Origin of the sequence: Pseudomonas sp. WS 5027, from assembly GCF_012985695.1 — a bacterium.
GTDB classification, from domain to species: Bacteria; Pseudomonadota; Gammaproteobacteria; order Pseudomonadales; family Pseudomonadaceae; genus Aquipseudomonas; species Aquipseudomonas hygromyciniae.
On record NZ_JAAQWU010000013.1, the window covers coordinates 1 to 54,253 of the forward strand.

Annotated in this window: 68 protein-coding genes (1 of these 68 cut by a window edge); 15 read left to right on the forward strand and 53 right to left on the reverse strand. The window is 54.8% G+C overall.

Going from position 1 to position 54,253, the window contains the following annotated elements; all coding sequences use genetic code 11:
* From HBO09_RS16580 to HBO09_RS16605, 6 genes are all read right to left on the reverse strand, one after another.
* Positions 1 to 899 (reverse strand): Ig-like domain-containing protein (locus tag HBO09_RS16580; protein ID WP_170060919.1); only part of this gene is annotated, 899 nt, incomplete at its 3' end.
* A 262-nt stretch (positions 900 to 1,161) separates the two neighbouring features.
* Positions 1,162 to 1,434, reverse strand: coding sequence for an HU family DNA-binding protein (locus HBO09_RS16585; protein WP_169995718.1), 273 nt, complete (start codon positions 1,432 to 1,434; stop codon positions 1,162 to 1,164).
* A 35-nt stretch (positions 1,435 to 1,469) separates the two neighbouring features.
* Entirely contained in the window at positions 1,470 to 1,772 is a 303-nt protein-coding gene (locus HBO09_RS16590; protein WP_169995717.1) for a hypothetical protein, read from the reverse strand.
* A 64-nt stretch (positions 1,773 to 1,836) separates the two neighbouring features.
* Positions 1,837 to 2,403 (reverse strand): hypothetical protein, encoded by a 567-nt coding sequence (locus HBO09_RS16595; protein ID WP_169995716.1) that lies wholly within the window; start codon positions 2,401 to 2,403, stop codon positions 1,837 to 1,839.
* Entirely contained in the window at positions 2,396 to 2,689 is a 294-nt protein-coding gene (locus HBO09_RS16600; RefSeq protein WP_169995715.1) for a hypothetical protein, read from the reverse strand. The genes HBO09_RS16595 and HBO09_RS16600 overlap by 8 nt, the downstream gene beginning before the upstream one ends.
* Positions 2,690 to 2,710: 21 nt before the next feature.
* Positions 2,711 to 4,522, reverse strand: coding sequence for a DNA cytosine methyltransferase (locus HBO09_RS16605; protein ID WP_169995714.1), 1,812 nt, complete (start codon positions 4,520 to 4,522; stop codon positions 2,711 to 2,713).
* Between the two features lie 190 nt (positions 4,523 to 4,712).
* Between HBO09_RS16605 and HBO09_RS16610 the strand changes: the two genes are divergently transcribed.
* Together HBO09_RS16610 and HBO09_RS16615 are read left to right on the forward strand one after the other, a co-directional pair.
* Positions 4,713 to 5,312 carry a hypothetical protein gene (locus HBO09_RS16610; protein WP_169995713.1) on the forward strand — a complete coding sequence of 200 codons (600 nt, stop codon included), beginning with the start codon at positions 4,713 to 4,715 and terminating at the stop codon, positions 5,310 to 5,312.
* Between the two features lie 173 nt (positions 5,313 to 5,485).
* The gene (locus HBO09_RS16615) at positions 5,486 to 6,580 is read left to right on the forward strand and encodes a sel1 repeat family protein (protein ID WP_169995711.1); all 1,095 of its coding nucleotides are present in this window, start codon (positions 5,486 to 5,488) and stop codon (positions 6,578 to 6,580) included.
* Positions 6,581 to 6,738: 158 nt separating this feature from the next.
* On the opposite strand, the gene HBO09_RS16620 is transcribed toward HBO09_RS16615, so the two are convergent.
* The 30 genes from HBO09_RS16620 to HBO09_RS16765 form a co-directional block, all read right to left on the reverse strand.
* A complete protein-coding gene (locus tag HBO09_RS16620) occupies positions 6,739 to 7,182 on the reverse strand; it encodes a hypothetical protein (RefSeq protein ID WP_169995709.1) in 444 nt (147 codons plus the stop codon).
* A gap of 121 nt (positions 7,183 to 7,303) precedes the next feature.
* Positions 7,304 to 7,555 (reverse strand): hypothetical protein, encoded by a 252-nt coding sequence (locus HBO09_RS16625; protein WP_169995707.1) that lies wholly within the window; start codon positions 7,553 to 7,555, stop codon positions 7,304 to 7,306.
* A gap of 12 nt (positions 7,556 to 7,567) precedes the next feature.
* Positions 7,568 to 7,792, reverse strand: coding sequence for a hypothetical protein (locus tag HBO09_RS16630; RefSeq protein WP_169995705.1), 225 nt, complete (start codon positions 7,790 to 7,792; stop codon positions 7,568 to 7,570).
* 92 nt (positions 7,793 to 7,884) lie between these two features.
* Positions 7,885 to 8,205, reverse strand: coding sequence for a hypothetical protein (locus HBO09_RS16635; RefSeq protein WP_169995703.1), 321 nt, complete (start codon positions 8,203 to 8,205; stop codon positions 7,885 to 7,887).
* A gap of 105 nt (positions 8,206 to 8,310) precedes the next feature.
* Positions 8,311 to 8,595 carry a hypothetical protein gene (locus HBO09_RS16640; RefSeq protein ID WP_169872906.1) on the reverse strand — a complete coding sequence of 95 codons (285 nt, stop codon included), beginning with the start codon at positions 8,593 to 8,595 and terminating at the stop codon, positions 8,311 to 8,313.
* A gap of 320 nt (positions 8,596 to 8,915) precedes the next feature.
* Positions 8,916 to 9,143 (reverse strand): hypothetical protein, encoded by a 228-nt coding sequence (locus tag HBO09_RS16645; protein ID WP_169995701.1) that lies wholly within the window; start codon positions 9,141 to 9,143, stop codon positions 8,916 to 8,918.
* 99 nt (positions 9,144 to 9,242) lie between these two features.
* Positions 9,243 to 9,626 (reverse strand): hypothetical protein, encoded by a 384-nt coding sequence (locus HBO09_RS16650; RefSeq protein ID WP_169995699.1) that lies wholly within the window; start codon positions 9,624 to 9,626, stop codon positions 9,243 to 9,245.
* 107 nt (positions 9,627 to 9,733) lie between these two features.
* Positions 9,734 to 10,024: a helix-turn-helix transcriptional regulator gene (locus tag HBO09_RS16655; RefSeq protein ID WP_169995697.1), complete on the reverse strand. Its 291-nt coding sequence runs from the start codon at positions 10,022 to 10,024 to the stop codon at positions 9,734 to 9,736.
* A 15-nt stretch (positions 10,025 to 10,039) separates the two neighbouring features.
* On the reverse strand, positions 10,040 to 10,336 hold the full coding sequence (locus HBO09_RS16660; protein WP_169995695.1) for a hypothetical protein: 297 nt from the start codon (positions 10,334 to 10,336) through the stop codon (positions 10,040 to 10,042).
* An 18-nt stretch (positions 10,337 to 10,354) separates the two neighbouring features.
* Positions 10,355 to 10,540, reverse strand: a complete 186-nt coding sequence (locus HBO09_RS16665) for a hypothetical protein (RefSeq protein ID WP_169995693.1) — start codon at positions 10,538 to 10,540, stop codon at positions 10,355 to 10,357.
* A gap of 40 nt (positions 10,541 to 10,580) precedes the next feature.
* Positions 10,581 to 10,820, reverse strand: coding sequence for a hypothetical protein (locus HBO09_RS16670; RefSeq protein WP_169878289.1), 240 nt, complete (start codon positions 10,818 to 10,820; stop codon positions 10,581 to 10,583).
* A 62-nt stretch (positions 10,821 to 10,882) separates the two neighbouring features.
* Positions 10,883 to 11,191: a hypothetical protein gene (locus HBO09_RS16675; protein ID WP_170060920.1), complete on the reverse strand. Its 309-nt coding sequence runs from the start codon at positions 11,189 to 11,191 to the stop codon at positions 10,883 to 10,885.
* An 18-nt stretch (positions 11,192 to 11,209) separates the two neighbouring features.
* Complete coding sequence (locus HBO09_RS16680; protein ID WP_262381254.1) at positions 11,210 to 11,728, reverse strand: hypothetical protein; 519 nt, start codon at positions 11,726 to 11,728, stop codon at positions 11,210 to 11,212.
* A gap of 13 nt (positions 11,729 to 11,741) precedes the next feature.
* A complete protein-coding gene (locus tag HBO09_RS16685; RefSeq protein ID WP_169995689.1) occupies positions 11,742 to 12,179 on the reverse strand; it encodes a hypothetical protein in 438 nt (145 codons plus the stop codon).
* A 553-nt stretch (positions 12,180 to 12,732) separates the two neighbouring features.
* On the reverse strand, positions 12,733 to 13,089 hold the full coding sequence (locus tag HBO09_RS16690; RefSeq protein ID WP_169995687.1) for a hypothetical protein: 357 nt from the start codon (positions 13,087 to 13,089) through the stop codon (positions 12,733 to 12,735).
* 307 nt (positions 13,090 to 13,396) lie between these two features.
* Positions 13,397 to 13,969 carry a hypothetical protein gene (locus HBO09_RS16695; protein WP_169995685.1) on the reverse strand — a complete coding sequence of 191 codons (573 nt, stop codon included), beginning with the start codon at positions 13,967 to 13,969 and terminating at the stop codon, positions 13,397 to 13,399.
* 142 nt (positions 13,970 to 14,111) lie between these two features.
* Positions 14,112 to 14,450 (reverse strand): hypothetical protein, encoded by a 339-nt coding sequence (locus HBO09_RS16700; protein ID WP_169996024.1) that lies wholly within the window; start codon positions 14,448 to 14,450, stop codon positions 14,112 to 14,114.
* Between the two features lie 70 nt (positions 14,451 to 14,520).
* A complete protein-coding gene (locus HBO09_RS16705; protein WP_169995683.1) occupies positions 14,521 to 14,742 on the reverse strand; it encodes a TrfB-related DNA-binding protein in 222 nt (73 codons plus the stop codon).
* Positions 14,742 to 15,074, reverse strand: a complete 333-nt coding sequence (locus tag HBO09_RS16710) for a hypothetical protein (RefSeq protein WP_262381256.1) — start codon at positions 15,072 to 15,074, stop codon at positions 14,742 to 14,744. Before HBO09_RS16710 ends, HBO09_RS16705 begins: the two co-directional genes overlap by 1 nt.
* A 17-nt stretch (positions 15,075 to 15,091) precedes the next feature.
* The gene (locus HBO09_RS16715) at positions 15,092 to 15,520 is read right to left on the reverse strand and encodes a phage protein NinX family protein (protein WP_169995681.1); all 429 of its coding nucleotides are present in this window, start codon (positions 15,518 to 15,520) and stop codon (positions 15,092 to 15,094) included.
* Between the two features lie 148 nt (positions 15,521 to 15,668).
* A complete protein-coding gene (locus tag HBO09_RS16720; RefSeq protein ID WP_169995679.1) occupies positions 15,669 to 15,956 on the reverse strand; it encodes a hypothetical protein in 288 nt (95 codons plus the stop codon).
* Between the two features lie 53 nt (positions 15,957 to 16,009).
* Entirely contained in the window at positions 16,010 to 16,402 is a 393-nt protein-coding gene (locus HBO09_RS16725; protein ID WP_169995677.1) for a hypothetical protein, read from the reverse strand.
* 122 nt (positions 16,403 to 16,524) lie between these two features.
* On the reverse strand, positions 16,525 to 17,100 hold the full coding sequence (locus tag HBO09_RS16730; protein WP_170060921.1) for a DNA-binding protein: 576 nt from the start codon (positions 17,098 to 17,100) through the stop codon (positions 16,525 to 16,527).
* A 123-nt stretch (positions 17,101 to 17,223) separates the two neighbouring features.
* On the reverse strand, positions 17,224 to 17,709 hold the full coding sequence (locus HBO09_RS16735; RefSeq protein ID WP_222933922.1) for a thermonuclease family protein: 486 nt from the start codon (positions 17,707 to 17,709) through the stop codon (positions 17,224 to 17,226).
* A 219-nt stretch (positions 17,710 to 17,928) separates the two neighbouring features.
* Entirely contained in the window at positions 17,929 to 18,477 is a 549-nt protein-coding gene (locus HBO09_RS16740) for a lasso peptide biosynthesis protein (RefSeq protein ID WP_170060922.1), read from the reverse strand.
* Positions 18,478 to 18,592: 115 nt separating this feature from the next.
* Positions 18,593 to 19,120: a hypothetical protein gene (locus tag HBO09_RS16745; RefSeq protein WP_169995671.1), complete on the reverse strand. Its 528-nt coding sequence runs from the start codon at positions 19,118 to 19,120 to the stop codon at positions 18,593 to 18,595.
* A gap of 40 nt (positions 19,121 to 19,160) precedes the next feature.
* The gene (locus HBO09_RS16750; protein ID WP_169995669.1) at positions 19,161 to 19,409 is read right to left on the reverse strand and encodes a hypothetical protein; all 249 of its coding nucleotides are present in this window, start codon (positions 19,407 to 19,409) and stop codon (positions 19,161 to 19,163) included.
* Between the two features lie 56 nt (positions 19,410 to 19,465).
* Entirely contained in the window at positions 19,466 to 19,717 is a 252-nt protein-coding gene (locus tag HBO09_RS16755; protein ID WP_169995667.1) for a hypothetical protein, read from the reverse strand.
* 106 nt (positions 19,718 to 19,823) lie between these two features.
* Positions 19,824 to 20,405, reverse strand: a complete 582-nt coding sequence (locus tag HBO09_RS16760) for a hypothetical protein (protein WP_169995665.1) — start codon at positions 20,403 to 20,405, stop codon at positions 19,824 to 19,826.
* A 324-nt stretch (positions 20,406 to 20,729) separates the two neighbouring features.
* On the reverse strand, positions 20,730 to 21,710 hold the full coding sequence (locus HBO09_RS16765; protein WP_169995663.1) for a hypothetical protein: 981 nt from the start codon (positions 21,708 to 21,710) through the stop codon (positions 20,730 to 20,732).
* Positions 21,711 to 22,441: 731 nt separating this feature from the next.
* Between HBO09_RS16765 and HBO09_RS16770 the strand changes: the two genes are divergently transcribed.
* Both HBO09_RS16770 and HBO09_RS16775 read left to right on the forward strand, forming a co-directional pair.
* Positions 22,442 to 22,657 carry a hypothetical protein gene (locus HBO09_RS16770; RefSeq protein ID WP_169995661.1) on the forward strand — a complete coding sequence of 72 codons (216 nt, stop codon included), beginning with the start codon at positions 22,442 to 22,444 and terminating at the stop codon, positions 22,655 to 22,657.
* A gap of 128 nt (positions 22,658 to 22,785) precedes the next feature.
* The gene (locus HBO09_RS16775; RefSeq protein WP_169995659.1) at positions 22,786 to 23,265 is read left to right on the forward strand and encodes a hypothetical protein; all 480 of its coding nucleotides are present in this window, start codon (positions 22,786 to 22,788) and stop codon (positions 23,263 to 23,265) included.
* Positions 23,266 to 23,556: 291 nt separating this feature from the next.
* Here the strand turns inward: HBO09_RS16775 and HBO09_RS16780 are convergent, their stop codons facing one another.
* A complete protein-coding gene (locus HBO09_RS16780) occupies positions 23,557 to 23,925 on the reverse strand; it encodes a hypothetical protein (RefSeq protein ID WP_169995658.1) in 369 nt (122 codons plus the stop codon).
* A 141-nt stretch (positions 23,926 to 24,066) separates the two neighbouring features.
* On the reverse strand, positions 24,067 to 24,462 hold the full coding sequence (locus tag HBO09_RS16785) for a hypothetical protein (protein ID WP_169995656.1): 396 nt from the start codon (positions 24,460 to 24,462) through the stop codon (positions 24,067 to 24,069).
* Between the two features lie 359 nt (positions 24,463 to 24,821).
* Here HBO09_RS16785 and HBO09_RS16790 point away from each other — a divergent pair, with 359 nt between their 5' ends.
* From HBO09_RS16790 to HBO09_RS16805, 4 genes are read left to right on the forward strand one after another with little or no spacing between them, the layout of a single operon-like run.
* Positions 24,822 to 25,121 carry a hypothetical protein gene (locus HBO09_RS16790; RefSeq protein ID WP_169995654.1) on the forward strand — a complete coding sequence of 100 codons (300 nt, stop codon included), beginning with the start codon at positions 24,822 to 24,824 and terminating at the stop codon, positions 25,119 to 25,121.
* The gene (locus tag HBO09_RS16795) at positions 25,115 to 26,683 is read left to right on the forward strand and encodes a hypothetical protein (protein ID WP_169995653.1); all 1,569 of its coding nucleotides are present in this window, start codon (positions 25,115 to 25,117) and stop codon (positions 26,681 to 26,683) included. The genes HBO09_RS16790 and HBO09_RS16795 overlap by 7 nt, the downstream gene beginning before the upstream one ends.
* A 4-nt stretch (positions 26,684 to 26,687) precedes the next feature.
* Complete coding sequence (locus tag HBO09_RS16800) at positions 26,688 to 27,395, forward strand: hypothetical protein (RefSeq protein WP_170060923.1); 708 nt, start codon at positions 26,688 to 26,690, stop codon at positions 27,393 to 27,395.
* Positions 27,392 to 27,946 carry a hypothetical protein gene (locus HBO09_RS16805; RefSeq protein ID WP_169995649.1) on the forward strand — a complete coding sequence of 185 codons (555 nt, stop codon included), beginning with the start codon at positions 27,392 to 27,394 and terminating at the stop codon, positions 27,944 to 27,946. The genes HBO09_RS16800 and HBO09_RS16805 overlap by 4 nt, the downstream gene beginning before the upstream one ends.
* A 72-nt stretch (positions 27,947 to 28,018) precedes the next feature.
* Here the strand turns inward: HBO09_RS16805 and HBO09_RS16810 are convergent, their stop codons facing one another.
* The 5 genes from HBO09_RS16810 to HBO09_RS16830 all read right to left on the reverse strand — a co-directional run bounded on the left by HBO09_RS16810 (position 28,019) and on the right by HBO09_RS16830 (position 30,398).
* On the reverse strand, positions 28,019 to 28,315 hold the full coding sequence (locus HBO09_RS16810; RefSeq protein WP_169995647.1) for a hypothetical protein: 297 nt from the start codon (positions 28,313 to 28,315) through the stop codon (positions 28,019 to 28,021).
* 134 nt (positions 28,316 to 28,449) lie between these two features.
* On the reverse strand, positions 28,450 to 28,875 hold the full coding sequence (locus HBO09_RS16815) for a PapB/FocB family fimbrial expression transcriptional regulator (RefSeq protein ID WP_169995645.1): 426 nt from the start codon (positions 28,873 to 28,875) through the stop codon (positions 28,450 to 28,452).
* 11 nt (positions 28,876 to 28,886) lie between these two features.
* On the reverse strand, positions 28,887 to 29,132 hold the full coding sequence (locus HBO09_RS16820; protein ID WP_169995643.1) for a hypothetical protein: 246 nt from the start codon (positions 29,130 to 29,132) through the stop codon (positions 28,887 to 28,889).
* A gap of 233 nt (positions 29,133 to 29,365) precedes the next feature.
* Positions 29,366 to 30,148 (reverse strand): hypothetical protein, encoded by a 783-nt coding sequence (locus tag HBO09_RS16825; RefSeq protein WP_262381257.1) that lies wholly within the window; start codon positions 30,146 to 30,148, stop codon positions 29,366 to 29,368.
* A 58-nt stretch (positions 30,149 to 30,206) separates the two neighbouring features.
* Positions 30,207 to 30,398, reverse strand: coding sequence for a hypothetical protein (locus tag HBO09_RS16830; RefSeq protein ID WP_169995641.1), 192 nt, complete (start codon positions 30,396 to 30,398; stop codon positions 30,207 to 30,209).
* Between the two features lie 155 nt (positions 30,399 to 30,553).
* Between HBO09_RS16830 and HBO09_RS16835 the strand changes: the two genes are divergently transcribed.
* The 3 genes from HBO09_RS16835 to HBO09_RS16845 all read left to right on the forward strand — a co-directional run bounded on the left by HBO09_RS16835 (position 30,554) and on the right by HBO09_RS16845 (position 32,428).
* Positions 30,554 to 30,778: a hypothetical protein gene (locus tag HBO09_RS16835; RefSeq protein ID WP_169995639.1), complete on the forward strand. Its 225-nt coding sequence runs from the start codon at positions 30,554 to 30,556 to the stop codon at positions 30,776 to 30,778.
* A gap of 359 nt (positions 30,779 to 31,137) precedes the next feature.
* Positions 31,138 to 31,503 carry a hypothetical protein gene (locus HBO09_RS16840; RefSeq protein ID WP_169995637.1) on the forward strand — a complete coding sequence of 122 codons (366 nt, stop codon included), beginning with the start codon at positions 31,138 to 31,140 and terminating at the stop codon, positions 31,501 to 31,503.
* Positions 31,504 to 31,594: 91 nt separating this feature from the next.
* A complete protein-coding gene (locus tag HBO09_RS16845) occupies positions 31,595 to 32,428 on the forward strand; it encodes a hypothetical protein (RefSeq protein WP_169995635.1) in 834 nt (277 codons plus the stop codon).
* Between the two features lie 140 nt (positions 32,429 to 32,568).
* On the opposite strand, the gene HBO09_RS16850 is transcribed toward HBO09_RS16845, so the two are convergent.
* The 7 genes from HBO09_RS16850 to HBO09_RS16880 all read right to left on the reverse strand — a co-directional run bounded on the left by HBO09_RS16850 (position 32,569) and on the right by HBO09_RS16880 (position 36,748).
* Complete coding sequence (locus HBO09_RS16850) at positions 32,569 to 32,838, reverse strand: hypothetical protein (protein ID WP_170060924.1); 270 nt, start codon at positions 32,836 to 32,838, stop codon at positions 32,569 to 32,571.
* Positions 32,839 to 33,244: 406 nt separating this feature from the next.
* Positions 33,245 to 33,571 carry a hypothetical protein gene (locus HBO09_RS16855; RefSeq protein ID WP_169995631.1) on the reverse strand — a complete coding sequence of 109 codons (327 nt, stop codon included), beginning with the start codon at positions 33,569 to 33,571 and terminating at the stop codon, positions 33,245 to 33,247.
* A gap of 326 nt (positions 33,572 to 33,897) precedes the next feature.
* A complete protein-coding gene (locus HBO09_RS16860) occupies positions 33,898 to 34,698 on the reverse strand; it encodes a phosphoadenosine phosphosulfate reductase family protein (protein WP_262381258.1) in 801 nt (266 codons plus the stop codon).
* Between the two features lie 9 nt (positions 34,699 to 34,707).
* A complete protein-coding gene (locus HBO09_RS16865; protein WP_169995629.1) occupies positions 34,708 to 34,887 on the reverse strand; it encodes a hypothetical protein in 180 nt (59 codons plus the stop codon).
* A gap of 11 nt (positions 34,888 to 34,898) precedes the next feature.
* Entirely contained in the window at positions 34,899 to 35,057 is a 159-nt protein-coding gene (locus HBO09_RS16870) for a hypothetical protein (RefSeq protein WP_169995626.1), read from the reverse strand.
* Between the two features lie 50 nt (positions 35,058 to 35,107).
* Positions 35,108 to 35,305 (reverse strand): hypothetical protein, encoded by a 198-nt coding sequence (locus tag HBO09_RS16875; RefSeq protein WP_222933921.1) that lies wholly within the window; start codon positions 35,303 to 35,305, stop codon positions 35,108 to 35,110.
* A gap of 882 nt (positions 35,306 to 36,187) precedes the next feature.
* On the reverse strand, positions 36,188 to 36,748 hold the full coding sequence (locus HBO09_RS16880) for a hypothetical protein (protein ID WP_169995621.1): 561 nt from the start codon (positions 36,746 to 36,748) through the stop codon (positions 36,188 to 36,190).
* Between the two features lie 412 nt (positions 36,749 to 37,160).
* On the opposite strand from HBO09_RS16880, the gene HBO09_RS16885 reads away from it, so the two are divergent.
* Genes HBO09_RS16885 through HBO09_RS16900 form a run of 4 tightly spaced genes read left to right on the forward strand, consistent with a single transcriptional unit; the run spans position 37,161 to position 50,289 of the window.
* Entirely contained in the window at positions 37,161 to 37,850 is a 690-nt protein-coding gene (locus HBO09_RS16885; RefSeq protein ID WP_169995619.1) for a hypothetical protein, read from the forward strand.
* 11 nt (positions 37,851 to 37,861) lie between these two features.
* Positions 37,862 to 38,197: a hypothetical protein gene (locus tag HBO09_RS16890; protein ID WP_169995616.1), complete on the forward strand. Its 336-nt coding sequence runs from the start codon at positions 37,862 to 37,864 to the stop codon at positions 38,195 to 38,197.
* A gap of 11 nt (positions 38,198 to 38,208) precedes the next feature.
* On the forward strand, positions 38,209 to 39,039 hold the full coding sequence (locus tag HBO09_RS16895; RefSeq protein WP_169995614.1) for a hypothetical protein: 831 nt from the start codon (positions 38,209 to 38,211) through the stop codon (positions 39,037 to 39,039).
* 18 nt (positions 39,040 to 39,057) lie between these two features.
* Positions 39,058 to 50,289, forward strand: coding sequence for an LPD23 domain-containing protein (locus HBO09_RS16900; RefSeq protein WP_170060925.1), 11,232 nt, complete (start codon positions 39,058 to 39,060; stop codon positions 50,287 to 50,289).
* A gap of 89 nt (positions 50,290 to 50,378) precedes the next feature.
* On the opposite strand, the gene HBO09_RS16905 is transcribed toward HBO09_RS16900, so the two are convergent.
* From HBO09_RS16905 to HBO09_RS16915, 3 genes are all read right to left on the reverse strand, one after another.
* Positions 50,379 to 51,521, reverse strand: coding sequence for a chromosome partitioning protein ParB (locus HBO09_RS16905; protein ID WP_169996016.1), 1,143 nt, complete (start codon positions 51,519 to 51,521; stop codon positions 50,379 to 50,381).
* Positions 51,522 to 51,704: 183 nt separating this feature from the next.
* Entirely contained in the window at positions 51,705 to 52,586 is an 882-nt protein-coding gene (locus tag HBO09_RS16910; RefSeq protein ID WP_169996015.1) for a site-specific integrase, read from the reverse strand.
* A gap of 1,533 nt (positions 52,587 to 54,119) precedes the next feature.
* Positions 54,120 to 54,253, reverse strand: the 3' end of a protein-coding gene (locus HBO09_RS16915; RefSeq protein ID WP_170060926.1) for a restriction endonuclease. The gene runs 562 nt beyond the window's last position; only the last 134 of its 696 coding nucleotides appear in the window; its start codon lies beyond the right edge, outside the window; it ends in the stop codon at positions 54,120 to 54,122.

The window sequence follows — 54,253 nt, forward strand, 5'->3', positions numbered from 1 at the left end:
CAACTCATAAGTGACGCTTCCGAATCGTAATTTTCGTAATAAGTACTTCTGGTCAAATTGATGCTTGTTATTGTCGGGCCCGGATTTGTGAAATCTATGCCCGTAGTGGCATTGTCAGAAACGGTCGTTTTTGCGAAGACAGACGATTCGCCTGGAGTACCACTTGCGATGCTCGCATACGCCACACCGCTCTCGTCAGTGTACGAAGTCCCTGTGTTCAGGGTACCTAGCGTTGCAGCCCACAGCACGGCCTGGCCTGCAGGCAGAATATTGTTGTAAGCATCTCTAACTGTCGCGTAAAGGCCAATCGCAGTCCAGTTAGAAGGTGCCGATGCAGCGCCTGCGGCAAGGGAGATGACCCGAGATGTTGAAGGATCAGCAGTTAGGGTTACGTTCGTACTCGCAGAGCCATTTACTGCGGCTGCTGTGACCGTACCTACGCCTGCCGCCGTACCACGCAAGGTAACCGAGGTTTGCCCGGAAGAGTTAGTAACCGTCGAGGTGCGCGATAGTGAGCCTCTCGTGGTTCCCCAGCTTGTCGGTATTCCAGGCCCCACTAGGTATCCATCACCATCCTTGAGTGTGGCCAGCAAAGTGCTTGTTGCGCTGTTGTTTGCAACTATCGTGGGGGGCGAGGCGGTCAGACTCACGACCCGAGCTGTTTTTTTGACCCATTCAATGTTGGAGCAGCCATTCTGTGTCGGCTCCCACACTTCGTGGCGACCCTTGTTACAGCCAGAACCACCTGCATTGATGACAATGGCCATGCCCGGAACATCGATGACCTGCTGAATGTCAGCACTGTTTTCCTTCAGGGGGGCTGCGAAAACTGCCCCGCTGAAGCTGAGAAGGAACGCGCCGAACGTGGCGGCTCTTACAAGCTTTCGACGGATTTTCATGTATTGCTCCATGGGTTATTTTATCTGTAGGGATTGGTGCTTTAAGGACTTGCGCCCAACCATCCTGTTGTGAGGCTTGCGCTTAGTGCCATGCCATAGGCGCAGGATAGCAATGTACAATCATATTGCACCTTGTTTTCCCTTCCCAGCTGAAAGCTGGCCATTGTTCTCAAAAATGCTTGCGTTTTGTTGCTTCGGTGGACACAAAAAAGCCCGCGCAAAGCGGACTTTTCTTTATTTGTTCAACGTCGGCGCTGGTTGGTCAGTTCACAGCACGTTTCAGCACAGTACCGGCCTTGAACGTTGGGACGGTTTTAGCTTCGATTTTGATCGGCTCGCCCGTACCTGGGTTGCGGCCCACGCGAGCTGTTTTTTCGGTTACCTGGAATGTGCCGAATCCGACCAGAATCACGCTATTCTTCGCCTTCAGTTCTGCGGTGACGACCTCTTGGAAGGCATCGAGCACGGCGTCAGCGACGACCTTGGAAACGCCAGCTTTTTCGGAGAGAGCTTGTACCAATTCAGACTTGTTCATTTGTGACTCCATAAGTTGTGACGATAGGGTTTGAACTACGGCTGGCAAGATCTTTTGTACAGAGCCTTGCCTGCGTAAGCGATAGTGAGCCCAGCAAATAGACCTGCGGCGATACCGCTTCCGCGACTGCTCTGAAGGGTGCCAAAGAAGTAAAAGGTCACGCAGGCGGCTGTGATTGATACCTGCATGATCGATGCCCAGGCGAACAAGTCGGAGCGCTTGAAAATGCTAGCGATGTACCAGGCTATGATCGAGGCTGGAATCAGCATCAACGGCGCGAGGACGATGGTTAAATCTTCTGGCTTAAACAAGCTGCGAAACCTTTGTTTGCTGATCAATAAGTAATCTTCTGTTAGTCGCCACCATAAGCGGGGCGGCTGCAAATTGCGACCAGGTGCAGAGTTATCGGAGTTTCGGCCCTGTGTTAACGCGAGTAGCTTGCTCGTGTTCGTGGCGCTGCTCAGTTCGCGCATTGACGTTTGCGAAACCTCTGGAGAACCGGTCATTCAGGGTTTTGTTCGCCTGAGCATCTCCGCTGTCTACTGCGTGCTCGGTTGCGATGTTTCGCTTCAGCATTTGGTTTTCGCGTTTGAGATGTTCGGTTTCTTCACTGAGGCTTTTGAACTTCTGGGCGACCTTTGTCAGGCCAGCTGCGGCGAGGCCCGCACCCGCCGAGCCTGTGATGAACTGATACGCCGAGTTGGCTGCTTCGAATGGAAGCTCACCCTTGAGCCCTGCGAGTAGCGAGGAAGAGCCGGGGTTGTTGATTCCGAAGTACATCGCCTCGACAGCTTCTGGCGTGCCGTGTACAGCGGCTGCGACGGTCAGGACGGCACAGGTGACGCCATAAGCAAGCAGCGGGCTTGCAGCGAACGCTGCGGCGTTACCTGGCGATGGGATTAGATCCTTGCCGAACTGAGTGAGGTTGTCGCCTACTTTCTGGAGAAACGACCGCTCTTGATTATTCATCTTCGCTGCTTCCTTTCACGAGGTTCGTAAATTCGGTTTCGTAGAGATGGCAATGCTGCTCAGTGCGTTCGAGCAGGTGCTGGATTTGCTCCTCGCTGTGGGCAGTGCCTCCTTCCTCCAGTTCGGTTAGGAAGATTGCGTAGGCCAGACCGGCTTTAAGCGTGGCGTCTTTGAACGCAGGCGAGGCGCTCGATGCCTTGACGTGTTCATTGATCGCTTCAAGGCGTTGGCTCAGTGCCGCTGCATTGGCAGTGTTCGAGTTCAAAGCGGTGTCAGTCGTTTGCATTGTTGACTCCTTCGGTCGTGGTTACATGCGCATGCCGAAACTTGGGCGGAGCTGTTCCGGCTCAGGCTCAGGGTGTGGCTCTGGCTGACCGAACATGGAAAGTTGATTGGAGTTGTCTTCGCGCACCTGGGCGTACTCACGCGCAGCTTCTTGCTGCGCAATCACAAGTTCAGGCGTCACGCGTGGGGCAGGGGTATCGAGGTGTACTACATTGGGTAAAGCGGACTTCGACGGGTAGCGGATCTGGAGGGATTCGCCCAGCTTGACCGCGTCCAACGCACTGGACTTGTGCAGAATGCCGACGCCGCCACCGATGTCCTGAATAATCATTCCCACGTCGCTGACGGTAACCGGGCCTTCGTAAATGACACCGGCTTGCGGTGCGCGAATTTCGCTGACGACCAGCGCGGCGGCGTCTTCGATGTTGTCGGTTACCAGTTGCACCAGTTCACGGGCGCCAAACTTGCCGTTATGGTGGTAGTCGAGTACTGATTCGCCAAGTAATTTGGCAGCAGCCACAAACGGATCGCGTTGAACGCCCTGGCCCAGCATTTCGAAGGCAATGGTCTTTGATAGCCCCTCTACAACATTAGGTGGCCACTGCATTGCCTTGGCTGCTTCCGATACTGTGAGCATGCGCAATAAGTCGGGGTCAGTTGGGTGCTGGATTTTTGGGTCAGTTGAGCGATTTTTTGCGAATCCCTTAGTTATAGTCGCTAACTTTGTGGAATCCTCTTTGAACACCTGCATTTTGAAACATTTGCCGTTTTCAGCATCGCGAATCGCTTTGTTCTTCAAACCTCGCATCTCGCTCCACATGGGGTCGTCGGGAGAGATGTCGTCCATAATCTCCGAGAGAGTAAGGTCACGTTTCTCGGGCATTTGGAGCATGTCCCAATCGAAGTGCATCCCGTTAGTCACTGCTATCATGCACCAGCGTTTGCGCGGCTCCAAAGCGTTGAAATCTTCGCCCTTTAACACGGTTTCATGAGTCGTGTAACCGAGGTCACGTAACTGGTTGCGAAGAATCGATGCGCTTGCTGTACTGCTGTAAGGCACCACATTCTCGAACATGATGATGGCGGGGTTGGCTTTGGCCAGGATCATCAAGGCGGCAACAACCAAGTGGCCAACGTTCGGGTGGTCTTCAGCTTTCTCCGTCCCGCGTTTGGCGCGACCACTGACCGACGCACCTGAGCATGGAAGCCCTAATTCCATGGCATCCTGAAGTGGCAGGTTGCGCATGGCAGCTGCATCAAATGCCAACTCCTGCATTGGTGCCGCCAAAGGGATGGTTCCAGCGCCCCACTCTGGAGCTTCAGAAGCATGCTCAAGCAGTTCCGGGCGGATCTCGTTGACTATGCCTTTTTGGGTGCGAATACCGGCCTGATGGAAGCCCTCATGAAACGCCTTTGAGAGCAGCCCTCCGCCGTGAGAAAGGCTACCGACTTGCAACGGAATGTCGTGTTGCAGTTTGTGGCTAAGGCGGTTCAAGCGTTCCTTTTTCCGGATTTCGCTTGCCAAGGGCATAAGGAAGATTTCTCCCTTGCGCTGCACCAAACGGATTGAGTCCATGCCCGCGAACAGCGCCAGCAATTCCTTGCTGTTGATGTCGATGATTGGGATCTCTTCGCCAGCACGATTCGTGCGCTTGCTCTTGCTGACGACGCGGGAGCCATCAGGATTGGCCTGAAGTGTGACGACGCCTCCTTTGAGCCTCACGTCGAAACGATCACCTGGTTTAAATCCAGCCGTTGAAACCTCAAGGTTTTCCAACCAGATGCGAGGTTTACCGCGATTCGCGCCCACTTTTTTAACAAAATAGCCCTGCATGGTTGGAAACCTTCTATACGTCAATTCACGTAGAGTATTATTAAACCATGCATTGATCCACTGATAATATTGTGCCTGGTGCTTGATTTTGCTGGTTGCATGCTTCTATAGTCGGATCATATTGTGATCGCATATTACGCAGTGTAGTAGGTGCATCACGCAAAAACACTTGGGCTTGGAGGCCCGTGCAATGAGCGACTTGAAAAACAACGTAGTTGGGATGATGCCCCCTTCGGCCAATAAGGGCCAAATGCGAACCTTTGGCGCCCAAAGCGCGATCAACGCAATTCAAGCGAGCATCCCGAAACTGATTCGGGAGGATGTTCGGGCTTATTGGGATGACGCGGGAGAGAAGAAGCCCCAAGGCATCACATACGGCGCCTACAACCAGATCTCGTATCGGGCGAATGACGGCACCGTGATGCACGCATGCGGCCAGTCTATCGATGAAATGCGGGGAGACCGTCAGTTCACTCACAATGCCATTGAGCTGCGCTGTGATGCGCTGGGGCTGGCGATTTACATCAGCGGCGTTAACCAGATTGACGTGAAAACCAATCAGGTTAAGTCTTACCTGCGGGTAGCGTCGTATCAGTACCTGGCAAAAACGCCTGATCTTTCAATCGCCGATACATCAATCGATCTTTACAAAAAGGTCCATACCATCTTGGTTAGCACGTACAACCATTTAGCGCGAGAATATTGCATTGCGGGGTTAACTGCTGATGACCTGACGCTTAGATCAAGCTCATCGCTGTTGCCGGACGTTGCAATCAACCACCCTTGCTGAATGCGGCAGTGTGTAGCTCCAATGGGCGGGAGGGGCTTCGCTATGTATTTAATTACCCGATATAGTCAGTCGCCCACCATTAAGCCCTATCGGTGGCCGCTCGTTTCGCATTCTTCGGCTTGAGCCCGCTGGCAACAAATGGCGCGGGGGATAGCATTCAACCTGGAGCCCTCATGATCCATCGCCGCGCCGCCTTCGTAGTAACCATGACCAGTGTTGTCCTTGCAGGTTGTGCGACTCCGCCGCAATCCCCGCGTGAACAGCCACTCTTTCTTCAGCAGGAACATTCTCAGGCGCTGGCGCCCATTGATACCTATCCCGTCGAATACGCGGTCGATCAGCCGACCGCGCAGCCTTCCAGCGATGGCGCGGTAGGCGACTGGGCTCCAGTAACTGCTGCCGTGTCAGACCCACTAGCTAATCAGGCACAGCAAAACTTAGCGCTGGCCAACGCCTCGACTGATCGGAGCGCACGGCTTGAATACCTTGAAGCTGCAGCCTCTTTCGGAAACGGTGAAGCGCATTACGAGCTTGCAAAGGTCTACACCGAGGGCGTTGACCGTCCCCGTGATTTGAAGCTCGCCCAGGAACACCTGCTCGCCGCTGCTGGTGCTGACAACCCAGAGGCGATCCGCGTCATCGGTTGGCAAATGATCAAGGGACAAGGTGGCAACGCGCAGAACGTCAACGGTGGTGTAGCCGTGATGGAGATGGCGGTTACTAAGAGTGTGCGGACTCAACGTGAGCTAGGCATGTTGTACGCAAATCTCTACACCGACTTCAAAATGAACGATCCCGCTAAGGGTGAGGCGTATCTGGTCGAGGCCTACAATGGTGGTGATGTGCCCGCTGCTCTAGCCCTTGGAAAACTGTATATCCAGCAGGGTAGGCAAGCGGAGGCCTTGGCCCCGTTGTCATTCGCCAACGACAAGAATGATCGTGCGGCAGCGAAACTGCTCTCTTCTCTCGATGGCGCCGTTTCTGATGCTGGCGCTCCAGCCCAGCGTACCAACTTTGATGGGGCTGATAGCGAAACCTTCTACCAACAGGCTAGCGACATAATGATGCGCAAGCATAGCGCTGACGATGAGGCGAAAGCGTACGCGCTGTACAGCCTTTCGGCTGACATGGGCCACAACCTTGCCCGCGCCGAGCTTGGTGCGATCAGCGGCGTGAAGATCGTCAGAGATAAGCAGTACGGGCCGGGTTGGCTTGACGCAGAAAAGCAGAGCCTCTTGTCGGCTTCCGAAATAAAAGCGAAATTCTAGAAACAGCTTCGACTACAAGACAGAAAAAGGCGGCATTAGCGGGCAGGGCGGTGTATAGCGATTTTCCCGTTGTTCGTGAAACTGGTGGTGGACGGGGTTACTTGTCGCCCAGGACGAAAGCGGCCAGCGAGCCCATGGGCGCGGTAGCCGCTTTTCCCTTACAAATCGAAGGCCGACACAATGAGGGCATCAACTTCGCAGTAGTCCTCAAATGACAGCGACTTACCGGCGTACAAACCTTGCAGGAACCCCCGCAGACGGGACACGTCTGAATGGCTATTGGCAGTGTCTTCTTCGTAGGCCTCAAGCGTTTCGAGAGCGATCGGCTGATCTTTCAGGCATCGCGATACCTGGGCGAATACAGCCCGCAACGCCACAGCTTCAGTGGCACGCTTGGCAGGCGGCTTGACCAGCAACAAGAGCAAATCTTCATACAACTTGCCGCGCTCGATGTTCACCTGCTGCATTGCAGCCTGCTGGTCCGGTGTCGTTGGCTCCGACACGCGCTCACTTGCGTCAGTGACGTTGGCCAACACATCAAGCGCGGAACCAACCGCAGTAATGCGCGGGAGCAACGATTGGATATTAATAACCACAGCCATTTGCTTTGCCCTCCTGGGCGTTGTCCTGCTCGATCCGAGGGCCGAAAGTAGCCTGTTTCTAGGTTCTCGGCCCCGGCTTTTGAGGGCCAGGGCTTCGGGTGCTTTGGGCGGGTCTTTCGTGCTACTTCGGTTGATCGTCGGTGGTCGTGTTTTCAACTGCGCGCATGTACACCGCCATATCACCCATCTGCTCGACGATGGCGGCTTCGCTTGCTTCGTGCGCGGCGCTGATCTTGGCTTTCATTCGCAGGCACAAACCGCAATCGACGTGCGCCCAGTTGCTGGTGCCGTTGCTGGCTTCCCCGAGCCAAGTGCCGCATGGCGCCTGCTCGGCTTCATCGTCGTCAGGGCAGGGATCAAAGTGCGTGGCCATCGTAGCTTTCCGTTAAACCTGGGGTGGGATTGCTGGGCTGGGTTTGTTGTCGTCAAGGTTCATCGCCGTGACCTTGAAGGTGAACCCGGCTTGCTGATCCTGCATTACGGTGTGGCTTTCGGGGATTCCTTGGACCAGCTGCTCGCAAGCCTCCTTGAGCGCCTGCTGCAAGTGCTCAGGGGTGGCCCCGTACAGGTTGAGCGCGACATGGACTTGGAAGGGCAGTTGCGTAGACATCATATTTTTCCTACGACAGGTAGATAATTGCTTCAAGGGCACGTTTGACGGCGGGGCTTGGTGTGTACCTGGGCGACTTCTCCCCGAACAATTCAGTCTTGCCATCCCGCGAAATATCCAGGTTCTGTTCGGGCTTCCAAACGCTGTTGGAGCGTTTCTTTGGACTCCCCCCACGGCAGAGCCAGATACTTGGCTTCTACCGGCTCCACTTCTTGGATGCAGTACGCCGGTACTGGCTTTGTAATCGCGTTCGCCAGTGCGAGCGCATGAGCCTTGTCAGGTGCTGCAAAAATGTCCTCGGGGCCGACCGTGAAGGCTTTCAGCGGCAACACGGTTCTGACGTTGCCGGTGATTTTTACCGGCTCTCCTTCTGCGTAAACCGCCCACGGCTCGGGGATATTCGTGCTGGTCATATTTTGTGTCTCCCTGCTAAATCCTGGGCGCGATTATCGGGCCTCTCTACTGCCGCTACCCCACGTTTGACGGCGGGGTTTGGGATGCAGCTGAGCGACGTTTTCCTATAGCCCTATGGGGACTTCGTAAATCCCGAAATGCTGGTATTGGGAGGCTTTAGCTCCTGCAGGATGACGATGCTCCCATTCTTTCACCTGTGCCTTGTAGTCGCTCCAAATTTCGCGGCCTTCCTCAATAGGCATTTCAGGTGGGTTTAGATGATAGTCGATCAGCATGTCCTGCCACACCTCGGCTTGAGCGCGGTCCTCAAATGCACGTAATGGCAAAGGCTTTCTTTCGTCGCTTCTAAAACCGCTGGCTGTGGCCATCACCAAAAATACTGTTGCCATGGTCGTTTTCCGTTTTCCGTTTTCCGTTGTTCGTGGAGCTGGTGGTGGACGGGGTGACTTGTCGCCCTGGATGGCATCAGCCAGCAAGCCCATGGGCGCGGTAGCCGCTTTTCCTCAATTCCGGTCTGCGGGCGGTGGCTTTGCATTTTTCACCCGGTACACACTGACTAAAAGTACATACCAGAAGCCAAGGAGAGCCCAAGACCACCAATGCCACTGACGCGGATCTGGAGCCACCTGAAAAGCAAAATAGGCATAAACCAATACGGTGATGGCTATCAGGTTTCGGAACAAGCTCGCGATGGTCACGGTATTTTCCCTCAACAGTCTTGCGGAACTGCCATGGCAGCCAGCGGCCGGGAAACCAGGTAGTCCATGTGTGCTACCGGGCTGGTTACGACATTTGCCGCATTACCGGCAAGAGCGAGATTGCCTGTCGCAGTCATCTCTTTTGCAAGTTCGTCCAGCTTTGCTGCTTTCTCGCGCAGTTGGTCGGCCATGCCCCGGATAGCGTCCACGGTGGGTTCAACGTCATAGCGGTGTTTCATCGCTCTGTCCTGCTCGATCCGTGGGCAAAAATTGCCCCTCTCCTACGTCCTCGGCCCCGGCTTTTGAGGGCCAGGGCTTGGGTACAGCGTCGTTTTCCCTCAACTTGCCGCTGGTGTGCGGCGACTACGAAACTGTGCAGCCAGCTCCGGGTCGCTTTCCAACAATTGGGCCATCGTGAACGGCGTTTTCGCTCGACCTTCGGCAATCAGTTCGCTCAAGGGACGGCCCAACAGCCGCTCAACGGTTTCAGCGGTCACACGTTTTTCGTCAATCTGATCGCCGTCCTGGTCGAGCTTGTCCGCGAACAGAGTCGACGGATCTGCATCACCCAGCGGAGAGACAAAAATGTCCTGCCACTGCTGTTCCCATTCGGTTTGGGTTGCCCAGCCAGCGCCGCCAAGGGTTACGAATCCGTTGTTTTCTTCATCGGCAAAGGTGATTGCGATGCACCAGTTTGGCTTGTTCTTTTGAGAGGTGGCCATGTCGTCATTCCTTCGATTCTGTGGACGCCAAAGCGGCATCCTTCTGCGCACCTGGCCCCACGTTTTAACGGCGGGGCTTGAGTGCACCTGGTGCGTTTTCCTGCAATTCAGTGTTCTGTTTTCAATGCCCGCAAGATGGCGTCTTGCAGCACTTTCGGGCATGCCCTGAAACGCTCGATCAACAACGTTTCCTCCGCAGGTGATTCTCCTGATAAGACAAAGTGAACGTTGCCTCCCGCCTTCAAAAAGGCTTGCAGCACTTCGCTACCTGGAAGCCCCTTACCTTGCTCGTACCGACACCAAATCTCGCGAGATATGCCGCAACGTTCAGCCATTTCAGCTTGCGTGAGTTCCAGCCGCTTGCGTTCAATTTTGAGCCTTACTGCAATGGTCGGCATCGACATATCCTCGACTTATCCAATGAAGCTCAACAGCAGGTACAGAATGGGGGTCGATGAAAGGAAAAGTGCTACTACGAGCAAGACCGAAAGACACAGGCGCTTCAAGCCGTGCTCTTTCAGCGATGCACCATAGGCACCTGGTAATGCCCAGCCAGCGCAAAGCGATAATGCCAGCTGTGTTGCCTGGATGTTGAGCCCAAAACGGGTAAGAAAAATCGTAGCAACACCAATAGCTATGGCCATGATCAGTGTCGCCGCTGTCGGACCTACACCACCAACCTTCTGTAGCTGTATGCCAAAAATGCTCATTGATTTTTCCCCTAACAGTTAGGACATGCCCGGTGCTGAGTGAGCATCTATAAATTCGGCGGTCAAATCTTCTCCGTGGTTGCCTTCGCCACTTGCATAGTGGACGACACTCACAAGAACATCGGAAATGTCGGTATGGCCGTATTCGACCTCAAAGGCATCAATACGGCACTGATACTTGTAGTGTGTGGGAGTGGTGGCCATGGCGGGTTCCTTTCAGTGTTGGAAAATCTCGGTACCGGAATTAGCCTTGTACGGCGGCCTGCGCTAGAGCTTCATCACGCTCACGGGCCAACTGTATATGCATCTCGGAACTGATAATGTCTTCCATCAGCAGCGCCCCGGTATAGCCCACGACAAACATCACCGAACTGTGGATGTCGCGTGTAGGGTATTGCTTATGTTCCTGCGCCAGGTCAGCAATCTTCTGGCGTACGCGCTCGATCACTTTGGGGTTGTCTTGCTCGATTTGGATCATCGGCATGGCGGGGTTCCTTCCTGTTCAGTTCGTTGTGACCAACATGGATTCATGGCGCCGATTTCCTATCAGTCGCGCTTGAGGTCTAGGAAGGCTCGAAAAACCTCCTGATAGCGGTGTCGCCCGATTGTCGAGCTGTAGTGTGGCCCCTCATCATCCTGGAGAATCATTCGCTCTTGGTTGACGCCGCCAAGACGATATTCGACGCCAAACTGGCGGCTCATCATCGACTCTGCTTCCTTCGTTTCCGGCAGTGCTTGCACAAGCTTCAGAGCTTCATGCTCATCACTGGCCCACCCCACACAACCCTCCAATGTGAGGGACGCCGGGATGTAGTTCACGCCGAATACAGGGAGTTTCTGTGCCGGGTTCGCCATACGTCTTTTCCTCGAATCTCACACCTGTTTCAGGTGAGGCGTTTTTGAGTCGGCAATCTGTACCTGCATCATCGGTTGCATGGTCATCACATCAAAGCCCATCGACTCAAACCACTCGCGATTCAACAATGAGCGATCTTCGGTTGGAACGTCGAAAAAACCGTTGTCCTCTGACCAGAATCGGCAACTGACCGGATGCAGCAGGTCGAGGTCGAATGAACCGCCTGGATAGATGCACACGATCAGCTCCCAAGACGCATCAGGCGGCGTTGGCCACCGATACCCTGCCGGTGCTTTACGCTCACGTTGCCGGCCTTCACAGCGCCCTGAGAGACCGTATACGAACGCACGTACCTGCCACATTGCCACTGCGTTGCCTTTGACTTGCTGATCGGCACAGACGCGCTTGAATGCCTGGCGCACCAATGGCTTTGGCAGCCCCCACACAAAGCAAGAAATGCCCTGCTGGTAGAACGCTTCAAAATCCATCGCGGGATAACCTGCTTCGTCGGTTGCTCGTTCCAGATAGTTCTTCATGGTCGATTTTCCCCTACATTTCGAGAAGGTGTTTAAAGGGCGCGGTGAGCGTCATGCCCGTGCCTGCGGCGCAGATCGTGCTGGCCTGCACATTGCAATCGGGGTTATCGCACTCTGCTAGATAGATGGTTTTCTCGGAATCGACGTAACCGACATGGTGCATCGCTTCGCCGTGAAGCGGACACTTACCAATTTCCAGCCTTGCCAATCGCTCTAAATGCTCGCTCCACTCGGCCTGATGATCTGGATAGAGGTAGTGCAAAACATCATCGAAATTGGTTTTGCAGTAATCCAGCAACGCACCCTTGGTGGTGTGTGCCGGACTGACGAAGTTGAGAAAGTGGCCCTGGTGCGGCCGCTCTTGTGCCAACACGTACACACCGTTATCCGCCCTGAAAACGTCAACATCGAAGTCAACGCGCAAAGCGGTAATGTCGGCTTTTAATTGCATTACTCCTACTCCCTGAGTTCGCGGACGCGAAAATGACCGTCCTTCTAAGCACCTTGCTGGTGCGTAGCAAACTACTCTGACACTGCTTCCCTCATAAAACGGGCTTCGCAAGAGTGCCGGCACCGGCCACATAAAAAAAGATTCTGATAATTCACAACCGTGGCCACCAATCACATCTCGGCGCTCAACAAAATATTTTGACACTTGGGCCATCCTGCCGGTGATCAGCAAACCACGGTTCAAAAATGTCCTAGGAAACTATTCGTCACTGAATCGGCGTCTAGAACATTCATCAACACGGCGCTGTCTGCATGCAGCTTCCTGTTCACTCTACTGCCGCTGCTTGCTCAAGCTCCAAACCCCAGCGAATCCGGGGCTGTCGAGCGGTGTCAAAATGTATTGTCAGGTGTCAAAATATTTTGTCTGTTGTCAAAATCCATTGTCAAAAACCACCAGGACGAAAGCAGCCAGCAAGCCCATGGGCGCGGTAGCCGCTTTTCCTACACCTATTCGTCTGTTGCCGAAGTTGCTGCGATTTCTTGTTGCTCTAGCACTAGGATTGCTCAACCGTCAATTCCAGGTCATCACCTTCGGTGCCAGAAGGCCTTAGTGAGACGCACACGCCATCTTCCAGCGCGAATTTGATGGTGCAGTGGTCGGTGAATTCGACAGCTGTGATCCGTCTGCCCTTGAGGAACTCACTTACCTCGTTCTGTGATGAGAATCTTCCGATGGAAGAGTCCCAACCCTCAGGAAAATTTGCACTCGCCTTCTTCACATCGAAGAGTAAAAATTCTGCAGCCTGACTACTCTTCAGCGAAGCCAAGTCCTGAGTCTCTACCTGCATCAATGGAGGGTGAGTTTTAGCCGCTGCTGCGGCCGCTTCGGCAATTGGGTCTTTGTCCTTCATGGCGATTTCCTATGGTTCGATGCTGCCGCGCAATAGCGAGAGCAGGTTGTCTTTTCGAGCAATGTCGTCCGGCTGCGACTTTACAATCCGCTCCAAGGCCAAGCGGTGTTCGGGAGACTTACCCAACACGTCTTTGGCATGTTGCTCAGATCGCAGAAGCGATACCTCGCGTGCAAGAGACTCCTTGTCACCTGCCCAGCACATGATGCGATGCCATGCACTTTTATGGCTGGTACGGATCAAAGCGAGCTTGTAGCCACCGACAGCGGCATATTTCTTTCGCTGTCAGATGCGCTGGCTACTGTGGTCAGTGCGACAAAACCGCTTCTTGACCATTGCATGCGCTCCCCGAATCTTCCCCGCCGACATCTTGCGCCTCTACACAGAGTTTGAAAGCGACTCCATATGGCAGATCGAAGTGCTCAATGCGGTTGTAGTCCACGCTGACGGTTTCAGACTTGGCGTGACTGCCATGCAGGGTGGGCTCCTTATCAGACAGGTTGTATGAGACACCTGTAGCTTCGGTACCCACATTTTGCGTCCTGTCAACATCAAGCTGAAGGTCAACAAGCACCGTTGCCTTAGCCGTATTGAGAGCCACCACCGTCACCTGGCTTTTGAGCTTTCCAATCCCAAGCTTGCAGTCAGTGTTGTCTGTATTGCACGAGCGAAGACGCATCAAGCCAACCTGGGAAAATGAATCGCCCACTTTGAGTTTGTTGGGCCCACTCTTGGATACAGTGCCGATCTGGCCCGAGAACAGTGGCGGCGCGGAGATGGTAGAGGCCATCGTGACCTCGCGTTGCTCAGGGGCCTTGGCTGAGCAACCAGCAAGGGTGACCAATGCCAGGGCAGATGCTGCGGCGATAGCTTTCTTCATTCAAACAACTTCCTTTAGGCGCGTTGATAAATACGACACGTTTTTACTGGCTCGGCCCCGGTTTTAGGCCGGGGCTTTGTGTGTACCTGGTGCGACTTCCTTGAACAGGTGGTGTGGCCCGGCGAACCGGGCCGATGTGTTGTTAGAACAATTCGCCTTGACGATCAGCATACGAACACCAGCGGGCGAAGCTCTCATTCCCACACCAGTTCTTGATATTGTCGATGAAGCCTTCCTTGCGAGCTGTCCGCACAAGCTCGGCAATCACGTCTTCCGAATCACCCATTTCAAAGCAGGCATCAAACTGCCGCTCACCCAACCCTTCGTAACCACGATCCCAAAGCTCGAAATTGGTGATTTCGCTTACCACACCGTATTTAAACGCCAGAACAACAAACTCAACGCGGGACTTGAAAACGTGGAGCTTGGTGGTCAACTGGTGCAAGGTTTTGTAAACAGTGCTTGGGGGAGCAAGTGACATTTTCAGAGCCTCGGTGATTCGCTTCAATGAGGCTATTGTATTACTCTAGAGTAATACACGCAAAGCCTTTTTAACTGTCTCCCGCAAATACTTCGCGCATCAGTTCATAAGCCTCCGTGTAACGTTTCACCGTCAAGTGCACGGTGCTGCGGCTAGCTCCCGTCTCGCGTACTGCCTCTGCCTGCTGCTTCCCGTCCACCAGCACGCTACGTGCAGCGCGATTGCCAGCGCTTCCAGCATCACCACGCATGAGCTTAACCAATGCGTCGTATTGGTCGCCTGTAATTGCCATTAAATGATTCTCCGAACTATGTCACCCAAGCGTGCAGGATCGCCCGCACTGAGCTTTTTCACCGCTTCCAGGCTCTCGATACCCAGTATCTCGCTGATATGTCGCAAATCAATGCCACGGCGCCTCAGCTTGACCGCGAGCATGCGCTGCCCTGACTGCGCACTGGCTCCCTCGATCCCGGCAAGGCCAAACAGGCGCGTGTACAACCGGCTGAGCTGGTTCGCACTGTAATAGGTCTTGCCGTCCCGGCGCTGCGCACTAATTTTTAACCCTTCGCCTGTGCGACCGGAGACGAACAAGGGCGAGGAGGGGTCAAGGCCACGGTAGGCCATAAGCAATGCTGCTGACACTAGTCCTGTGATGAGTTTTTGCCCGTATCGCCCTCGATCTGTAGTTCAACGCTGCCATTGCTCAGTACGAATGGAATCACGGCCACACTCCCGAAGAACGATTTTGCGATTGCGCGGCAGGAAGCCAGCCTGCGATCAGCTCCGAGCGCTGATACCTGATGCTCCGCAGTATCAGTCGGGCAAAAGGCTTGGATCATGTCACCACAGCGAACAAAGGTTACATCGTATTTATCCAGCAGGTGCCCGCATTCTCGCCAGCGTGAAGTAGGTGAATATTGCTGCTTGGGCTTGTCATGTCGCCAGCAAGACTTTATCCCGCTCGCCGAGGTAGAAACGAACACCTTTACCTGTTCGGCACGCGCAACAAGCCAATCGAGCGCAGCCCCTTCGCTTTGGTCGATCTGAATTATGGACTCGCAAAGACTCATCGTCGTTATCCTTTTCACGTGACGCTTATGCGTCTAATCTCATCAGGCTGTAACGCCGCCTTTTAACCACAAAACCCGCAAGTGCGGGCTGGTGGGTGATGTTTAATGAGGTGCGGTAGTTGGAACCATTTTGTATGGTTGCTCAGTGTTATTGTTCGATTCTTCCAGCCAAATTTGCAGCCCATTCTGTCAGCTGCGGCAGTGCATCCACCAACGATTCAACCTCAGTGCTGAATTCGAGCCATTCGCCGCTGTTTGGCACGTAGGCGCCGACAAGAAGTTTTGCAGCTGGGTCGGGCTCGCGGGATTCGTTATCATCGGTCAGCCAGAACTCAACGCCATCAACTTGGCGAATTGCTGCCCAGCAGTTGCCGCCTGTGTTTATCAGTTCAAAGCCATTCTTGGCCCAGACTTGTTCGATGAGTGCGCTTTCCATTTCTTGTGCCTTTCGTAATCAAATTCGTTTTGTGATGGTGTTCGGCGCCGTCGTTACGCTTCTGCGCCGACAAGGCATGACTTTGCGAGCAAGTCTTTCACCGCTTCGTACCAGTCGAGGGTGCCGACCAAAGCGAGCAGGCTGGCGCTTTGCTCGCTCCAGCTCAACGGCACTCCACTGTCATCAACAAGACAAGCGCCATCTAACTGCGGATCGAAACCTTCTCGTGCTTGCACGCTGAACTCAACGCCTTGGTCATTGCTCTGGCCGACTGCTGACCACTCAAAGCTGAGTACAACGTCTTCCGTGAAGCTGAGTAAGCACCGACCAATCACGACTGCCTGGAAGCGACCGCTAGCGCGGCTGAGCACCTGCTTGCCTTGCTGAATACGCTGGATGCTATAGGGGCCGGACTGGAGGTCTGAAATGACAAGAGTGTTCGGCATAACTGTCCTTGGCCTGCAACCTGCTGGCGCGAGTCTTTAGTGAGCTAGGGAAAAATACCACTGACTCGTTATATTTGCAATGCAGGCCATGGCGAATGTTCATGACTCGGTATTCGCCGCGTTTAGATTGTGGTTGGCTTGGCGGATAGGAGGAGGGCGTCGAGTGCTTTTTGTAGTGTGATACGGGCTTGCGAGCCCCGGTGTAACTCACCGCGTTGCTCGTCGATCCGAGCGTTCAACTCTGCTATGCGTACCTGGTGCGACTTATCCATGCCTTCAAGCTCAGCACAGCGCAGCTGGAACCTGTTTCGGTCGTCGGTTACAGCATCAACAACCAAGTTTGCCTGCTGCGCTTGCCTGGATAGTTCGGCCGCTTCCTTTTTAGCCGCCTCCAACTGGCTTTGCAGGGCTTTTACCTGCTCGCGCAATGCTGCGACCTCGGAAGTCAGCGAGCTGGTGTCTTGCGAGCTATCAGAGGGTCCGGCGGCGCTTTCACCTTGGACGCAATCAATCGACGAAGGCTCATTCTGTGCAACTCCCCGAGTAGCTGCGCATTCATCCCAAACGCGCTTCAGGCGAGCAGGGTTACCAGCCCCAATGTGCTTGCGGAGGGAAGTGCCGTTAACTGCTTTACCACTTTTTTCGAGCTGGATGCCCGCAACAATGATCTGGGTAGTCGTGACTTCGACTGGGCGCATCGTGACCTCATTGCCAATTTAATTTGCGTGCCGCATTTTCACTTACGCTATCGCGACCTGGTGCTGCAACGTTATCGCAGGCGAAGCTGGAATACTGCCTTCGCCTGCCTAATGAGAACAGTGCTACTTTTGTCCGCGACGAAACTCCCATGGTGCTTGCGGCTTTGGGTCTACCCAGAGGCCTATGCGCTGGCTGCGGGCAGTGTTCTCTAAGCTGGGCAGCTGGCCGTCGTGGTTGTAGCGGCTGTAAACCCAGGCGAGCCCAGAGCGTACCTGCTCAACATTAGCCTCTTGACCATCAACCAGAATGCGGCCAATGCGCCTGCCGTATTGGTCGCCACCCACGTCAATGACTTCGACATTCTTGCCTGCAACGAGGTCGATCAGGTGCTCTTTAGATTTCTGCCCGAATGGTTGCGTCTTTTCAGGCGCATCAATGTTTGCCAGCCGAACACGGACATTTCGATTGCCATCCGCTAACACCTCAATGGTGTCTCCGTCGAGAACACGAACTGCCTTCCCCTGAAATCGGGTATCAGCAACACTTGTCACTGAGGTAAGGGTCAAGCTCATAAACAGGGTAAGGGCGAAGGCAGAGCGGATGTACATATCTGTAGTTCCTGTGGTGGGTCTTCGAGCGTCAAGCTGTATGGCAGGCGCCCAGCATGGTGCTGAGATTGTGCATTGAGCCACAAGAAACACAAGGTCTAATATCATCGTATGTTGTTAAATTTTGCGCGTTTTTGATACTGATTGCGCACTTCGCCTGAACGAAAAAACGCCATGAGGGACAACTGCATGGCGTTCTAGCGGTGACAAGGCTGGGGATCAGCAACCGCGAAGTTCGCGACGAATCGCGCCGTAATTCTGCCGAAGCTCTGAGCAATAAATCTCCATGCCCAGGCGGTCACCAATTTCCTCGGCCACAGTCCAAATCTCAAACTCTGGAGGTTGCGAATCTGAATACTCATCGAGGTCACGACTGGCAACCTTATGCCCGTCTTCTGCAAGCGTGCCTGGGGCACCGTATCGCAGGTGCGTCGGAGCCCCATCTTCAATACTGGCAGATGCGAACACAGGTGGACTTACTGTTTTACCTTCTTCACTTGGATACCCTACAGCGGGATCGTAGATCAGGCCGTGGACCTCAACCCACGAGTGGTCAAAGCGATAGTTGCCTGAGTGAACCTCACCTAAGCACAGCGTTGGGCCAAGACCCTGCTCTGCGAGCAAAATGTAGAGCACAGCTGCAGTGCTATGGCATGCACCGGCCCAGCGTCGTCGTTCGATTGTCGAGATGAGTTCTTGATAGGTGCTTCGCAGTATCTCTCCGTGCTCGATGCCTTCAGAGAGTTGCTGAATAATCCTTTGCGACATAAGTGATCCCTTGCATTACCTGGATGGAGGCCGATGGTTTATGGCGAACAATGCCTTCAAGCAATAGCTCTGCCCTCCACGCCGCTACGCGGCGACATTCGGTGCGAATCAATAATCAATGCATGCAGAGCAGCGGCCACCCGTGCTCAAGGCGCCAGATGCGCTCAAGGTGCTTCGCATGGGCGAAATCGCTCTCTACATCAGCTGCGATGGCTCCATTGCCGCTGGTGCTCACAAAGGAAACTCGCCAGCGCGATAGTTCATGTAGGGTCGTATGTTTGATGTGCAATGAGCCCGTGCCGTCGCCGCCATTGAAGTGTTGGCCAAGACGTTCACGGATGCCAACTGAGGCCCTCGCAATACCGTTGTATACCAGCCGAAACCCATCCTCCTGGATGTCGCATACATTTCCAAGGCCTCTGTGTAGTTTCGCCATGAGGGGAATGTTGATTGCATTTCCAAGGGGGGAGGCAACACAACCTTCTATGTCATCGAGGGAGTAGTTTGTGTAGATCCAGTAAAACCCGCTCACCTTGGTAGGTGGTGCGCCATCAAACTGAAGTTGTTTGTATTCATTGCGGAAAACGCGCAGCAGGCGCGATGAACGTACCTTCTCTACGCTTGGTAACAGATCCCTTGGCAATTCAACAATCTCTTAGATGCAGGTGGGAGGAAGCGCAGGGTCACTCAGTCACAGCAGGAGCTGACTTTGGTGCACGCTTTTTCGGTGCCCATGCCTCGCTCACCATGTCGAAAGCCTCTGTGTACTTCTTGACTGCATCACTGACAGTTTGGCGTGTCGCTTGTGTTTCGTGGTGTGCATCGGCTTGCGTCCAGCGATCAACCAGCACGCGCCTGGCGGCCTTATTAGCGGCTGATTCCGGGTTGCCGCGCATCAGCTTGACCAGTACGTCGAATTGCTCATTTTTCATGACAAATTTCCAAATTCATTGGGTTACTTCTGTGTAAGGCTCGCGCTTTACCAATTTTAGCGGTAGGCCTCGACCAGATGTTCGCCCCGCGTTGCGAAAGTTGCATACCCGCTGCCCGAGCGAATGCCGACTGCGGGAGCCATGTAGGCATCTCCTTGCCAGTCCTCGCAAGCCTGCTCGATCTGGTCATAGGTAACCTTGAATCGCCCCGCCACCTGGCGAAAGGTCGGGTACTTAGTTCCCTGATCAGCGTCTTCCGCGTCCTTGCAGAACTTGATGGCGAAGGTGAACAGCTCGTCTGGGGTCATTTGCAAATCCTCAAGCGTGGTATCTAGCGATAACCTGGTAGCACCACAAATACGTTGTCAGGAAAATACGGCGGGAGAGCCGCACGGTCAACGTTAACTCGCGCTGTTACTGGGCGGGTGCGATTTGCTCATTCTCCCAGCGCTCAAACAGTTTTGTGACATCTGCCTCACCTTCTATTGGCGTTGTCGCAAGCTGGGCTGTTATGAAACAGGTGAAGTGCAACACCGCGTCGTGGCGTTCTTTTCGAATACGCTCAGCGTGAAGCTCAGTAGCCGCGTGTGGAGCGTTGTCGCCTTCTTGTGGGGTGGTAGGAAGGGGCACGAGATACGGTTCAATTGTTGTCCATATCAAGCGCGACCAGATGCTGTTTGAGCCCTTCGCACCTGGGCGCATACCCAGCACCAAAGAAATCTGCTGCTCGATGCGGTCGCGCTCGATTTTTGTGTACTGGTTTGGGCTTTGATCGGAGCCAGCCTGGCGTTCGCTCGCTTTGATCAGGTTGGGTAGGGCATTGACCGCTCCCATGAGCAACGCACCGTACGCTTCGCCCGTAGGCCCCTCAGGCAAACGGCACACAGGCGTTTCCCCTGCGAGCAGTCCCGGCTTGTCACCGCCAACCTTGCCTGCACGGAGCATGGTGGATGGAACGGCAGCCAACAATCCTTTCAATTGCGTGTTGTTGTTCATTTAGGTTCCTCGTTCAGCGTTTGTCGATTTGCCGGTTGCTCATGTGCCACGCCCTGAATTGGCCAGCCGTGTAGCTGTCACCAGCAGGGACATAGTCCAGGTCAACGCTTTGATGATGCATCACGTTTATGGGCTCGCCGCACTCCGAGCAGAGCAGCAACTCAAACTGCCACGTCTGCGTCTTCTGGAAGCACACAAGGCGCTGAGATTCGTCGCGGTAGTAAACGCGCCCGTTGGAATGATCAGTTTTAAGGAGTGACAGCATGGTCAACCTGCTCACAGGGTGCGAAAAGTAAGCGGCGCCCGCAGGCGCCGGAGAGGGAATTAGGACATCTGCTCGATGGCTTCTTTGCCGAGCTGTCGCGTGTACTTTTGGAGCATGGCACGAGCCAAGGCTGCCTGGAGGGAATCCAGTACTGGCAACAACGCCAGGCCGCGCCCTACCTTTGCATCCGGGCCGTTGAAGCCAACATCATCTTGAGTAGCTGCGCCATCGCACACGCCCGCCAGCGCTTTCAAGTTGCGATGCACTGCTGCGATCTGCTCCCGATTCATGAGTGCGGCCTCTTCTTCAAAACCACGATCTATAGCGCGCTGCGCTGCGCGTGCGCCGGTACGGCTAGCGGATGCCTGCTCTTTTGACTTCTCGCGGCGTGCGGCATTACCACGCATCCAGTTAGCAACAATCGAAGTGTCCAGCACCGCCAGTGGCGGCATAGCACGAGGGGTGCTTTGGGCGATACGGGATTCGCACAGCTCGATCACAGCATCGACCTCGCGGCATACATCAATGAATCCATCGGCGGCGTTCTTCTTGAGGACGCTCTGCGCCGACTCAAGAACGCTGGGGTCGATGGACAGGCCGTAGTCACGCACAAGGCTGATCACTATTCTGATCGAGCTGGTATGCACGGGCAGCTTCCACGTTTTGGTAGAGTCCATTGTCGAAGCGGCGCAGCTTTTCAGCATCGCTACGATTGATTCGTTGTACGCGGTGCGCACCTCGAAGCACGACAGTGTGCCCGCAGCTTTCATGCCCTTGATATTGCGTTCTGCCACGCCCGACAAAGCAGCTTGGATCTTTTCAGCTGCAACGCTGCAAACGATGAAGTCGTTATTAAAGGCGAGATTTGCCAATGCGGAAGCGGTGTTCACATCGGCGCCCGCGATCCAATATGGTTCGTTCCAATCCTTGTGGAACCGGCGAACAGGCAGTGCGCGAACGCTGGCCAGAATGGTCTCGCACTTCGGGAAGTACACGCGAAACTGCATGCTTGCTGCGTCGAATGCGATAACTTTTTCCATGGGGAAGATCCTGGCTGTACGTGTTTGTGTAAATCGAGTGTACGTGCCTAGGGGCGTACAGCGCAAGGATGATTTTGATAAATATACTCCTCTAGGCACGTATGCGTAAAAGCGTGATATAAGCTTCAATTCTAGAGCCACAACTATTAGGAATCACCGCATGAAGCGACCCCTGAGCATCGCCTTCGCTGACGCGTTCGATAGAGCTGCACACGACGTGTTCGTCGCGCCTCAGGTTCATGCCGCGTGTAATGAACCGGCGCCGACCACTTGTGATCGCTGGGCGTATTGGTGCCAAGGCTTTGCAGCAGGGCTGCTTGGTGATGGCGTATCGATGCCGCTGAATGAGCGCTTCGGGTACTGGGCCCGCGCCGTGCTGAAACGCCTCCATCAAACGGTTCGGTGCGCTGGGACGGGAGGAGGGGGGGAGTGATTCGATATCAGCTTTAAGCGCCTAATCCGATCAACCCCTTCTGGCATCTCAGCCATTGCCAAGGTAAGCACCTAGCTGTTGCACAGGCAGAGATAACGAGCTGGGCGGGGCATCGCTGCGCCTTTGAGATGACGTTCTCACTCCTGGTGCCTGGTGCAGGACATTGAGCAGACCCGTGAAGCGCGCCGCGCTTCCGAGCAGATTGAGCATGCTGAATTCAAAGCGAGATTAGCCACGATGGCAACGGCGATCCGTATCAACCGAATGTGATCTGTAAGGCCTACCTAAGGTTGGCCACGTGCTGGTCAACCGCCGCCCACAATTCGGCGTACCCATGAGCAGCGACGAACCCGCCGAACGGGCAAATCTTTCGCCTGGATACTTCGCACTTCCTGCCCACCTGCATGGTATTGCTGATGCTGCATTCAGAATGGTCGAAGAGGGTGAATGCCCTGACGGCATGCTGAATAAGCTGAAGCGCGAGCTGAACAAGTCACGGCCTCAAGGGGAGTGATCTTCTCGATCCTCGCGCTTACGGATATACCAAATAAGGTAAATTGATTCTTGATAGATTTACCATATAGGGTAATATCTAAATGTCTGGTGCGAATTTCTTAGCACCAAAAATACGGTGCATCGATCATGGTAAAGAACGAGAAAACACGGGTATCACGGGCCAAGATTTCCCACCTCGGCGGGCAAATGGCGCTCTGGAAAGAAGAAGATGGTTCGCTGTACATCGCGCTGGACTTTAACGAGTACACAAAATTTTTTGGCCCTCTGACCGATGCTCAAGTTGCCGCGTATGAGCTATTACGCGAGGTCGATGCAGAGCCTGATGATTGGACGGCGCCTGAACCTCTGGTTGACGTGTCGAAGTTGCCAGCGCGGGTCAAAACCAATGGACGACTGAAAGTTGCGGTAGCAGGGCGCACCTCCTTCTTGCCGCTTCCTGTGGGTACAGAAGTTATGGTCTTTGATTACCATCTCCCCACAGGGCGCGGGCAGCCCCACATGGTGGATTTTAACCTGATCGACGTACCTGGTTCGATCAACAGCACAGCAACGGTAGATTCTTTCGATCTTAAAGGATTGGCGCCGGAACCATCCTCAGCTGCCTGAACGCGAGCATTGCACATGGGGATGTAGGTCGATATCCCATAAAGCCGTGGCACAACAATGCCATTTCTACTCCACTTCGAAGCCATGGATTTAGGCGGGGCGGCATGTCGCATGCCTGACAGAAAAACCATGGAATGACGGAAGAGTAAGTATTCACACCGTCCGACTTTGTGTGCGCCGGTCGTTGCATCCTCAAAGCTGGATAGCCGGTGTCGCCATCCAGCACGTCGAAGCTCGTCGTAGAATTGGTGTTTAACAACAAGCACCTTTAGGGCCAGTGATTGGTAGGATTTATCGTGGTGCGGCCGCTTCTTCTAAGATCTTGTTATATGTCAGGGTTTGCATTGTTTCCGTCTGATGGCGTTGTATTACAAAGCTTGCTTGGCGAATAGGGGTTGTACTTGAAAGATTAAATTCGGCGCCTTCGTCAGGGCCTTCTAAATCAATGGAAATGAAAGCCCCTATACCTGTGCCCTGGTCGTAAGTTGTCAGGCTCCAGTCCGAGCACTCTTCTGCGAGAAGGTGGTTTAGAAGCGCAGCAGGCGGGTATGGCGGCTGCAAGACCTTGAAGTGAACGGCATCGTTGCTCAATCCTGATACAAGGTGGCTGGGTGCCTCAGGCTGCTGAGCAGTGATAGTCGAAATGATGAGGATGTTCACTCTAGCTCCATGTGTAATTACCAGTGCTTTGCAACTTGAATTAATGACGCTAGAAGGTTGCGAGTTGCTTAATACGCAACTTATATGGAACTGACCATTTAGTCCTGCGCTGATTGACTATCCCCTACCTGGTAGCGGTCCCTAAACAATCACTTTTGGCTGTCCCTCATAAAGGGCCTCTGCTGCTATTTTGCAATCAAACTTCGTAAAGCTCTCCTTGGGCGCAAGCACTACTGCTTCCAGATCTGCACGTTCTTGCTCGCGCATGTACTTACGATACAGTTTGCGGTTGCGCAAAATCTCCCAGCTGATCCAGAGGAGCATGAACGTCAGCACGATGAAGGCGTAGGGAATGAGTGAAGCAGGTTCGCCCAGAAGGCCCACTAGCAGCCACAGCCCCCCGACAATGCAAATGATCGCCGCATACCCAGCGGCGAGCACAAACGGGGCGAGAATGAGGCAGGCGAGCGCTCTGGCCAACCGACCCATGAGCGTCCGGGGCAGGCTTTTGCAGAACCGTTTGTACGAATAAATCATTTTGGCACCATTCAGAGGGTAGGTCGTGAGAGGCGTGCGGAGCGCCTGGCGGGCAGCTCGTCATGCTATGTATAATAATATCCTATGATGCGTGCTCGGTACGAGCTGGCAATGCTAGGGCGTGGTTACCGTGCAATAGGGTATGTGGACTGAGGAGGGGGATATCGCTGGGGTGCCGAAAGCCGTCTTCAGCAAACTTTCTCGCCGAGCATCTCAACTGGCAATCCGCAGGATCAATAGGCCGCAACAGAAGCTGCGCTGTCGCGATTTTCCCTTCTGTGTTGCAGCATGCCGTAACAACATACCTTGTTATATCTTGATGCTAACTGAAAATACCCCTGATACGGAGACCTTGGATTATGACGACCCGTCGCGTGCTCACTGATTTCGCGTTGCATATAGGGCCCAGCGAATCCGGCGAAAGCTGCGCCTTATTGCGGCTTGTTGGTGATCCTTGGATTGAGCCTGGGTACGTGAATGCGCGGGGTGTCGGGGATGGTTTCGATGTTGAAATTGTGACGCCAACTCAGCGAATAGTATTGATCGCTGTTACCCCGCGACACGTCCAGATCATTCGTGAACAGGGTCTGTACGTCATTCAGCGCGCATCCGCCCAGCAAGAGCCTGAAGCGTTGCTGTTGGAGTTCCGCATATGCTGAACATCAGCAATTTTCTAGGTAGCGGTGAAACATCACTGTTCTCCAATCGAACTTCGGGGATTGGAAAAGCAGTAGCGGCTCTGGCCATCCCCATGATTGTTGGTGCGCTTACTACAGGATGCACGTCAGCGACTTCCGTTCAAGCCCCAGCATTTTCATTGGCGGGCGCCAGCGCGAACTTGGCGCAGGCAGATGTTTACAGAAGCACAGATGGCAAATCTGCCCTCTATGCGGCGGATGGCACCACCCTTATGTATCAGGCGTTACTCGATCCTGAGATGAAGCGGGTGAACGTGGTGAATTCGACCTCGGCATACCTGAGTGATTTCATGGCTGGAATGTCAGCCGCTGCAAAAGGGATTCCCCTACCACTGGATTTTGGTGGGGTGACTTTAGGTGAGGCTTCGCCTTCTGCATTTGGAAAAAAGGTTGCTGAACATGGCCATCGAAATAGCGGCGTATCGGTCGGTTTTCATGATGAACATGGGCGTTCGAGCTGCTTTGTTGTAAGCGCAGGCATTTCGCGTGGCTTCACCGACGGTGACCAGCCTGCCGAATACATCAACAGCGTTAGGGATCTGTACATTGCCTCAGGGAGTCAGCATGAGGCGTTAACGCTGATACACGAACTCACACACTGCCTGCCCGCAACAGAAATGGTTGTGCCAGAGGGCACCCTTGGGCCTCTCTACAAATCCAGCATAGAAGAAATGCGGTCAGACTTAGCTGTTGTCCTGTATACCGCGTCTAAAACTGGGTCGTTCAAAGGTGGAGTAGACGCGATTGGTGCGTACCGTAGCCCGGTCACCTTGGCCATGACGCACGTCACCACTCAGATGCTCGATGTTGTTCTAGAGAATCTCGACCCAAATAGCTTTGTCGGAATGCCAGTCAATGATGTGATCGCTTCAGCAGTCAAGATTGTTCAAGATCTTGACCCAGGTACTAACGGTCACCTGCGCCTCGCCTTCGCAAAGGAGGCGTTTGCAAACAGAACCCTCGTTCGCCAAGGTTCTGGCGGCGAAATAGTTCGTCAAGGACATGGGGCCTTCACAAGACTCGGAGGCGAGAAATTCGAGGTGAATATTGCTGAAAATGCCAACCGCGTCCTTGAACGATCAATCGACAACGCCCTGCAAAATGCTGAGGCAGTTAGGGCATCAAAAAACTATACCCTGGAACGAGTAGAAGCATATGCAGCGAAGCTGGGTGGGACTCTCAGCCCAGAGCAGGTTCGCAAAGTACAGCTTTTAGATGTGAGCTTTACCCCTACCGCTCCAAAGCTCGGAGCCTATGCGCAGCAGTCCCCTCTTTCTCTCAGCGCGCTTGAAACTGAAGCCAATGCATTCTTATCGCACATGCAGTTTGACGGGCTCATCTCCCCGCATCATCAATCGCATGAGGTTGGACAGCCCCAACTCGCCGACAACGCCTCTGTAGGAGATGGAGCTGGGCATGGACGGAACATGACCAAAAAGTTTGGCCAGATGCTGAAGAACGTAGAAAAGGCAGTCGAGAATATTGCCGACGGTAACGTAAACACACACAGCCCAAGGATGTAGCTCGATGGGAAACCAGTTGATCGATCAGTTGACAAAAGGGCTTGGCTGGCAAAGAGCTTGGACTCTCAGGCTGCGTCTGATGGACTCCAAATGTCGCCTACCGAGGGGCTTCCCAGCGTTCAAGCTGACAGTATCTGTCGAGGGGCCCCATGAAGTGGACTTTGCGATTTCGAATTCTGCCACTTCAGTTGCCAGCATCCGCGACCTGCCCGAGGCAACGCTTGGGCAACTCGGCCTCCGACACGCCGCGCTCGGCGATGCATTCAAACCGGCATATTGTGCTATGGACGACGGCATTGATGGGCCTGGCGGCTGCTGGCACCTGTTTGAAGAGCTTCCCACCTTCGATCCCTTGTGTTTGGAGTGGCAGTCAGAAGGTAACACCTGGGAGATCGGTCTTGATCCCTCTGATGACCTTTGCGACACCCCTGAATTTCAGCGCTGGGTGAAGCCAGGCTTCTCGCTCGTCCGCATCGTTGAAAAGGCGGACATCGGGCCCCGCTACCATCCTCTGGCCATGATGGATCAAGCCACCTGGACGGACGCCAAAGCTGACCCAATCCCGCCAGCTGGCTGGCGCCCATGTTCGCCCGAGCTATTGGAGTCCGGTGTGGATTGTGGGGCGGCTCCTCGATGGTCTGCTGGTCCTATTGGACAGCACTGGCATCCGCCAGTTAGCGAACCTTGTAAGCAGGCAGGTGAAGTGCAATGAATGTTGTTGAGTTCTATAAGGAGTTGGTGCAACACAATTGGTTTTCGAGCTGGTCTGACGCTCCTCAGGTTTACTGGGCTGGCGAGGTGAGCCATGAAGCTTTGCATGAAACGGCGTTGAGCCATGGGCCATCCTTTGCGTGGGTGATGGCCGAATACAAGAAACGGTTGTTCAGCGGCAAGCCGTGGGGCACTGATCCTCTCCCACAGTTGGGTCTTCCAGTGGAGCCCTCGCTGAACGACATGATCGACCTCAGAGGTGACTTCGAGCGTCTAGTGTTTTCTCAAGTCGGCGTCAGTGCGAAACAAATTTTGGATAGGGCACGCTACATGGGGGCGCTTACATTCAACGAGTGCGACATTCCGCGCCTTATAGGAAGTGTTGACGCGTTGCGTGAAGCCTGGGAGGCGGGGCAGCAGGAAGCTATTGCCTTGCACATGGCCCTCAGGCCAGCGGGACGTATGACTCAGCTTCTGGCAGCGCAAAAGGCGTCTAAGGATCGAGTAGATGCAGCAGCTGCCGAGGCGGATGAGGACTGGCAGCACGTTTAACCGCGGGCGCTCGGTATCATCTGCGAGCAGGGGCGGTCACGCCGATGCGAAGATGTAGGGCGACTATACCTATCAGTCGTCATCAGCGTCAGAGAGCGTCTCTACGTGCCGCTCGTAAATAGCCCGAACCATAGGGTCTGTTTCGAGAAGCCCTTCGACCTGCTGATTACCGCCCTGTTCGGTGCCGCTGTGGAACCAGTAGTTGATTTGGTTACTCAAGCATTTGGCGGCCATTGTTTTCGTTGGCGTCTTCAACATTCGTTTCAGATCATCCTGATCTACATAGCCACCGGTCATGTCGTACGCAGACCCTATAGCCCAAAGGTACTGGTGATCCCTATACGCAACATCGTACGCAACCTTGGCCATGCTCGACTCCTATATCTAAGCGTAGATACTCACGTGCTCAATTTGTGGCTGCATTATCGCGCTCAATAGGCCCAGCCTGGATCAAAATCACACCTACCAAAGCACCACAAACAGTCGCATAGGCTAAATGCACGTCAACTTTGCGCGGACAGATTGTCCGCTCGTTCCTGGCAGAACTGTGCTAACCCAGTGCATCGTTCAGCTTTCTCCATATCTCCCTCCAGGCGGGCTTTTTCAGCTTCTTTCCGCTTATTTTCCACCTCTTCAGCAAGGTTGGATTTGAGAATTTCTAGGTAAGTGGATTCGGTAGATGGCTTGTAGAACCTGCTCAAAGCCTGAGCGCGAAGGCTTTCATTTTGAAGAACCTTGAGCCGTCGGTAAAACTGACTCGGGTTGAGGTCGTACTTCTTCCAGGCATCCGTCAGCGGCACGGCATTGACAAGATAGTCGCGCAGAGCCTCGATGATTTCCTTGCCCCGAATGGCAGTACCATCAAGAAGCATTTCGAAGTGCAAATTGCTAACTTTTCCTGGCTTGAGGCCTACTACTTCATCGACCATCTCAATACTCTTCATTTTCGTAAAACCATAAGTTTACCCCGATTGGTAAATTCAGGCACTACACCAACGCTCGGCTTAAAAACAGCGAACTGATACTGGCCCTTCATGACGGAAATCACAGGGCCTCGGACAAGACGCACATCTTGCTCTGCGTAGCTGGCCAGCAGTTCGTCGTCCGTACCCGTCACAACGGTTTCGAGGGTGTAACCGTTAGCGGCTTGCTCAGGTGCGGTGCCAAACGCGCAAATCAAAACCATCTGGGTGTGCCTGCCTAAAAAGTCAACAGACTCAAATTTACCATAAAGAGCTAATTAGCGGATTGTTATTTTACCATCCTTGGTAAATTAATCTTTCCTTCCGAAGGCCTGGTGTTTTGCTGCTCGGCTGATCTTGTGACGCCATAGCCTGGCTATCAAGCGCCGCGTTAATCCGGCTGATGCCACCATCAATTTGGAGCGTGCACTGGGATAAGGGAATTAGAAGCGGGCTGTTAAGCCCGTTTTTTGTACTGATAGGCATCCACTTGGAGTACTGCGCGCACTGCACGGGTGCGAGATGAATCAATCGGTCTGCAAAGCGGATTGGGGGGCGCCACGCTTCTTGCTTGGCTGATTTCTTTCAGGCGACTACGGAGCCAGTTGGCGTCGGATGTGTATGTGGCATTTGGGTTGTTGGCCAGCAGCGCCGATAACTTCGCCCTTAAATCGTCCGTGATGATAACGCGACCGAGAATATGGAAGTCTGTGTGGAGCAGTGTGGCGGCATCGTCGGCGCCCATGGCGGCAAGGTTTGAAGGAATACCCGCACAGAAACGCGCAGTTCCGAAGATATCCTTTGCCGCATCGAGTAGCTGGCCAGCGCTCAGATCACCACACTGAAGCGGAACGATAACCCGAGCACCTGCGGCTATCCAGGTTCCGACCTGCTCTTTGTGCTTTGCCCACAGCTCAAGCGTTGCGGCCTGATCGCCGATCACGTCGGGCGCTACGATGCTGAGCCCTTCCGGCTTGCTGGTCATCATGAGGACGCTTTCGTAGATTTGGAAAACGCGACTCCAGTTCACCGTCTCACCCTTCTGAAAGGCTGCAAAAGCGCCGGAGTCAACAAACACTGCCCCCCCATTATCGAGGTGTCGCGGCAGCGTCAAATACACCTTTGGCAGATCCAGTAAGGTGGCGACTACACCAACAGGTACACCCTCTTCGACGGCTGCGCGCAGGTCTGACTTAGCAGTCATGCCAGAGTGAAATGCCAAGTCCCAAACGAATTCCATACTTGATTCCTTTCTTTCGATGCCAGGGTAGTGGGCTCGAACACCCGAGCCCGCTAAGTTAATTGGAAGAAATCACTTCGCTATTCGAGGTGACCGGCGCTTCCCAGGCGTAATCCCAGTCAGCCGGCTGGATGTCACGAGCCTCGCGGATCGCTATAGCGTCAGCATCAGTTGCGCTCTTTGCTGTCACCTCAAGCACAATGGTGCGAGTAACGGTTTCGGTGACTTTGACTTTGTAGGTGGTTCCCATGCTGACTGCTCTGGCTGCCATTTCAAGAACAATAGTTTACCCAAAAGGGTAAATCGCACAAGTCGTAAATTTACCGTTAGGGGTAAAATATATCTTGTGCTATTTACCGTAAATGGTTAATGATTGGCTTCCGAAGCGAATCACCCGAGGTATTGATGGCAAAGCGAAGCGAGGCCCCCATAAAGATCATTGAAGCGCAGCGCGCATGGTTTACTGAATTCGCCTGCTTCACGGGCGGCGATGCTCACGGGCTTGAAGATTTTGAAGCAGGACTTACCAGTTTTGCCGAAGCAGCGCAGCACAGCCTGGCTTGCTTTCGGCAAGAGTCGCATGACATGGCGAACCGCCTTGAACAGGCCCTTAACCCACTGATCGAATAGGGAAATTCTTGTGGACAAAGCAGCGCCCCCTAAGGCCTACCTGAGGGATCAGGCCACGCAAACCGTGTTTTGGGTTGATCTGGTGTGCGCTATCTGCTCAACGACTACAGCAGCCGAATGAACTGCAGGTCGGGTGAGAATTAAGCAAATGAAGGAACAGGCCGTTAAAGAGGGCTGGTCGTTTGAAGGGAAGCAGGCCTTTTGCACTCAAGACTGCCGCACGCGCTACATCGCGCTATACCCTCCGCCAGTTCCTGAAGCAAAGTAGCCTCGCATTGCGGGGCCTCGTCGGTAGCGGGAAGCGCAGAATAGCGCCCAATAAAATAGTCATTCAAGCAGGCCTCCGGGGATTAAGGGCAATGAAAACCACCAATATGTACACGCTTGCCGCCTTGTTTGCGGTCACCGTCATCAGTGGACTGGGTTACAACGCGTGGATGGATTATCGCGATCAGAAGGCTTATGCCGCAGGAATGGCCTTGCTCGCAGCTCAAGAGGCGAAACCGACAACCCGGCGCACCATCGTTGAAGATGACGTCACGTGGTATGAGAAGTGCGAACAGGGTTTTTGCTTCCAAGCAGCGAACCCAGAGAGCCTTGAGCACCTGCAGGTGCGCAAAGGCGGGGGGAGCGGGGGAGTGCCCGTCACCGACATGGCCGCATTCCGCGAAATGGAAAAGCGCGCTCAGCAAGCCAACTCAGGCCCAAAGGGCCTTTACCAATAACTTGATACGCAAAGAGTGGCCCGGATCTGCCGAGGAAGGGTTCATCAGTACCGACACTCCACACGTACCGTCGAAGTAAGAGGCGCAACTCATGCCCAAGCTCACGAATCACACATTCAGCGTGTCCACTGCTGATGGTCAGCGATACAAGTTTGAAAGCGAAATTCACGTCAGCACAGATGGTGAATTCAGTTGTACGGTGCCTGATTACCTGGTTACAACGCTGGATGCTGTAGGGAAACCTTTCAATCAGCGTCAACCAATTCGGTACACGCGCAGGCTTAAGGTCAACCACAGAGCATACGCACCGTCCAAAGCAGATTTGCTCGTATACGTGAATGCTGCCCATGCCGAGTACTACAAGGCGGAGGAGATCACGGAATTGCTGATCTGCTACGACTGGTTCGCCGAAGTCAGCTATTTTATTCGACCAGATGGCAGCATCTGCGAGAACGGTAGAGCGCCTGGCGCGCAGCATGACGCGGGTGGCAAGTGGGCTGAACACAATGGGCGTGAAGGTACGCGGATCACTGGCAGCGGTGGTCAAGTTGATCATTACTCAGTGGGGGTTTTCGCCGCCGTATACAAGCGTGTCACCTACCGCCGCGCCAGCGGTGACACGGTCACATACGTGCGACTGTACTCGGACTCAGCGATTCCTCAGGAAATGGATTGGGCGCGTCGTCTAGTGGGTTTCTGCGGCCTGAGCCAACCCAAAGAGGCGAAGTTCTTGAAACACATGCCGCTGACTGAAGAGGCCGCAAAGTTCTTCTTCGAGAGCATGCTGGCCATGTGTGAGATTGGCCGTCGCTTCAAGAACTTCTTCGGCGATGAGGCAAACGTACTCGCTGCAATTGAAGGGCGCGGCCCGTCACTTCTCAGCGGGGCATCGAGCACAACACAACCTGACTTGCTCACGAACTGAAAATGCTGCCTCAGAAGCTGGTAGGCAGTACCTGGTTTGTTTCTACGCTGCGCAGCGACCGAAACTAAAGCCCGAGAAACAGATCGGGTCAGACAAGACCGCGAGCCTGTAAAGCCAATAGCGGATGAAACCTGCGTGGCTTACTGCTCAGTAGATACCTGGTCGGCAAACTTTGCCGCATGTTCGAACAGGCCTGGGCCACGAGTGTTATATGCCCACGAAAAAAAACCTGCGGCGCCGATCATCAGAGCGAGGGATACAGCACGCAAAGCTTTCTTCTGCTGGGGGCAACGGCGGCTACGAATGGCAGCGAGCATGGCCAGGGCAATCAGCACAGCGATGACAACGCCAGTTACGAACGGGTGTGCCTGGGTAAATCGCAGACCAATGATTGCATCTATTGGGAGCATGTTTTTAAGTCCTTTTCTTCGATGGAGTGGACGCCAGAGGGACATCCTTCTAAGCATTTAGCCCAACGTTTAACGGCTGGGCTTTTGGTATACCTGGGCGGCAGATCCGCAGTGTATTCCGCGTTACCTGGGTGACTGGGCCAGCGCTCGATCTCTAGCCCAAACCAGTGCGGCAAAGGCCAACCAAAGGGCGGCAACTACCGCTGCGCGCATGTTCAAGTCAGACGGTAGACCTCGCGCCCAACTGATCAACAAAATCATGGCTGCCGAGCCAAGGCCTACAAACATGATCGCTTGCCAACTGCGGTTGGGCAGCCAGCGCCAATACCATCTGTTCGCTACGGCCAATCGCGCAGATTTGATCTGCGCTTTACGCTGTTTGCGTGGGTTGCTCATGGCTTTCCGTTCACTCATCGTCTGCGACAAAAACCTTGCCGTCGCCATGGCACCAAGGGCAATGTAAATCAGGAGTATTGGCCTCTTGCCCCACGAACCGAATGGCTCCTGTTCCCTCACATTCAGGACATTTTTGATTGCTGCCCTTCAGGGCGGCGATCCATTCGTCTTTGACTTCTTCGCCCAGTTTCTGCCGCTCCTTGCTTGTGAGAAACGCTGCCTTCAATCTTGTGAGGCCGGTCGCCTCGATGGTGACGCGATCTCCATGACCGTAGGCTGGCAGCCCCACCTGCACATTACCCGCTTCGTATGCCTTTTTAACGCTTTGATAGAACATGGCTCTACTTTTCCTTTACGTCCGGGCTTCGGCGTGGAGGCCCTTGAAGGCCATGTTAAAGACAGCTGCCATACCCACAGAACCCACACCAAAAATCCAGTCGATCGCGAATGCTCTTTGTATGGTCAGGCAACTTACAGCCGATCCAGCCGAAAAAATAACCAACAGGTTGAGAGTCGTAAAAAACGTGGATCTTGGTTTCATCGACAGCATTCCGAATTGTTCACGGGCGCAAATCACACCCGCCTCTACGGCCCCGGCCCAGCGTTTTACGGCTGGGCTTGTGGTGTACCTGGTGCGTTCGCCTTTAACTGTTTGTGTTTCGTTTATGCCGCCAATTCAACAAGCGGGATACGGTTCATGTGCATGGTGTAGCCGGTGCGCTGCTCCATTTCGACGTACTGGCTGAACAGCTCTGGGCGAGCAACACGACCGTTCTTTAGGTCTGCCCTGGACGCCATTATGCAAAACACGCAACTCAGACGATCATTGCCCAACGCATAGGCGTAGTGGGGCTCCTGGCCAGCCATTGCGATGGCTTCAAATACCTCAGTCGCGCCCATGTCATGAACAGGAAGCCATTCGAACCATGTATGTACTGAGTTGCTTATCGCCATGCGGCTGAATGCGGAACGCTTGGCACGCCCCGGCGATTCCTGGGCCCGCAACCCCAAGCAGTTCACGATGGTCTTGAATCCATTAGCCTTTGCATAGCGTCTTACTTCGCGCTGAATCGGGCCGCGCTTCAAATCACTGGTGCACTGGCGAGTTGAGGCTGATGGCCAACTTGGCACTTCCGGGCGACTTTGAAACCGGCGCTCGACCATTTCCAACAGTGTCTTTGCTGCTGTAGCCACAATAAATGGAAGTTTAGCTTCAGCAGCTTGATCACGTGCTAGCTCCATCGCGCCCGGCCACTCCATCGCCCCAAGCGAGGCATGAACTACAACAAGTTGCGAAGCAGGGACTCGCTCCAGTAAGCGGATCAGTTGCACTTGGGAATCTTTCCCGCCCGAGTGATTCGCTACAAACAGAGCGCCCCCCTCGATCAGCTGATCAACCTCATCTTCCCAAGGCGCGCGATTACCCGTTTCATTGCCAAACAGCATCTTCAACTGGCGACTCATGACGATTTCCTAAGCGTTGAGAGCGGAACTAACCAGCTCGCGAGCGTGCGCGGCATCGGATGCGTACCCCTCACTGACCAGCCAGTCGCAGGTATGGGTCACCGCCGAACTCTTCACTGCGGCCTTAATTGTGGCAATCAGCCGCTTATTGAGCCCGCCAGGCTGAACGATTTTGGTTTTAGATGCCATGGTTCGCATTCCTATTTAACTTCTGCAAAATGCCACTGAACAAAATCGAACGCAGCTTGCTTCGCCTCTGCTTCGATTTGTTCCTGGGTTGCGTCGTCTGGCACCTCGAATTCGAATTCGACTTCGGAGCCCTCTACGTCGGTTTTAATGGTGCCGTTGAAAGTACGCATGAGAGGAATCCTTGAACTGGTTAAAAGGCCCGGCGAACCGAGCAAGTTGATCAGGCTGCGAGCAGCTTTGGCACTTCGCGCATAGCAATCAGCACCAGGTCACTGAAGTAACGGGCGGTTCTGCCCTCCGGATCGGCGACGATGGCATCCATGATGACATTTGGTTCAACGCCTGCTTTCTTTGCCATCAGGCTTAAGGCTTCCAGTGCAGCCAATGTTGCAATGCTGGCTCTCAGCTCAAGGTTCATAGATGGCATCCTCAGTGATTGGTTTCAATGACAGTATTTTACCTTATATGGTAAGTCGATCAAGCATTATCTTTTACCTTTTAAGATAAATATCGTTTAACTCATCGGCACACATATCTACCTGGCGGAAAACGTCAAGACACCACCAAGGCTGGCTCAAGTCGACGCCGCGTTACGTCCAAGCATCGCAAGCCGCCCAATGCTTACTGAGCGCCGCAGCACGCACAGATGCACGCCATAAGAAGCTTGTAATGTCGAGGTTCAGCCCGAGCGACCTTAACCACAAATAACCACCTGGCCACCAATGAACACTTCCCCCCCCGTAGGGTCACGGCCAGCATGTAAAATAGTCCATCCTCCCAAGTGGAGGAACGAATTGAACAGCTGTCCCGCCCCCTGCGGGGGCTACCTGTACTATCCGACCCACCGCGCACAACCACAAACCGCAGCTGCACGCACCATCCAAACTGAGGAATGCCGCCCCTTCAGGGCGATGACTTTTTACCTGGTCAAACCCGCACCACCGCGCAGCGGCCTCCCGCCGCAACAACTCCTGCAGAGACTATCCCACCGGATAAGCTTTTCCCTGCGGGCTCGCCCGCACAAGCGCATTGCGCTGCTAGGCGCAACCCCGAAGGGGAGCACTCTCAAGTGAGACTGGATGGTTTGGACTGGGGCGGGGCGCGTGCTACTTGAGTTCCCGCTATGAAGCTTTTAAACGTCAACGCTAGTAGCTTCACTGCGCTTTCGCTAAAGACCTACATGGGTCAACTTAAAAGCGCTGACTCGAAACAAATGCGTCAACTGGAATGTGAGTTGACCTGGTAGGTAGGTGACCCAGAAGGAGCGTTGACGTAGAAGCATTCGCTAACGCTCACTAAGTTAACCCAAAGAAGGAGCACGGTAACGCGGTGAATCCTCGGCTTCTCTGTTCTGCGTAATCGCTTGACCAGCAACCGGATAACGCACGACGGAAAACCACAACGTGCGGTTATTCGTTGTCACACTGTTAGGGCAACGCTCACCCATACCGCCCCAGTATTGCTCAACGAAGTCATTGCCGTAGGTTTCTACTGCCTGCGCTTTTGTCAGTACGTCATCCTTGAAAGGATGATCGTTGCCGATCTGTTCCAGAACTCTGAAACGAGTCTCATAGAGTCGATCATCCAGTAAGTCATGCTTAGGATCTGGATGAATCTTGCTATTGAAGGTCGGCAACGCGTCAAAGCGTACACGGTTGGCCATCGCTTCACGCGCTACCTTTTCAGACATAGCAGTCAACGAATCCATCATCTGCAGCAGTTTCTCACCAGCACCTGGGCCGTCACCAATGAAGATCGACATGTTGTCCAGGACGTGATCCAACACAATGTCGCGCAAACGCTCGCTGTTAAAGGGAGCGCTTGATGCTTTTTCGTTAACGCTATCCATTTCGCTGGCCATGACACATTCCGGTTAGCAGATATTTACAATGTACAATATCATAAGACGATGCATGCTTAAGGCGCTACCGCTGTACAAAGGCTGTCCCGTATCAGCGCAAACGCGAAAGCCACACAGCGTCACCGCAATAAAACGCTTTTAAGTCAACGCTTTAAAAGCTTCAAAGCGTTAACGATGAAGCAGCCACGCGCAGCTACCCGCTGGTACAGCCAAATGGTTTGGCTCCAGCACCCCAGTGAAAGTTACAGGGCGTCCAAAGGCCGCCTGCGGCGGGGAAGGGGAAAAGCAGCGGTGTGACGGGAGGACGTGCCACTCAAGGGGTGCGCGGAGTCCAGTCAGCCCCCGAAGGGGGCGGGGCGGTCCTGAGTGAGGAGGGTCACCTGGGAGGATGGTCTAATTTTAGGAGTCATCTGTGTCTGATTTCAAAGAGTACGAACTTCGCCCGCTGCGCATGGGGCAAGTCTGCGTCACCCGTAACGCGGGCGACGGCTACAGTGCGTTTCGTGCAGTGCCGGAAGGTCACCACGGCTTGCGCTGGGAACCCCTCAATCCTGAATCCATCGGCACCAAAGCAGCCATCAATGGTTACTGCGCCTGGCTGACGCACAGCGCTGAAGCGGCGTGGCATCCAGAGTGCGCGGTGAGCCAGCGCCAGATTGCACAGTTGGTGGCTCATCGCTCCAGCATGCTGGCGCTGTCGCCCAACACACCGCTGATCAAGATCGCCACGCTTTCAGTTACCAACGTGCTGCGCGCAGTCATGGGCGACAACATTGCGGTGTCCATGTCGGAGCTGACTCGCTTGGGCCTCGACATCGGCACCAGCCGCAACCGCCTGGCACTTCAAACGGTCATCAACCTCGCCGAGAAAACCGGGTGCGAGCACCTGCTCGATGCGCTAGACATTCATCCGCATGCGCTCGAAGGCTTCTTCAACGCCGTCCGCTGGATCGATGAGCGCTCAACGCCGCTTTTCCTGGTGGAACTGGCGCGTTTGGTGGCCACCAACGAGCTGGCTCGCGATTTGGCCTCCCAAACCAAGGCCACGGTGCCAACGCTGGCGCCGAATTCGATGACCCCGTCGATGGCCCTGGAAGCGTAAGGAGCGATGGCATGAAAATGAGTTACCTGGTGGAAGTCAGTGCCAAGTACAGCGAACGGGCCGATTTCCAGCAGCTGATCAAGCCCGTGTTTGTGGGCGAAGAAGAGCTGCAAAAACTGCTCAAAGAATTCCGTGTGGTCAACGGTACTAGCGTCACGATCAACGGTATGCACTCGTTCTACTCCGAAGAGCAGCGCTACCCGTTCCACCGCCTGCTAATCCTCGAAAGCGAGTCCAACTTCGGCCAACAGGAAGCGGTCGATAAACTGCTCGTCAATCTCTGTTCATTCGTGCACTACGCGGGCACACCGCCCTGCGTGGTGCCTGAACTCACTGCAAATTCATAGGAACTCTCTCAATGCGTCAGCCAATTGTCCTGCAAGTCCAAGGCCTCGGTATCCCAGTCGTGATCAGCGATGCCTCTGCTAAAACCGAGCTGCGCTGGTCTTCCGATCCGGACATCAAAGCTGACGCCCCCGCGTACCTGTTCCACGACTCGACAGAGATCCACCAGTTTTTGACCTTCGCCGTGGATAAGCGCTTCATCAACGAGAACCTGCTGTTGCCAATCCGCGTGGACGCGCCCCATGGCGCCACCGCGCTAGCTCGGGTCGAGGCTGAAGCGCAAGGCGTGGACGCACAGAACTGGGATCTGGTACGAGTCGGCCTGATCATCAACGGCAACTCGAACAAGGGCCCCGTCAGCGATGCCTTGGAGTGGGTCGGTGATCGTGAAGAGTATGCAGACAGCAGGCACATGCTTGAGGCGTATCAGCACGCTAAGCACCGTGGCATCACCAATCCGATCATCGTCACTCATAACGAGGCCCACCAGACTTTGGCGGCGGCGGAGTTCATGACGGTGTTTCACCACAGCATTAAACCGCAACTGATGAATGCTCATCAGGTTCTGGATCGGATCACGAGTGAGTTGCTTGCCCTCGACGTGGACGGGATCAACCCTGATCGCGCCGTCAACATTCTCAAGCAAGTCAGAGACGCCCTGGGTGATGCCCACGAGCAGGACAACGTCATGCGCATGAGCCTGGGCATGGAAACCAAACCTTTAGCGGACTTACCTGATCAGACGCCCAAGCCCCAGCCGTCGGAAACCGAAGCATCGGTTAACGCGCCAGCGATTGAGCCTGAGCCGAGTCCTGACTTTTTTCGTAGCCCTCGCATGGGGTAATCAACGGAGTGACGCGGCATGCCCGGTCTTCAATCCCTGCTCGCCAGTTTTGTTACAACCACCAACGGCTACACCCGCAACGGTGAGACCGTCTTTCAGCACCCGCACACCCAAACCCGTATTGCGCTCGCAGCTGATGTCGAGGCAATACAGGGGCTGGCGACTTTCGGTTGGACGGTGTCCGACTCGACGGTGGCTGCGAGCTTCAGCGTGCTGCCCGCGCTCCAGCGCATCTTTCCTGCACTACAGAGCCAGCACCCGGATCAGTTGGCCAAGCTGGTTACCCCAGATACCGTCGCTCAGTTGATCGAGGCGCAACCCGTTGAACATCGAGGCCGCATGGCGCGCTGGCTGCTTGTGCGAAGCCGCTCAACCGGCAACGCCGAGCTGGCAAAGTGGACGCGGGATGCCTGTGCGGAGTTGCCAATTCAAGCCGACCACCCCCTGGCGCCAACGCCGTTTCGACCTACCTACCTGCAGGGGCCGGACACCGTCGCTCGTATCACAGGTAACGAGCTGTCCGGCTACAAGCTCTTGCTCGTGGCCACGTCGAATGGCCGCACCATGTTGTCCTCGGCGCCGACGCTCGATGAGTTGTGGACGCCCAACAGTGAGTGGACTACCGCTCAATGGAATGCCTACGAGCAGCTGCTGCGCGCCACCCCGTGCGAGGCGCCAGCCTTCACTGCGCACGTCGACACCCCGCACGCGGACGCAGCCAGCCACACGCAGCACCTATGGGCCATCGAGCAGGGCACCGCCGCGTATCTGGGCAACGCTACCGACGTTCTTCGTCGGCGCTTTCGCCACACACCGTCATCGCAATGGCTCGATAGCGCCAGCGCCGAAACCGGCATCAGTTTGCAGGGCGCCAGCGGGATGAACCGGCTGATCGATCTGTTCATGGTTGAGCACTTGGATGAATCAACTGTGCTTCAGTATATAGTTCCGGCCATGCGCGAGGCTGACTCCGACTTTGCCGAGTTGAGTGACACAGCGCTGGCCGCGATATGGCGCAGCGCGTACAACCCGATCCTGAATTCTGTCCAGCGCGCCAACGACGACAAAGTTCGATTGCGTGTGGGCGAGGCTCCACCAGTTGTGAAGTCCTCAATCGAAACAATGCGCGGTCTGCTCTCCAGCTACTACGGCGTGAGCCCCATCGCGACACTCGAACTGGCTGGCAAGCTGCACCTGGTTGAATCCGTCGATGACCTACCGCCGAACTTGCGTGATGAGGTCGATCTGCACGGCGGGCGCGACCGGGTCTCTGGCATGGAGTACGAGAAGTCTGTCTACCTAATCGGCGCCAACACCGCGCCAGAAACAGTGTGCAGCGTGTTCCTGCATGAAGTTGGCGAACACGCCGCGCTCCACACCATGCTCGGGCGCGACTACGGGCGGATCGTCCAACGCTTCAACAAGCTTCTTTCCGAGGGCGATACCTACGCGGTTCAGGCCTCCATGATGGTGCCGAGCACAACGGCGCCGTCGAACCTCAACAGCGAGCACTTGGCACACCTTATCCAGCTGACCGCCGACGACCTCGAAGCCAAAGATGGCGGAGCGGGGGGCTTCGATCTGGGCCAACGCTGCATCAGGGATCTGCGCACCTGGTTGTACCGCACCCCCTTGATGCGCGAGTTGGAACGCCAAGGCGAGCTTGAGGATTTCAAGCTTGAGGCACACGACATCGCCACTCTGGCGCGTGAGGCTGTCGATTTCTACGTCGCCGACCACCAGCACAGCACCACCGCACTGAATCAGTGGGATTCCAAGCTCGATGGCGAGCTTGTCGCCGCGATGCACAAGATGTCCGTCGAACAGCGCATTGAGGCTCTGCAAACGCTTTCAGCTGAGCAGCAAGTGGCGTACCTCTACGCGCTGGGCACTATGCAGGCGCCCCACGGGCACGAAACCCTCACACAGATGGCGGGTGTTATCGCCGAGGCCACCAACAGCCCGGATGATGTCACACGCCTGATCGCCAACGAAGTGAGCGCGTTGACGCTGCGCCTGGCTACACAGTCCAGAGCCAGCCGCCGCCTCGATGACCACGGTTTGTTCGTTGCAATCAGCGGCACCCATGATCCTGCATCTTCAGTTTTGACACTGATCCGTGCCGCCGAGCATGGCCAGTGGGTCGCCGAGCACTATCAGGCCGGGTTGGGCCTCACGCTGAGAGAGGAGTTCGAAAGCAAAGAAGCGGCGATACAGATCCTGGGCCAGCACCATTTCCCTGTGCAACAAAACGAGTTGGATAGCGTCATCGCTCGCTGGGGTTCCGCTGTTGCCGCCGAGCATCGCCAGCTCGACAGCCAAGCTTTCCAGCGCTGGTTCGATGGCAGCGTAACCCGTCACAGCGACGGTTCGCCCATTGTCATGTACCACGGCACCGCCAAGAATTTTTCCCAGGCCAACGGTATTTTCTGGGCCAGCGCGCCAACGCCCGCTGAGTTGCGGCCCGAGCCAGTGCCAGCAACCGTGCCAACGCCCACTGCGCCCAACCCGTTCGAGAGTTGGTTCGCTGACTCCAAAATCGTTGATGCCCACGGTAAGCCGCTGACCCTCTATCACGGCACCTCGGCAAGCTTCAACGCGTTCAAGGTCAGCCCGTACGGCGCCATAGGTGCTGGTGTGTACACCACTCCATACGCTGGCGAAGCGCAGATCTACGGTGACAGGTTGATTGATCTGCACGCGAGCCTGACGAACCCCCTGATCGGCACCTTCGCCGAGATTCGGGCCATGCAGTACGCGAACGAGACCTCCGAGCGATTTACAGAGCGCCTGATTGGGCTGGGCTACGACGGTGTTGCCACCAAGGATGCCACGGGCGGCTTTGACTATGTGGTCGCCTTCGATCCCTCGCAGCTGAAGTCCGCAAGCCAGAACAACGGCATGTACGATCGATCGAATACGGACATACGATTCCGCTCTGAGGCGCCACTGCGCCCGCCGACGGAAACCCTCGCGTTCGCAAACTGGTTCGACGGTTCAAAAATCGTAGACGCGCAGGGCCAGCCGCTGGTGGTCTACCACGGCACCGGTGACGATTTCACTGCGTTCAAGGCTGGCCCTAGCTACTTTTCGCCGCGCATGGACTACAGCTACGTCCGAAATAGCGATGTCGTTATGCCGGTCTACCTGAATATCCAGAACCCCTACCGGCCAGCGAGCCAGCATGAGATCGAGAGCATCCGCTCAAACACTGAGCGCTACGAGGAACTTAAGGCGCAAGGGTACGACGGCATGATCTGGTCGATGCCTGACAACATCATGAAAGGAGCCTCCGGCTGGGGCAACGATCTGCCGCAGATTGTCGCGTTCTACCCAAATCAGGTGAAGTCGGCCATAGGCAACGCTGGCACCTTCGACCGCGCCAGCGACGACATCCGATTTAAGTCCTTCACTGGTGAGCCGCAAACATCGCTGCCCGCTTTCCAAAAGTGGTTTGGTGACTCGAAAGTAATCTCTTCGGGTGGAGTGCCGCTGGTGGTCTACCACGGAACCGCAGGAAGCTTTTACGAGTTCAAAGCTGGACGCGGCGGTTTCTATTTTACCGATGATGAGCATGCAGCTAGTGCGTACGCGGAAGCCAAAGTGTACGAAGGAGAAGAAGAAGGAGAAGACAGTGGCCCACGGGTTATCAGTGCATATTTGAGCATCGAAAACCCGCTGATCCTAGACCGCACCTGGTACAACGAGAACGTGTTGTACGACGGAGAGCCTGACTGGGAAGTGGTGGACAGAGAGGTCTATAACGCTGAGATGGCTGGGCATGACGGCTTGATTCTGCGCGGTTTCGAAGACTACTACGGCTTGAAAGACGGAAAACGCATAGAGCACGTGTACGACCAATACATTGCTTTTCGCCCAGAGCAGATCAAGTCAGCGGATAGCAATGCGGGTAGTTTTGACCGCGCCAGTCCCGACATCCGTTTCGATATGCCTGGCATCACCCCGCAGATCGAGCAGTCGGCGTTCAACGAATGGTTCGGTCAATCCCGGTTGGTTGATGCGGGCGGCGCGCCGCTGGTGCTGTACCACGGCACGAACAAAGACTTTACGGAATTCGACAGCTCTGCGGTCAATTCCCGCTTTCCATTTTCGTTCGGGTTTCACTTCACGGACTCGCGGGATGAGGCGAGCGTGTATGCGGACAGCGTGACCAACGCGGCGGTGGACTTCAACCCGACCGCACGGTTCGGGATGCCCCCCATGGAAGGAGGCAACATCATGCCCGTCTTCCTCAGGGCTGAAAATCCGCTGGTCATTCACACGGATCAAATCACGGCTTCAATCGAAGCTGATGTGAACCGTGAGCAGATCCTCACCCGCCTGGAAGACGCAATTGCTGCGGGATCACCTTACGATTCGGTCATCATTAAGCGTGAACGGGGCGACGAATACGACGGGATCAACGTCATCGTCTTTGACCCCACGCAAATCAAATCAGCCACGGGCAATGCGGGCACCTTCGACCGCCACAGCGCCGACATTCGCTTCAAGAACAACGGCCAGCTTCCGCAAACCAGCCTCCCGAGCTTTCAAAGCTGGTTCGTACGATCCAGAGTCGTCACTACAGATGGCGCTCCGCTGGTGGTTTACCACGGCAGTCATCAAGACTTTACCGTGTTCCAGCAGCAGGACGGCGCCCACATCGGCTTCCATTTCGGCAATCAAGTGGCTGCGAACACGCGCCTGGATGATACGGCTGAAAAGCACTTCGACAACGATGAGTACATTCGACTGAACGAGCGCGCATCCATGTTCTACATGGATCTTCGAGCGTTCAACACGTCGCTTGAGGAGAAGTCGGCCAATACATCACCTGAGACGATACTCGCTGACTCCAAGCGACTTGGTAAAGAGATCTGGGAAATTATCGGCGACTACGCTTATCAGCCGACGCCCGATGAACTCGCCAAACGTAAGGAACTTGAGACCCGCTTCAATGAAGCGAACGTGCTCGTGCACAAGTACGGCACTGGGAGCCATATCAATGCGTTCTACCTTTCAATCCAGCGCCCACTGCGCCTCCCAGACGTAGGCGACTGGGGAACGCCTGACACCGTGGCTCGCGAACTTCCATGGGGCTCCGATGCCGAGACCTTCGAGGAGATCGTCGCCGAGATCAAGGATCATGGGTTCGACGGCATCGTCTACCACAACAAAGTCGAAAACATGGCTGGCGAGCTAGCAGACAGCTACATCGCTTTCGATCCAGAACAGATCAAGTCTGCCATCGGCAATGTCGGGACGTTCGACAAGGAAAGCGCGGACGTACGCTTTGCTTTTGCTGGCGCCGGGGCCAATACCGCTTCACGCCCGCTGCTGGCCAGCGCCAAGGCAGCAAACGAAGAGGGCGGGGATGCGGAGCAAGTCCGCAAGGACACCGGCTGGTTTCAAGGCAGCGATGACAAATGGCGCTTCGAGTTAGACGACAGCCAGCTGACGGCCCGCGATAGCTGGAACCTGTGGGGTCAGAACACCTCAGCGCAGACCTTCCGCTTGCATGACCTGATCGACCACTGTTCGCTCTTCGACGCGTACCCTGAGCTGCGCTACATGAGCGTGACGGTTGAACCGGGCCTGCCGCCCGATCACGGAATGTTCCGCCCACTCGACAACAGCATCACCATTGGTGCGGAGCCCGAAGAGGGACTGCTAAATCTTTCGGATCAACAGCTCTCTGCGCTGATGCATGAGGTTCAGCACGGCATTCAGGAAATCGAGAACTTTGCGCATGGTGGTAGCAGCAGTGATACCACCTTGCTGCCGAGCACCACTGTGCTCAAAAACCTCAACGCCATCTACACCGAGCGCAAAATAGCCGCTGAGCAGAGCACGGAATATGCCGAGTACCTGGAGCAAGTTCTGTCTGAGATTCCTGCAGAAGAGCGGATGCGCGAGGGTGCCCGTGGCGAATACGACCATGGCATGAAAGTCGCACTACAAGCAGCCTACGACCGGTTTCTCGATCCGATAGAAGCTGAGCGGCTGGCGATGTTCGATAGGCTGCTGAAGCTTGAGGGCCCGCTACAAGGAGCAGAAAGCCGGATGCTCAGTTACCGCCTGCTGGCGGGCGAGGTCGAGGCCAGAAACGTTCAGGAACGCTTGCGCCTGACTGCGCCCGAGCGTGTGGCCATGTCGCCACAATCCACGCAAGACGCGCCTGAGGAGTCAGTCTATCTGTGGCATGAAGATGAAGTGCGCCTGGCAAGCCTCGTGCGTGCGCAGAATGATCAGGCCTCGGCTTTACCCGCCCCAAGCGCCAAGCTTCGCTTTGCCTACAGCGACAATGTCATCAGGGCGCAGATGGAAGCACTGGCCAATTTCTACACCCAAAGCGGTGAGTACCAGTTCGAGCAGTATGAGGAGCGTGAGCGGATCACTGACCAGCTGATCGAGCATCTGGCAGACAATGATCAGTTCCTGGGAATGGTTCTGCCCGTGGGTTTTGGTTTCAGTACGCTGACGCAATCGGCAAAACAACCTGGTGCGTGGCAAGTCACCGCATTGGACGCCAGCTTTGTGCCGCTGAGTGATGAAGGTACACAGTCCAAACGCGAAGCGCTGGCCACGTTCTTTGCTCAATTCGACACGGCCTCAGCTGCGGCAGTCATCACCGGCACCACCGCCGACATTCAGATCGCTAACACCCACCCCGGCGTGAGCAAATCTCTCAAAGGTTCAATGCTGGCGGATGAATACGCCGAGATGCGGCAGGACGTGGCCAAGTACTCACAGCCGGTGCTGGAGGCTGACCGTGCGCTGGTAATGCCGGTCTATCTGAGCGCGAAAGCACCGTTCGATGCCGACAAGCTTCCCCCAGGATCATTGAAGGTCGGTCAGCTACGCGATGAGCTGGTGCGGCAGGCTGAGGCATCCGGACGCCACATCGATGTCATGTTTGTAGGGAGCCTGGTGAAAACGATCACCAAAGCAGCCCGCTTGGAAGAAAGCGGGCCCTATTACAGAGCCCATGATTTTTGGGCAAACCCGACAAGCTTTTTTGGTGGCGCTGGCGCCGCAGCTCTTGAGCAGCTTTTCTCGCATTGCGGCTTCGATAGCATCAAGCTGACGGAGCGGGATCACCTCACATACGGGGTTTTCAGTTCCGCTCAAGTCAAGTCGGCCAGCGGCAACAGCGGCCTGTTCTCCGCCAATCCGGATATTCGCTTCACATTCGCTGGCGCCAACGCGCTCACCAGCGACGTATCGCGCCTCAAGCAGGCCAAGCAACTTGCAGAGCAGGACGAACCGACTGATTCCATTTGGCGCCAGACAGGCTGGATGGTCGGCACCGACGGCGAGTGGCGATTCGAGATAGATGACAGCAAGGCTCGTGTCCGGGGCTTCGATTACGACAAGAATGAACCGGAGGTCACCACCAGCGATCCTGAGCGGTACATGGATTGGGTAGATGAATCGATACACAGTCGCGACGGCGTGCCGCTGGGCCAGTTTTACGATCACCCTGAGCTGTATGCAGCCTACCCAATGCTGGCTCACCTCAAAGTCGTCGCGGTTGAGCGAAGTCCTGGCGATACGGCTTACGGGTCGCTTGCCTTCTACCCGTCATTCGCTAAATCCAAGCTGTTCGTTGCAGCACCCTACACGCTGTCAAATGATGGCCCCACCGTGGAAGAAATCCTGAGTCACGAGACTCAGCACGCCATACAGCATCTGGAAGGCTTTGGCCCTGGTGCGATCAGCAGCGACTTCGATGGCGAATTGAGTGCCAACGAAAATCTGAAGTCGAACATGCGTGCCTACGTCGAAATCCATGACCAGTCCATGAGCCTTGGCTGTGAGCCTGAAAAGTTCGCGGAGCTGTCCGGGCACGAACCTTTGATGATTGAACGCATTGGCACTTGGCGCCAACAAGGTAACTGGGAAAGCAATGTGGCTTCGTTCCGGCGTAACTTGATGTCGCCATACGACCTGTACTTCCATGAAGCCGGGGAAGTCGAGGCTCGAAACACCGCGCACCGCCTCGGGATGGACGCCGAACAACGCGCCAACGCCTTTCCGCTCGATACAATCGATGTCGAGTCGAGTCTGGTCAGGGTTACCCGCAAGATTCGAGTTTTCGCCGACAGTTCGACCGGGCCCGAAACAACCGCCTTTAGTCGCGCTGACTGTGGTTTTGAGTGGGCTACCAAAACTCACAGCTGGCGCTCCGGGCTGAACGACAACGCCAAGCTTATCCACGTAGGCGATTCGATAAACCTGTTTAGCGTGCAATCTGTAGCCGCGAGCCGCGAGGGTTTCGGAGAGGTATTCGCCGTTACGCTTGATGACACCGTGGTCGGCAGTTTCCTCTATGGCCCAGCAGACGCTGGTCAGCACCTCAATGCCGCCGCGATGGTTCACCCGAACTTCCGCCGCCAAGGCATCGCCAGCGCCGCGTATGACGCGATAGAGCGCGTTACAGGCCTGAGCCTTGCTCCTTCTACTACCAAGGCCTCTGACAGTGCTAACGCGTTCTGGTCAGCACGTCAGACTTCAACATCGCCTGATAAGGCAGTAGGCGACAGCGACGCCCTGAGGCGGTGGTTACGCAACTCCACCACAGTCGGCGCAGATGGAAAGCCTACCGTCTTCTATCACGGCACCCAAGCCGCGTTCCGAAATTTCGATGCGGCGCGACACCGCTCGATCTTGAACAACAAATATCAGGGGGATGCGTTCAACTTCACGCCTTCAGCTGCAGTAGCCAGCAAATACGCAACTGCCGCTCGAAACCAGCAATTCCGCCAACACGACCTGTTTGCAGCCGCCGACAAAGCTCTGCCGATATTGGCCTCGCGACTCCTCAAAGGGCTGGTCGAGGAGGGGTTTCCAACCTGGGAGAAGTACTCACCTCAGGACATGCAGCAGCTGATCGATACCTGCATATCGGCGGGGTTTGACCTCAACGACCTGGTGGACTTGTCGCAGCACGTCGAAGGCAGTGCGAGCGCATGGTTGCAGGAGGACTACAACCTCTTCGCCGATCACCACAACAGCGACATGCCCGACGACATCAAGGATCTGGCCGTCTCGCTCGGCCTAACTGATGCAGTGCCGACTCCTATCGTAATGCCGGTCTATCTGCGCTGTGAGAACACCCTCTTCACCGATGACAGGCAGCAAGCACGCGAAGCCCAATCGAAGGGTTACGACAGCGTGTGCTACAGCGGCGAGGGCACCGTGGATCAAGAGCCTGAATGGATGGTTTTTTCGAGCCACAACATCCGCAGTGTTTTCGAGTTTGAGCAGGACGCAAAGGTTTTCATGCAAGAGCACAACCGCCCCATGGCCACACCAGCAAGCGCCCCGATTACACCGCCAGCATCGACGCAGTTCGATCACTGGTTCGAAGGCAGCAGCTGCATCAATCAGTTCGCTGAGCCACGGCTTGTGTTTGTCCAGGACAACGCTGGCCATCCTTTCAGCACGTTCACCGACCTGAATGCGGCGAGTGCCGACGAGAAGGGCCGCGTTACGCCAGCGATCCTGGCTATTCGGTCGCCCTTTGTAGTCACGGACAGCGCCCATGTCTCGATCACCGACCTGAACGATAAGCTCGGCAACCGGAAAGCGGGTCTAATCGTTGGCGAGTTATTGCGTGATGGCCGCGTATTCATTCAGGACATCATCGAAAATCCGAGGTACGACAAGTGGCTCAAGCAGGCCGGTTATGACGGTGCGATTTATCGCAACCGGGATGGGGAAAATCGGTACGTGACTTTCACTCCGACGCAGGCACTCGTCGGAACCGCAGTTGCGCCAGACCTGACCGGCACCGTGCATTGGGGGCAGATCCAGAGCGCGGCGCCGCTGACTTTCACTGGAGATCGAGCGCGGGCCAGACAGTTTACTCTTAGCAACCACGGCAAGCCGCACGGGCACGTTGTGCCAATGAACGCCGCCGACCAGTATCTGGGTGCATCCGACCGACTCTACGTCAATCACTTGAGCGGCACACGACTGACCGCCGCCAGCATCACGGCACTGTGTGAGAAACCAGCTACATCGGGGCAGCTGCGCGACTTCCTCACCTTGTACCGCAAGGCTTTGGCTGGAAAGGCGCGGATCGAGGACACTTTTGCTGATCACATCCGTACCCTACGACAAGACATCAATCAGACGCGGCAGGAAGCGCGAGCAGACACCCCGCAGGCGAACCATCATCGCAAGATGGTAGACAAACTCTCCAACGCGCTCGCGTGGGCGGTGGAGCAGTCCAGCTCCGGAAAGTCCTTCAAAGGTTTGGTGAGCGAGGATCTGCTGCAATGGAACCAGCCGCTGTCCCAGCAGAGCGCGCTCGTGCAAAAGGCGCTCTCCACACTGGGCATTGATGGCCTGTACCAAGTGGAATGGAACGGCATACCGCAGCTGAAAACGTGCAACCGCTACACCGCAGCAGAGTTTGCTCGCGAGTATCATGACGGCAAGGTGGTGAAGCTCGACGGTGCCCGGTTGACGGGCCGCGCCTGCTACGAGGAGCTGGCCAACGACCTTGGGGGCAGCAAGCAGGCAGCACACCTCTTGGCCTCAATGGGCATCACTGGGGCTCAGCAAAGCACCACCGAGGTGTTGCTCTTCAAGCCTGAGTACAACCACGAACCGCTGGTGGCCATGGCCATGTGCAAGTCATCACCTGGTGCGCTCGATGGCGATAGCCTGGCCATTCACGATATTGGGGGCGTCTTGCTCAAGGGCGGCGTGCACTCGGCCTGCAAGAGCCTATGGAGCAATCAGGAGCGGGCGCTTGAGGTTGCCCAATCGGCAATTAACTTGCTGGCTGCTCGGCAGGCCCAGCAGGGGGAGTTTGCCAGTCCGCTCGCCGCCAACGACGTGCACAACAAGCTGCAGCTCGCCGAGGCCAGAGCGCTCCATCAAGATCTGATGTTCTCGTCCACACCTAGACAGTTCTTGCCATGGGATCAACCGCCGACTGAGCAACAGTTGAAGGCGCTGGCGCCGGTCATCCAGTTAGACCCAGCCCACGCACTGCCAGGCTCCGCCGTCTTCAGGTTGATCGCGGGCAGGCAGGAAGGCATCGAAGGGGCAAAAGCCATGCTGAGCAAGGCTGGTTTCGTCGGGGTCACCTCTCAAGAAAACACGCTTGCGTGGGGTAGCGGCGCCGAGAAGGTGTGGCGCACGGTGGCCAGCGATCTGCCTAGGCAGGATTTCACCATCTTACCTGAGCAGGTCGAGTCAACACGTTCGATTTTAACGATGAACTTTGGCTGACGGAAAACAAACCAACAAACAAACCAACAAACACAAAAATAAAAGGGCCCATAAGGGCCCTTAATCTTTTTCTACAGCGTTCTGCAAAGTTACTGAAGAGTTACGCCAGTCTTACTTTCTGCTTCAGCTTGCTCAAGTAGTTCAACCTGCGCCGGATCTTTCGCATCAGGCTCTGGCTTGGTTGCTGCGGCCAGCTGAGCTTTGATTTCCTTCAGCAGCTCGACTTCATCTGCGGTCAACTTCATGACAAAGTGATCACCCTGAAGGCTGATCTGATCGATGCTTTGGCCTAGAGTCGCAAAGCCCTTGTGTACAAATTCCACAGTCTTTTTGCTGATTTTAGGCGCAGCACCAGCCAATTTGCTGATATGTTTACCAGTGATCTTGATGTTCTTGCGAGGCTCTTCAATAGGTGCCTTGCTTGCACCTGACTCCGCCGCCGCACCATCTTCCGCAACAGGTGCCGGACTTTGCGGTGCTTGAGCCTGGGGCGAATCAAGCCCAGCCGAAATATTTTTAAGCGCCAGCTCAAGCTCAGTAGTTTCTTGCGCTTGCTCCAACTCTTGTGCAGCTATGGCTTCATTTACAAGTTCCACAGCTTTATTACCGTGCTCGTTATAGAGCGACATCGCCAAAGTTGCTTTAATCACATCTTCTGCAATCAACTGTTTCAAAGCTATTGGCAGCTCCAACAGTGGTAGGGTAGTGCGCACGTGCTCAGAAGTCCTGTTGACCTCTTTGGCGATGCGCGCAACAGACCAGCCCCACGCCGCGAGTTTGCCGTATTGAACTGCGCGCTCAAGTGGCGACAGGGGGCGCCCATCGTTCGCGGTGAGAACAAGCTTCGCCTGCTCAGCCTCGTCGCCTTTCTGCTCGACAACAAGAATCTTCTCGATTACCGCACCTTCGGAGATTGCTAGCATCAGGCCACGGCGGCGGTGCGCACCATCACGCACCAGGATGTCACCGTTGCGTACCACCACCACAATCGGAGGTACGAACCGACCTGCTTTGTAGGACTCGGCAAAACCGCGAATGTGGGCGATTACATCTGGACGATTCCAGTAGTCAACAGCGAACGCGCCGCGACTGTTGAAACCTTCCTCCTCAACCAACAATTCAGGGGCTGGCCAAAACGAATCAGCACGCGAAATGACGCCTTCAGTATAAGTGCGCAGCTTGCTCAGGGTATTGATTCCGCCGCCAATCGACTTACTGTTGTCCTTGCTCATTTTTAGCCCTCGGTCTTCGTGGTGAGGTTTGCCTTAGATGGTGCCCATGCTACCGATTCTCCCGGTAAAGGTCAATATATGTTTTTAATATTTATTTATGCTTTGCCAGCTGAATAACGAAAATCCCCGCCAGGGGCGGGGACATGCATCGAAAACAGTGAATCTGAGCAATATAAACGCGATCTAGCCGGTTTTTTTGCCGAAAATATTTTTCATAATATTTTGGTCTGTCATGTCATAGATCGCGGTTGTCGCGATGTTGGCATGCCCCAAAGCAATTTTGGCGATGTTAAGGCCGTGTTCGCTGATCAGATCAGTTGCAAGTGTTCGGCGTGCATCGTGCGGCTTCATCACAGGCACACCGGCATATAGGCACCGCTCGCCAAGTGCGCGCCACAAGCCATTTGGGCTCATGGGTGAGAGCGGCTTGCCACCCTTGCTCATGCGCCGAAGGATTGGGCCCGATTTGATATTCAGGCTGGCAAGTTCAGCGATCCACTCGCGCAGTGGCTCAATCGCCCAAGCGGCGAGGTACTTCTCAACAAGGTGGTCACCTTTGACCACCACCTGGAACATCCCCTCATTGAGGTTCAGGTCTTGAATTTCCAAGCGAGTTGCTTCCGAGCGCCGAACCCCTGATCCAAAGAGGATGCTAAGCATGGCCTTGTCGCGCTTCCCAAGCACTTTGCGTTCATCCTCGCCGCAGCTTTGCAGCATCCGACGGCGATCCTTTTCCTTAACGTACTGACCAAGGCCAATTCGATTCGTGCCTTTGGGGGCTCGGACATCGAGCATAGGCTCATACTGGTCGCGGTGAACCAGATTGTGAGACATGCACGATTTGACGACGCCGCGCACCGAGTAGATGTAGATCCTGATCGAGGCGTTGGACACAGTCCCGCGCCAGCGCTGCACGAGCTGTTTCAGTTCAGGGGCGCCGATGCGATCCCATGGAACCATCTGGAGCGGGGCATCTTCGTACCCCATTTCATCAGCGGCCTTACGCAGGCCATGTCTGACCGTCGCCTGGCTGTTTTCAGCCAGCCCCCCCAGGAACGCATTCATTGCAAACTCAACGGTGTACCTATGACCAGTCTCCGCAGGAATCATTGGCAGAGTCGAGATCGTATGAGGTAAAACTATCAAGTTACTCATTGTCAGCACCCTAAAAGCAATTTCTTTTAAATCACATTAATTGGAACACTAACCAATCAACATCTTTATCTTGTTAAAGCGTAGCGCAACAATGCAGTAAGTAACAAGGCAAATTATTAATAATTCAAAAGAGATAAATAGGTCGGTTAGGGACTACACGGAACACCTTATCTAAACTGTATGAATTGAAAGGGTAGGGTAGGGTGAGGGGAGGGCGCAGCAAATAAAGGTCTCCTGTACAAGATGGGTAGATTGGAGGAGGGCAGCGGTGCCCTTTCCCCATAACACTGGCGGCAACGCCAGTACCTGCAAGGCCTTTACGGTGTTTCGAATAATGCACAGACCAGCGAAGGAGGGCAATTACACTAACAATCAAACTAAGATATGCATCTATTGTTCTGCATTCAAATTTAGAATAAAACTCTTATTCTTTATAAGCAGTCAAAATTAAAAGGTGAGCCAATTCATAACGCTTAACTGCATTGCTTATTTGCTGATCCGATAAAGTCGGGTTGCATAGTTGCTGTCGTGCTTGTTCAGCGTTCCGATCAAGGACCAGAATTAGTTTAGCTGCTTCGTGCACGGCCCCCATTCTAGATCTGATCAGTCGTGCGCAAACTTCGAATTGGCTTTCGGTCATATAGAGTTACGCCCCCACTAAACTACACGTGTAAACGTGTATTAGAATATAAACGAAGAGTATGCCACTGATCAAACTGCGTTGCAGCCCCTGAATTCAGGGGCTCAAGTGCCTGGGCGCTGTATGAGCAAGCCTATCTGATGTGTTGGCCAGCTACCGCTAAATCCCACCGTATATCGCGCTTCTGCATGAAAAGCGCAGGCCCTTGACCCTGCCAATTGCTCAGATTTCACGTAGGAGCGCGCAAAATTTAAATATCTATATAAATCAATTGGTTATGGTTTTCTGATCGTCCTGGCTGGGTTTTTTTCGTCTTCAGCGTTTTCCACCTAAAATCTGCGTCCGCACCTGATGGAATCTGAGTTTTGCGAGCAGCGGAGTCGGTCGTCGCAAACCGGGGGTGATGGCCATGCCTGGACTATCCTATACAGAGTGAATCGCCACGTTCCCGTTTTTTGCTGACATTCACAGGAGTCCCGTTTTCAAATGCGAATTTTTATCACGAATTGGAATCAAAAAATCCATTACGCAAGCAAATAGGTATTATAGTGCGTAATGTAATCAATCGGGAAATAGTCGTGCCACTTCTCGCGCCTTTCGTCATTTTTCCCTCTTTTAAAATTCCAGTGGCATTTCGGCGCCACACAATTGAACCGCTAATTTCAGTGGCGCAAAAAAAGCATTTTTTTACCATCCTCGCGACTGCCGCCGTCGCACCTGGTTGTCGACTGCGGCCAGTCACCTCAATCATCAACTCACAAAAAAGCCCAGCTGGTAGCTGGGCTTTTTTTGATCGCGGTGCGTTATTTCGCATCAGCCAATTCGGCAAACCATCGGGTCAGCTTTATACCATCGACTAACTGAATATTCGTGCCTTGTGAGAATTTTTTCGCCTCGGCGGTGAATGCTCCTGACGTAACAACAAATCCACCCGCAG

Coding starts and splice junctions, on each gene's coding strand:
- HBO09_RS16585 (WP_169995718.1), bottom strand. CDS start 1,434: ATGAACAAGTCTGAATTGGTACAAGCTCTCTCCGAAAAAGCTGGCGTT.
- HBO09_RS16595 (WP_169995716.1), bottom strand. CDS start 2,403: ATGAATAATCAAGAGCGGTCGTTTCTCCAGAAAGTAGGCGACAACCTC.
- HBO09_RS16600 (WP_169995715.1), bottom strand. CDS start 2,689: ATGCAAACGACTGACACCGCTTTGAACTCGAACACTGCCAATGCAGCG.
- HBO09_RS16605 (WP_169995714.1), bottom strand. CDS start 4,522: ATGCAGGGCTATTTTGTTAAAAAAGTGGGCGCGAATCGCGGTAAACCT.
- HBO09_RS16610 (WP_169995713.1), top strand. CDS start 4,713: ATGAGCGACTTGAAAAACAACGTAGTTGGGATGATGCCCCCTTCGGCC.
- HBO09_RS16615 (WP_169995711.1), top strand. CDS start 5,486: ATGATCCATCGCCGCGCCGCCTTCGTAGTAACCATGACCAGTGTTGTC.
- HBO09_RS16620 (WP_169995709.1), bottom strand. CDS start 7,182: ATGGCTGTGGTTATTAATATCCAATCGTTGCTCCCGCGCATTACTGCG.
- HBO09_RS16625 (WP_169995707.1), bottom strand. CDS start 7,555: ATGGCCACGCACTTTGATCCCTGCCCTGACGACGATGAAGCCGAGCAG.
- HBO09_RS16630 (WP_169995705.1), bottom strand. CDS start 7,792: ATGTCTACGCAACTGCCCTTCCAAGTCCATGTCGCGCTCAACCTGTAC.
- HBO09_RS16635 (WP_169995703.1), bottom strand. CDS start 8,205: ATGACCAGCACGAATATCCCCGAGCCGTGGGCGGTTTACGCAGAAGGA.
- HBO09_RS16640 (WP_169872906.1), bottom strand. CDS start 8,595: ATGGCAACAGTATTTTTGGTGATGGCCACAGCCAGCGGTTTTAGAAGC.
- HBO09_RS16645 (WP_169995701.1), bottom strand. CDS start 9,143: ATGAAACACCGCTATGACGTTGAACCCACCGTGGACGCTATCCGGGGC.
- HBO09_RS16650 (WP_169995699.1), bottom strand. CDS start 9,626: ATGGCCACCTCTCAAAAGAACAAGCCAAACTGGTGCATCGCAATCACC.
- HBO09_RS16655 (WP_169995697.1), bottom strand. CDS start 10,024: ATGCCGACCATTGCAGTAAGGCTCAAAATTGAACGCAAGCGGCTGGAA.
- HBO09_RS16660 (WP_169995695.1), bottom strand. CDS start 10,336: ATGAGCATTTTTGGCATACAGCTACAGAAGGTTGGTGGTGTAGGTCCG.
- HBO09_RS16665 (WP_169995693.1), bottom strand. CDS start 10,540: ATGGCCACCACTCCCACACACTACAAGTATCAGTGCCGTATTGATGCC.
- HBO09_RS16670 (WP_169878289.1), bottom strand. CDS start 10,820: ATGCCGATGATCCAAATCGAGCAAGACAACCCCAAAGTGATCGAGCGC.
- HBO09_RS16675 (WP_170060920.1), bottom strand. CDS start 11,191: ATGGCGAACCCGGCACAGAAACTCCCTGTATTCGGCGTGAACTACATC.
- HBO09_RS16680 (WP_262381254.1), bottom strand. CDS start 11,728: ATGAAGAACTATCTGGAACGAGCAACCGACGAAGCAGGTTATCCCGCG.
- HBO09_RS16685 (WP_169995689.1), bottom strand. CDS start 12,179: ATGCAATTAAAAGCCGACATTACCGCTTTGCGCGTTGACTTCGATGTT.
- HBO09_RS16690 (WP_169995687.1), bottom strand. CDS start 13,089: ATGAAGGACAAAGACCCAATTGCCGAAGCGGCCGCAGCAGCGGCTAAA.
- HBO09_RS16695 (WP_169995685.1), bottom strand. CDS start 13,969: ATGAAGAAAGCTATCGCCGCAGCATCTGCCCTGGCATTGGTCACCCTT.
- HBO09_RS16700 (WP_169996024.1), bottom strand. CDS start 14,450: ATGTCACTTGCTCCCCCAAGCACTGTTTACAAAACCTTGCACCAGTTG.
- HBO09_RS16705 (WP_169995683.1), bottom strand. CDS start 14,742: ATGGCAATTACAGGCGACCAATACGACGCATTGGTTAAGCTCATGCGT.
- HBO09_RS16710 (WP_262381256.1), bottom strand. CDS start 15,074: ATGGCCTACCGTGGCCTTGACCCCTCCTCGCCCTTGTTCGTCTCCGGT.
- HBO09_RS16715 (WP_169995681.1), bottom strand. CDS start 15,520: ATGAGTCTTTGCGAGTCCATAATTCAGATCGACCAAAGCGAAGGGGCT.
- HBO09_RS16720 (WP_169995679.1), bottom strand. CDS start 15,956: ATGGAAAGCGCACTCATCGAACAAGTCTGGGCCAAGAATGGCTTTGAA.
- HBO09_RS16725 (WP_169995677.1), bottom strand. CDS start 16,402: ATGCCGAACACTCTTGTCATTTCAGACCTCCAGTCCGGCCCCTATAGC.
- HBO09_RS16730 (WP_170060921.1), bottom strand. CDS start 17,100: ATGCGCCCAGTCGAAGTCACGACTACCCAGATCATTGTTGCGGGCATC.
- HBO09_RS16735 (WP_222933922.1), bottom strand. CDS start 17,709: ATGTACATCCGCTCTGCCTTCGCCCTTACCCTGTTTATGAGCTTGACC.
- HBO09_RS16740 (WP_170060922.1), bottom strand. CDS start 18,477: ATGTCGCAAAGGATTATTCAGCAACTCTCTGAAGGCATCGAGCACGGA.
- HBO09_RS16750 (WP_169995669.1), bottom strand. CDS start 19,409: ATGAAAAATGAGCAATTCGACGTACTGGTCAAGCTGATGCGCGGCAAC.
- HBO09_RS16755 (WP_169995667.1), bottom strand. CDS start 19,717: ATGACCCCAGACGAGCTGTTCACCTTCGCCATCAAGTTCTGCAAGGAC.
- HBO09_RS16760 (WP_169995665.1), bottom strand. CDS start 20,405: ATGAACAACAACACGCAATTGAAAGGATTGTTGGCTGCCGTTCCATCC.
- HBO09_RS16765 (WP_169995663.1), bottom strand. CDS start 21,710: ATGGAAAAAGTTATCGCATTCGACGCAGCAAGCATGCAGTTTCGCGTG.
- HBO09_RS16775 (WP_169995659.1), top strand. CDS start 22,786: ATGGTAAAGAACGAGAAAACACGGGTATCACGGGCCAAGATTTCCCAC.
- HBO09_RS16785 (WP_169995656.1), bottom strand. CDS start 24,462: ATGATTTATTCGTACAAACGGTTCTGCAAAAGCCTGCCCCGGACGCTC.
- HBO09_RS16790 (WP_169995654.1), top strand. CDS start 24,822: ATGACGACCCGTCGCGTGCTCACTGATTTCGCGTTGCATATAGGGCCC.
- HBO09_RS16795 (WP_169995653.1), top strand. CDS start 25,115: ATGCTGAACATCAGCAATTTTCTAGGTAGCGGTGAAACATCACTGTTC.
- HBO09_RS16800 (WP_170060923.1), top strand. CDS start 26,688: ATGGGAAACCAGTTGATCGATCAGTTGACAAAAGGGCTTGGCTGGCAA.
- HBO09_RS16805 (WP_169995649.1), top strand. CDS start 27,392: ATGAATGTTGTTGAGTTCTATAAGGAGTTGGTGCAACACAATTGGTTT.
- HBO09_RS16810 (WP_169995647.1), bottom strand. CDS start 28,315: ATGGCCAAGGTTGCGTACGATGTTGCGTATAGGGATCACCAGTACCTT.
- HBO09_RS16815 (WP_169995645.1), bottom strand. CDS start 28,875: ATGGTCGATGAAGTAGTAGGCCTCAAGCCAGGAAAAGTTAGCAATTTG.
- HBO09_RS16820 (WP_169995643.1), bottom strand. CDS start 29,132: ATGGTTTTGATTTGCGCGTTTGGCACCGCACCTGAGCAAGCCGCTAAC.
- HBO09_RS16825 (WP_262381257.1), bottom strand. CDS start 30,148: ATGGAATTCGTTTGGGACTTGGCATTTCACTCTGGCATGACTGCTAAG.
- HBO09_RS16830 (WP_169995641.1), bottom strand. CDS start 30,398: ATGGGAACCACCTACAAAGTCAAAGTCACCGAAACCGTTACTCGCACC.
- HBO09_RS16835 (WP_169995639.1), top strand. CDS start 30,554: ATGGCAAAGCGAAGCGAGGCCCCCATAAAGATCATTGAAGCGCAGCGC.
- HBO09_RS16840 (WP_169995637.1), top strand. CDS start 31,138: ATGAAAACCACCAATATGTACACGCTTGCCGCCTTGTTTGCGGTCACC.
- HBO09_RS16845 (WP_169995635.1), top strand. CDS start 31,595: ATGCCCAAGCTCACGAATCACACATTCAGCGTGTCCACTGCTGATGGT.
- HBO09_RS16850 (WP_170060924.1), bottom strand. CDS start 32,838: ATGCTCCCAATAGATGCAATCATTGGTCTGCGATTTACCCAGGCACAC.
- HBO09_RS16855 (WP_169995631.1), bottom strand. CDS start 33,571: ATGTTCTATCAAAGCGTTAAAAAGGCATACGAAGCGGGTAATGTGCAG.
- HBO09_RS16860 (WP_262381258.1), bottom strand. CDS start 34,698: ATGAGTCGCCAGTTGAAGATGCTGTTTGGCAATGAAACGGGTAATCGC.
- HBO09_RS16865 (WP_169995629.1), bottom strand. CDS start 34,887: ATGGCATCTAAAACCAAAATCGTTCAGCCTGGCGGGCTCAATAAGCGG.
- HBO09_RS16870 (WP_169995626.1), bottom strand. CDS start 35,057: ATGCGTACTTTCAACGGCACCATTAAAACCGACGTAGAGGGCTCCGAA.
- HBO09_RS16875 (WP_222933921.1), bottom strand. CDS start 35,305: ATGAACCTTGAGCTGAGAGCCAGCATTGCAACATTGGCTGCACTGGAA.
- HBO09_RS16880 (WP_169995621.1), bottom strand. CDS start 36,748: ATGGCCAGCGAAATGGATAGCGTTAACGAAAAAGCATCAAGCGCTCCC.
- HBO09_RS16890 (WP_169995616.1), top strand. CDS start 37,862: ATGAAAATGAGTTACCTGGTGGAAGTCAGTGCCAAGTACAGCGAACGG.
- HBO09_RS16895 (WP_169995614.1), top strand. CDS start 38,209: ATGCGTCAGCCAATTGTCCTGCAAGTCCAAGGCCTCGGTATCCCAGTC.
- HBO09_RS16900 (WP_170060925.1), top strand. CDS start 39,058: ATGCCCGGTCTTCAATCCCTGCTCGCCAGTTTTGTTACAACCACCAAC.
- HBO09_RS16905 (WP_169996016.1), bottom strand. CDS start 51,521: ATGAGCAAGGACAACAGTAAGTCGATTGGCGGCGGAATCAATACCCTG.
- HBO09_RS16910 (WP_169996015.1), bottom strand. CDS start 52,586: ATGAATGCGTTCCTGGGGGGGCTGGCTGAAAACAGCCAGGCGACGGTC.